Origin of the sequence: Streptomyces sp. NPDC002888 (assembly GCF_042888465.1) — a bacterium.
Taxonomy (GTDB): domain Bacteria; phylum Actinomycetota; class Actinomycetes; order Streptomycetales; family Streptomycetaceae; genus Streptomyces.
In genome coordinates, this window is the sequence record NZ_JBIAPU010000015.1 from 1 (window position 1) to 54,680 (window position 54,680).

The 54,680-nt window shown below is 71.2% G+C and carries 55 protein-coding genes, 4 pseudogenes and 1 riboswitch (1 of these 60 running past the window's edge); of the genes and pseudogenes, 36 read left to right on the top strand and 23 right to left on the bottom strand.

Annotated elements, in window-relative coordinates:
* The 3 genes from ACFYWX_RS23855 to ACFYWX_RS23865 form a co-directional block, all read left to right on the top strand.
* A partial coding sequence (locus ACFYWX_RS23855) for a PIG-L family deacetylase (RefSeq protein ID WP_389426106.1) occupies positions 1-504 on the top strand: 504 nt, incomplete at its 5' end.
* A gap of 671 nt (positions 505-1,175) precedes the next feature.
* Positions 1,176-2,126 (top strand): helix-turn-helix domain-containing protein, encoded by a 951-nt coding sequence (locus ACFYWX_RS23860; protein ID WP_389426107.1) that lies wholly within the window; start codon positions 1,176-1,178, stop codon positions 2,124-2,126.
* A gap of 241 nt (positions 2,127-2,367) precedes the next feature.
* The gene (locus ACFYWX_RS23865) at positions 2,368-2,745 is read left to right on the top strand and encodes a hypothetical protein (protein WP_389426108.1); all 378 of its coding nucleotides are present in this window, start codon (positions 2,368-2,370) and stop codon (positions 2,743-2,745) included.
* 108 nt (positions 2,746-2,853) lie between these two features.
* Here the strand turns inward: ACFYWX_RS23865 and ACFYWX_RS23870 are convergent.
* A pseudogene (locus ACFYWX_RS23870) lies at positions 2,854-3,433 on the bottom strand (transposase).
* 59 nt (positions 3,434-3,492) lie between these two features.
* A complete protein-coding gene (locus ACFYWX_RS23875) occupies positions 3,493-3,873 on the bottom strand; it encodes a MafI family immunity protein (protein ID WP_389426109.1) in 381 nt (126 codons plus the stop codon).
* Between ACFYWX_RS23875 and ACFYWX_RS23880 the strand changes: the two are divergent.
* From ACFYWX_RS23880 to ACFYWX_RS23890, 3 genes and pseudogenes are all read left to right on the top strand, one after another.
* A pseudogene (locus ACFYWX_RS23880) lies at positions 3,848-4,048 on the top strand (transposase); the annotation flags it as partial. The gene ACFYWX_RS23875 and the pseudogene ACFYWX_RS23880 sit on opposite strands and share 26 nt — an antisense overlap.
* 424 nt (positions 4,049-4,472) lie before the next feature.
* Positions 4,473-5,990 carry a catalase gene (locus tag ACFYWX_RS23885; RefSeq protein ID WP_389426110.1) on the top strand — a complete coding sequence of 506 codons (1,518 nt, stop codon included), beginning with the start codon at positions 4,473-4,475 and terminating at the stop codon, positions 5,988-5,990.
* Positions 5,991-6,363: 373 nt separating this feature from the next.
* Positions 6,364-7,368 carry a DUF6215 domain-containing protein gene (locus ACFYWX_RS23890; RefSeq protein WP_389426111.1) on the top strand — a complete coding sequence of 335 codons (1,005 nt, stop codon included), beginning with the start codon at positions 6,364-6,366 and terminating at the stop codon, positions 7,366-7,368.
* A gap of 279 nt (positions 7,369-7,647) precedes the next feature.
* Here ACFYWX_RS23890 and ACFYWX_RS23895 read toward each other — a convergent pair.
* Positions 7,648-7,998, bottom strand: a pseudogene (locus tag ACFYWX_RS23895) (hypothetical protein); the annotation flags it as partial.
* Between ACFYWX_RS23895 and ACFYWX_RS23900 the strand changes: the two are divergent.
* The 3 genes and pseudogenes from ACFYWX_RS23900 (at position 7,900) to ACFYWX_RS23910 (ending at position 11,081) form a co-directional block, all read left to right on the top strand.
* Positions 7,900-8,803, top strand: a pseudogene (locus ACFYWX_RS23900) (GNAT family N-acetyltransferase). The pseudogenes ACFYWX_RS23895 and ACFYWX_RS23900 sit on opposite strands and share 99 nt — an antisense overlap.
* A gap of 303 nt (positions 8,804-9,106) precedes the next feature.
* Positions 9,107-9,979, top strand: a complete 873-nt coding sequence (locus ACFYWX_RS23905) for a ribonuclease BN (RefSeq protein WP_389426112.1) — start codon at positions 9,107-9,109, stop codon at positions 9,977-9,979.
* Positions 9,980-10,358: 379 nt separating this feature from the next.
* Positions 10,359-11,081 (top strand): lysophospholipid acyltransferase family protein, encoded by a 723-nt coding sequence (locus ACFYWX_RS23910; protein ID WP_389426113.1) that lies wholly within the window; start codon positions 10,359-10,361, stop codon positions 11,079-11,081.
* Positions 11,082-11,152: 71 nt separating this feature from the next.
* Here ACFYWX_RS23910 and ACFYWX_RS23915 read toward each other — a convergent pair whose 3' ends face one another.
* The 8 genes from ACFYWX_RS23915 to ACFYWX_RS23950 all read right to left on the bottom strand — a co-directional run bounded on the left by ACFYWX_RS23915 (position 11,153) and on the right by ACFYWX_RS23950 (position 18,317).
* Entirely contained in the window at positions 11,153-12,748 is a 1,596-nt protein-coding gene (locus ACFYWX_RS23915; RefSeq protein ID WP_389426114.1) for an alpha/beta hydrolase, read from the bottom strand.
* A gap of 141 nt (positions 12,749-12,889) precedes the next feature.
* Positions 12,890-13,642 (bottom strand): urease accessory protein UreD, encoded by a 753-nt coding sequence (locus tag ACFYWX_RS23920; RefSeq protein WP_389426115.1) that lies wholly within the window; start codon positions 13,640-13,642, stop codon positions 12,890-12,892.
* Positions 13,643-13,644: 2 nt separating this feature from the next.
* On the bottom strand, positions 13,645-14,322 hold the full coding sequence (gene ureG, locus ACFYWX_RS23925; RefSeq protein ID WP_389426116.1) for an urease accessory protein UreG: 678 nt from the start codon (positions 14,320-14,322) through the stop codon (positions 13,645-13,647).
* Between the two features lie 190 nt (positions 14,323-14,512).
* Positions 14,513-15,187 carry an urease accessory protein UreF gene (locus ACFYWX_RS23930; protein WP_389426117.1) on the bottom strand — a complete coding sequence of 225 codons (675 nt, stop codon included), beginning with the start codon at positions 15,185-15,187 and terminating at the stop codon, positions 14,513-14,515.
* Between the two features lie 27 nt (positions 15,188-15,214).
* Positions 15,215-16,936, bottom strand: a complete 1,722-nt coding sequence (locus ACFYWX_RS23935) for an urease subunit alpha (RefSeq protein WP_389426118.1) — start codon at positions 16,934-16,936, stop codon at positions 15,215-15,217.
* Complete coding sequence (locus tag ACFYWX_RS23940) at positions 16,929-17,240, bottom strand: urease subunit beta (RefSeq protein WP_389426119.1); 312 nt, start codon at positions 17,238-17,240, stop codon at positions 16,929-16,931. Before ACFYWX_RS23940 ends, ACFYWX_RS23935 begins: the two co-directional genes overlap by 8 nt.
* A gap of 13 nt (positions 17,241-17,253) precedes the next feature.
* Entirely contained in the window at positions 17,254-17,556 is a 303-nt protein-coding gene (locus ACFYWX_RS23945) for an urease subunit gamma (RefSeq protein WP_389426120.1), read from the bottom strand.
* 131 nt (positions 17,557-17,687) lie between these two features.
* On the bottom strand, positions 17,688-18,317 hold the full coding sequence (locus ACFYWX_RS23950; RefSeq protein WP_389426121.1) for a TetR/AcrR family transcriptional regulator: 630 nt from the start codon (positions 18,315-18,317) through the stop codon (positions 17,688-17,690).
* Between the two features lie 126 nt (positions 18,318-18,443).
* On the opposite strand from ACFYWX_RS23950, the gene ACFYWX_RS23955 reads away from it, so the two are divergent.
* Entirely contained in the window at positions 18,444-19,490 is a 1,047-nt protein-coding gene (locus ACFYWX_RS23955) for an ABC transporter permease (RefSeq protein ID WP_389426122.1), read from the top strand.
* A 112-nt stretch (positions 19,491-19,602) separates the two neighbouring features.
* On the opposite strand, the gene ACFYWX_RS23960 is transcribed toward ACFYWX_RS23955, so the two are convergent.
* Positions 19,603-19,881 (bottom strand): type II toxin-antitoxin system Phd/YefM family antitoxin, encoded by a 279-nt coding sequence (locus tag ACFYWX_RS23960; protein ID WP_389426123.1) that lies wholly within the window; start codon positions 19,879-19,881, stop codon positions 19,603-19,605.
* Positions 19,882-19,952: 71 nt separating this feature from the next.
* On the opposite strand from ACFYWX_RS23960, the gene ACFYWX_RS23965 reads away from it, so the two are divergent.
* The 3 genes from ACFYWX_RS23965 to ACFYWX_RS23975 all read left to right on the top strand — a co-directional run bounded on the left by ACFYWX_RS23965 (position 19,953) and on the right by ACFYWX_RS23975 (position 21,948).
* Complete coding sequence (locus ACFYWX_RS23965) at positions 19,953-20,594, top strand: ATP-dependent Clp protease proteolytic subunit (protein WP_389426124.1); 642 nt, start codon at positions 19,953-19,955, stop codon at positions 20,592-20,594.
* 7 nt (positions 20,595-20,601) lie between these two features.
* Entirely contained in the window at positions 20,602-20,910 is a 309-nt protein-coding gene (locus tag ACFYWX_RS23970; RefSeq protein WP_389426125.1) for a hypothetical protein, read from the top strand.
* Between the two features lie 338 nt (positions 20,911-21,248).
* Positions 21,249-21,462: riboswitch (cyclic di-AMP (ydaO/yuaA leader) on the top strand.
* A 3-nt stretch (positions 21,463-21,465) separates the two neighbouring features.
* Positions 21,466-21,948, top strand: a complete 483-nt coding sequence (locus ACFYWX_RS23975; RefSeq protein ID WP_389426126.1) for a C40 family peptidase — start codon at positions 21,466-21,468, stop codon at positions 21,946-21,948.
* 171 nt (positions 21,949-22,119) lie between these two features.
* Here the strand turns inward: ACFYWX_RS23975 and ACFYWX_RS23980 are convergent, their stop codons facing one another.
* Positions 22,120-22,578: an ATP-binding protein gene (locus tag ACFYWX_RS23980; RefSeq protein WP_389426127.1), complete on the bottom strand. Its 459-nt coding sequence runs from the start codon at positions 22,576-22,578 to the stop codon at positions 22,120-22,122.
* A gap of 213 nt (positions 22,579-22,791) precedes the next feature.
* Here ACFYWX_RS23980 and ACFYWX_RS23985 point away from each other — a divergent pair, with 213 nt between their 5' ends.
* Both ACFYWX_RS23985 and ACFYWX_RS23990 read left to right on the top strand, forming a co-directional pair.
* On the top strand, positions 22,792-23,649 hold the full coding sequence (locus ACFYWX_RS23985; protein ID WP_389426128.1) for a helix-turn-helix domain-containing protein: 858 nt from the start codon (positions 22,792-22,794) through the stop codon (positions 23,647-23,649).
* Between the two features lie 9 nt (positions 23,650-23,658).
* Complete coding sequence (locus ACFYWX_RS23990) at positions 23,659-23,883, top strand: DUF397 domain-containing protein (protein ID WP_389426129.1); 225 nt, start codon at positions 23,659-23,661, stop codon at positions 23,881-23,883.
* Positions 23,884-23,931: 48 nt separating this feature from the next.
* On the opposite strand, the gene ACFYWX_RS23995 is transcribed toward ACFYWX_RS23990, so the two are convergent.
* Positions 23,932-25,059 carry an 8-amino-7-oxononanoate synthase gene (locus ACFYWX_RS23995; protein WP_389426130.1) on the bottom strand — a complete coding sequence of 376 codons (1,128 nt, stop codon included), beginning with the start codon at positions 25,057-25,059 and terminating at the stop codon, positions 23,932-23,934.
* Positions 25,060-25,206: 147 nt separating this feature from the next.
* Between ACFYWX_RS23995 and bioB the strand changes: the two genes are divergently transcribed.
* Genes bioB through bioD form a run of 3 tightly spaced genes read left to right on the top strand, consistent with a single transcriptional unit; the run spans position 25,207 to position 28,421 of the window.
* Complete coding sequence (bioB, locus tag ACFYWX_RS24000) at positions 25,207-26,409, top strand: biotin synthase BioB (RefSeq protein ID WP_389426131.1); 1,203 nt, start codon at positions 25,207-25,209, stop codon at positions 26,407-26,409.
* Positions 26,402-27,682, top strand: coding sequence for an adenosylmethionine--8-amino-7-oxononanoate transaminase (locus ACFYWX_RS24005; protein ID WP_389426132.1), 1,281 nt, complete (start codon positions 26,402-26,404; stop codon positions 27,680-27,682). Before bioB ends, ACFYWX_RS24005 begins: the two co-directional genes overlap by 8 nt.
* Before the next feature lies 1 nt (position 27,683).
* Positions 27,684-28,421 (top strand): dethiobiotin synthase, encoded by a 738-nt coding sequence (gene bioD / locus ACFYWX_RS24010; RefSeq protein WP_389426133.1) that lies wholly within the window; start codon positions 27,684-27,686, stop codon positions 28,419-28,421.
* A gap of 237 nt (positions 28,422-28,658) precedes the next feature.
* Here the strand turns inward: bioD and ACFYWX_RS24015 are convergent, their stop codons facing one another.
* Positions 28,659-31,088: a LuxR C-terminal-related transcriptional regulator gene (locus ACFYWX_RS24015; protein WP_389426327.1), complete on the bottom strand. Its 2,430-nt coding sequence runs from the start codon at positions 31,086-31,088 to the stop codon at positions 28,659-28,661.
* A gap of 115 nt (positions 31,089-31,203) precedes the next feature.
* Between ACFYWX_RS24015 and ACFYWX_RS24020 the strand changes: the two genes are divergently transcribed.
* Both ACFYWX_RS24020 and ACFYWX_RS24025 read left to right on the top strand, forming a co-directional pair.
* Entirely contained in the window at positions 31,204-31,890 is a 687-nt protein-coding gene (locus ACFYWX_RS24020) for an esterase/lipase family protein (protein ID WP_389426134.1), read from the top strand.
* Between the two features lie 80 nt (positions 31,891-31,970).
* A complete protein-coding gene (locus ACFYWX_RS24025) occupies positions 31,971-32,657 on the top strand; it encodes a class I SAM-dependent methyltransferase (protein ID WP_389426135.1) in 687 nt (228 codons plus the stop codon).
* Positions 32,658-32,673: 16 nt separating this feature from the next.
* On the opposite strand, the gene ACFYWX_RS24030 is transcribed toward ACFYWX_RS24025, so the two are convergent.
* Complete coding sequence (locus ACFYWX_RS24030) at positions 32,674-33,048, bottom strand: fic family toxin-antitoxin system, toxin component (RefSeq protein WP_389426136.1); 375 nt, start codon at positions 33,046-33,048, stop codon at positions 32,674-32,676.
* 4 nt (positions 33,049-33,052) lie between these two features.
* Positions 33,053-33,280: an antitoxin gene (locus tag ACFYWX_RS24035; RefSeq protein ID WP_389426137.1), complete on the bottom strand. Its 228-nt coding sequence runs from the start codon at positions 33,278-33,280 to the stop codon at positions 33,053-33,055.
* Positions 33,281-33,419: 139 nt separating this feature from the next.
* Between ACFYWX_RS24035 and ACFYWX_RS24040 the strand changes: the two genes are divergently transcribed.
* From ACFYWX_RS24040 to mug, 10 genes are all read left to right on the top strand, one after another.
* Entirely contained in the window at positions 33,420-34,256 is an 837-nt protein-coding gene (locus ACFYWX_RS24040; RefSeq protein WP_389426138.1) for an ABC transporter ATP-binding protein, read from the top strand.
* A 4-nt stretch (positions 34,257-34,260) separates the two neighbouring features.
* On the top strand, positions 34,261-36,828 hold the full coding sequence (locus ACFYWX_RS24045) for an ABC transporter permease (RefSeq protein WP_389426139.1): 2,568 nt from the start codon (positions 34,261-34,263) through the stop codon (positions 36,826-36,828).
* Positions 36,829-36,874: 46 nt separating this feature from the next.
* Complete coding sequence (locus ACFYWX_RS24050; RefSeq protein WP_389426140.1) at positions 36,875-37,762, top strand: LLM class F420-dependent oxidoreductase; 888 nt, start codon at positions 36,875-36,877, stop codon at positions 37,760-37,762.
* A 57-nt stretch (positions 37,763-37,819) separates the two neighbouring features.
* The gene (locus tag ACFYWX_RS24055; protein WP_389426141.1) at positions 37,820-38,245 is read left to right on the top strand and encodes a GNAT family N-acetyltransferase; all 426 of its coding nucleotides are present in this window, start codon (positions 37,820-37,822) and stop codon (positions 38,243-38,245) included.
* 172 nt (positions 38,246-38,417) lie between these two features.
* Positions 38,418-39,815 (top strand): hemolysin family protein, encoded by a 1,398-nt coding sequence (locus ACFYWX_RS24060; protein ID WP_389426142.1) that lies wholly within the window; start codon positions 38,418-38,420, stop codon positions 39,813-39,815.
* Positions 39,812-40,825, top strand: coding sequence for a hemolysin family protein (locus tag ACFYWX_RS24065; protein WP_389426143.1), 1,014 nt, complete (start codon positions 39,812-39,814; stop codon positions 40,823-40,825). The genes ACFYWX_RS24060 and ACFYWX_RS24065 overlap by 4 nt, the downstream gene beginning before the upstream one ends.
* A gap of 81 nt (positions 40,826-40,906) precedes the next feature.
* On the top strand, positions 40,907-41,689 hold the full coding sequence (locus ACFYWX_RS24070; protein WP_389426328.1) for an SGNH/GDSL hydrolase family protein: 783 nt from the start codon (positions 40,907-40,909) through the stop codon (positions 41,687-41,689).
* Positions 41,690-41,695: 6 nt separating this feature from the next.
* Complete coding sequence (locus ACFYWX_RS24075) at positions 41,696-42,037, top strand: DUF4326 domain-containing protein (protein WP_389426144.1); 342 nt, start codon at positions 41,696-41,698, stop codon at positions 42,035-42,037.
* Between the two features lie 70 nt (positions 42,038-42,107).
* A complete protein-coding gene (gene purB / locus ACFYWX_RS24080; protein WP_389426145.1) occupies positions 42,108-43,550 on the top strand; it encodes an adenylosuccinate lyase in 1,443 nt (480 codons plus the stop codon).
* Positions 43,547-44,092, top strand: coding sequence for a G/U mismatch-specific DNA glycosylase (gene mug, locus ACFYWX_RS24085; RefSeq protein WP_389426329.1), 546 nt, complete (start codon positions 43,547-43,549; stop codon positions 44,090-44,092). The genes purB and mug overlap by 4 nt, the downstream gene beginning before the upstream one ends.
* 17 nt (positions 44,093-44,109) lie before the next feature.
* Here mug and ACFYWX_RS24090 read toward each other — a convergent pair whose 3' ends face one another.
* Genes ACFYWX_RS24090 through ACFYWX_RS24100 form a run of 3 tightly spaced genes read right to left on the bottom strand, consistent with a single transcriptional unit; the run spans position 44,110 to position 46,226 of the window.
* Positions 44,110-44,520, bottom strand: coding sequence for a hypothetical protein (locus tag ACFYWX_RS24090; protein ID WP_389426146.1), 411 nt, complete (start codon positions 44,518-44,520; stop codon positions 44,110-44,112).
* A 57-nt stretch (positions 44,521-44,577) separates the two neighbouring features.
* On the bottom strand, positions 44,578-45,303 hold the full coding sequence (locus ACFYWX_RS24095) for an ABC transporter permease (RefSeq protein WP_389426147.1): 726 nt from the start codon (positions 45,301-45,303) through the stop codon (positions 44,578-44,580).
* Positions 45,300-46,226 carry an ATP-binding cassette domain-containing protein gene (locus ACFYWX_RS24100; RefSeq protein ID WP_389426148.1) on the bottom strand — a complete coding sequence of 309 codons (927 nt, stop codon included), beginning with the start codon at positions 46,224-46,226 and terminating at the stop codon, positions 45,300-45,302. Before ACFYWX_RS24100 ends, ACFYWX_RS24095 begins: the two co-directional genes overlap by 4 nt.
* 108 nt (positions 46,227-46,334) lie before the next feature.
* On the opposite strand from ACFYWX_RS24100, the gene ACFYWX_RS24105 reads away from it, so the two are divergent.
* From ACFYWX_RS24105 to ACFYWX_RS24115, 3 genes are all read left to right on the top strand, one after another.
* A complete protein-coding gene (locus ACFYWX_RS24105) occupies positions 46,335-47,498 on the top strand; it encodes a sensor histidine kinase (protein ID WP_389426149.1) in 1,164 nt (387 codons plus the stop codon).
* Between the two features lie 14 nt (positions 47,499-47,512).
* The gene (locus tag ACFYWX_RS24110; protein WP_389426150.1) at positions 47,513-48,175 is read left to right on the top strand and encodes a response regulator; all 663 of its coding nucleotides are present in this window, start codon (positions 47,513-47,515) and stop codon (positions 48,173-48,175) included.
* Positions 48,176-48,271: 96 nt separating this feature from the next.
* The gene (locus ACFYWX_RS24115; RefSeq protein ID WP_389426151.1) at positions 48,272-49,429 is read left to right on the top strand and encodes an ROK family transcriptional regulator; all 1,158 of its coding nucleotides are present in this window, start codon (positions 48,272-48,274) and stop codon (positions 49,427-49,429) included.
* A 60-nt stretch (positions 49,430-49,489) separates the two neighbouring features.
* Here the strand turns inward: ACFYWX_RS24115 and ACFYWX_RS24120 are convergent, their stop codons facing one another.
* A complete protein-coding gene (locus ACFYWX_RS24120; protein ID WP_389426152.1) occupies positions 49,490-50,251 on the bottom strand; it encodes a GntR family transcriptional regulator in 762 nt (253 codons plus the stop codon).
* Positions 50,252-50,490: 239 nt separating this feature from the next.
* Positions 50,491-51,372 carry an RNA polymerase sigma-70 factor gene (locus ACFYWX_RS24125; RefSeq protein ID WP_389426153.1) on the bottom strand — a complete coding sequence of 294 codons (882 nt, stop codon included), beginning with the start codon at positions 51,370-51,372 and terminating at the stop codon, positions 50,491-50,493.
* A gap of 104 nt (positions 51,373-51,476) precedes the next feature.
* Here ACFYWX_RS24125 and ACFYWX_RS24130 point away from each other — a divergent pair, with 104 nt between their 5' ends.
* Both ACFYWX_RS24130 and ACFYWX_RS24135 read left to right on the top strand, forming a co-directional pair.
* A complete protein-coding gene (locus tag ACFYWX_RS24130; RefSeq protein ID WP_389426154.1) occupies positions 51,477-52,130 on the top strand; it encodes an NADPH-dependent F420 reductase in 654 nt (217 codons plus the stop codon).
* A 119-nt stretch (positions 52,131-52,249) separates the two neighbouring features.
* The gene (locus tag ACFYWX_RS24135; protein WP_389426155.1) at positions 52,250-53,080 is read left to right on the top strand and encodes an alpha/beta fold hydrolase; all 831 of its coding nucleotides are present in this window, start codon (positions 52,250-52,252) and stop codon (positions 53,078-53,080) included.
* Between the two features lie 245 nt (positions 53,081-53,325).
* Here the strand turns inward: ACFYWX_RS24135 and ACFYWX_RS24140 are convergent, their stop codons facing one another.
* On the bottom strand, positions 53,326-54,390 hold the full coding sequence (locus ACFYWX_RS24140; protein ID WP_389426156.1) for an EamA family transporter: 1,065 nt from the start codon (positions 54,388-54,390) through the stop codon (positions 53,326-53,328).
* 47 nt (positions 54,391-54,437) lie between these two features.
* Between ACFYWX_RS24140 and ACFYWX_RS24145 the strand changes: the two genes are divergently transcribed.
* A protein-coding gene (locus ACFYWX_RS24145) for a PLP-dependent aminotransferase family protein (RefSeq protein WP_389426157.1) crosses the window boundary here: on the top strand, positions 54,438-54,680 show its 5' end (the start). It continues 1,197 nt past the right edge of the window; 243 of the gene's 1,440 nt are visible here — the first part of the coding sequence; its start codon is at positions 54,438-54,440; its stop codon lies beyond the right edge, outside the window.

The following is a 54,680-nucleotide window of genomic DNA, read 5'->3' on the forward strand; positions in this document are numbered from 1 at the left end:
CCCGTGCAGGAAGGCGCGGCCCGACTCGCACAACTCATGCGGCACTACCGACCTGATGTGGTCGTCACCTACGACGAGAACGGCTTCTACGGCCATCCCGATCACATCCAGGCCCACCGCATCACGATGGCGGCGCTGGAGATGACCGCGCTGGCACCGAAGGTGTACTGGACCACGGTGCCCCGCTCGGGGATGCAGCGGTTCGGCGAGATCATGCGCGAGTTCCATGAGGACATGCCGGAGCCGGATCCTGCCGAGGCCGCCGCGATGGCCGAGATCGGCCTCCCCGACGATGAGATCACCACGTGGGTGGACACCACCGCGTTCAGCGGTCAGAAGTTCGACGCGTTGGCCGCGCACGCCAGTCAGGGCGAGAACATCTTCTTCCTCAAGATGGGCAAGGAGAGGTTCGGCGAGTTGATGGGCATGGAGACCTTCGTACGTGTCCAGGACGCCACCGGCGCGGCCATACCCGAGAACGATCTCTTCGCCGGACTGCGCTGATCCGCCCGTCCGACCGGCCGGGAAAGCGCATCGACCGCACAGCGCGATCGAGCGGGTCACACACCCGGAGGCTTGTCCACGCGAGTTCCGCTCCGGCAGCCCAGGTCACAAGACCGGCGGTCTGCTCCGATCAAGACAGACCGCCGAGGAATCGACACGAAGCTGCGGCTCCGATGTCCGACACGCCATGAGGCAACGGAAGAAGCAGCAGGTCACGAGGGCCGGTCTCCGACACCAACCGCGAGACCCTACGGGAGTTGTGGGGTCCCAAGTTCGGCTGCACAATCTCACGGCCCGCTTCATATCGACAGCACTGATGAAGCGGGCCGTGAGACACCACAGGCCAGCAGCCTGCCCCTCCGTAGCATCGGGGCACTGGTGGCGCCCCGCTCTTCGCCCGGCAGGTGTGGGGGTCAGCCACCGACAATGAGGCGGCTGCCCCCCAACAACTCGGAATCCGAGGTGTTCGCGGCGCGGGAGCCATCCCGTACCCGCGAACCCCTCGGATTCTGCTTCTGCGCTAGATGTATTGATCACGAGCGACGCTGGTGGACGAATTGCGTCCGCGCCGGCCCGAGGCGCTCGTCCATGACCCGGAGATGGTCGGTTGGGCCGAAGTTCGTTCGGTGTTCGCGCCCGAGCCCGCCCACTCCTTGTGATTGACTGCAGCCGTGTTGCAGGAGTCGGTTTTCCACACCATGGATCTGGCAGCCGATGACAGGTTCGACGCATGGGTGCAGCGAATGGGCCGGACTCATGCGCCCATGCATCTGTCCAGTGATCGCGCGGCGGACTACCGCGGTCACCAGCGGCTGATCGGGCTGGCGGACGTGACGGTGTGGCCGGCGACCTTCGACCACTTGGTCTTCTGCCGGACTCCGAAGCTCGTACGCCAGTCCGATCCCGAGGTCTACCACCTCTCCCTCCTGGTGCGGGGGGAGGGATCGGCCGCCTGGGACACGCGGGAGGCCGTGTACCGGATCGGCGACATCCACATCAACAGTTCGTCGCGTTCGTACGAGATATGCACCGGCCCTGAACCGGTAACCATCGTCGGAGTCGAGATCCCCCGGGCGCTGGTGGCGTTGCCCGCGAGCAGGGCCGATCAGATGGTCGGACGCCGGGTATCGGGTCGAGAGGGAGTCGGCGCCTTGCTGGCGCAGTTCCTCACCCAACTTGCCTCGGATACCGGCGCGTACCAGCCGCAGGACGCGCCCCGGCTGGGAATCGTTGTGGCCGATCTGGTCACCGCTGTCTTCGCACACACCCTGGACGCCGACCTCCTGATGCCGCCGGAGATCCACGGCCGGACGCTGACGCTGCGTATCAAGGCGTTCATTCGCCGGCATCTGTCAGACCCGGAGCTGACGCCCGCCCGGATCGCCGTCGCGCACCACATCTCACGCAGCCACCTGTACCGCCTTTTCCAGGCCGAGGGCCACACCGTGGCCTCGTACATCCGCGACCGGCGGCTGGAATGCGCCCGCCGCGACCTCGCCGACCCGGCACTGCGCGCGATGCCGGTCCATGCCATCGCTGCCCGCTGGGGTTTCTCCCGCGCCGCCGACTTCACGCGAGCGTTCCGTACCGCCTACGGCGTTCCGCCAAGTGACGTTCGCTGAGGGGACGCCGTAAGCGGCTGGGAAGACCGTGGACTCTCCGCTAAGCAGGCAGAGACCGTCCGCTAACGACAGACGGGCGTCCTGCCAGGCATCTTCGTGACCACCGCGGGTGACGTACGGGACGACGGCGCAATTTGAACTCGTACGAGACAAGTGGCCGGAAGAGGCTTCCCCTAGGAGGGGGGGTCATTCCGGCTGCTCGTGCCCGATGGACTGTGATCCACTCTGCGTAGGAGGAAACATGAAGCACCGATTGACCGGGGCCCTTGCCCTGGCGGCAGTTGGTCTCCTGTTCGGCGCAGGAAATTCGTACGCTTACGACGCGGGCGTTTATACCTCTAGCAGTAACGGCTGGGCGGATTGGACGGAAGACGGCGACAAACTGGCGGTCTGCGACCGGTATGCGGATGGTTATGGGGTTCGCGGTTACATCTACATACCCAACTCCGCCAGCGACCCGGGCAACGGCACCGTCCTCCTCAAGGGCGACGACCCTAGCGCCGATGGCGCCTGCAAGTACTTCACCAAGAACATCAGCGAGACCGTCCATATTTCCATCAAGGTCTGTGAGTACGCCGGGGACGTGGTGAAATACTGCCGATACACGGCAATCAGGTAGTCGCGTCTCACTTGGCGGGGCCCGCGTGTTCTCCGGGCCCCGGCTCAGAGGGATCACGAGGTGTTCGAGCCTCCTGGACGTCGAGCGCCTCAAGCAGGGGCTCGACGTTCACGCTGCCACGGCCTGCGTATCGCGCCAGGTGGGACTGTTTGCGCCTGCTCGTAGTCGCGGACCAGGCGCCGGTGCAGTATCAGGACCCCGTAGCTGCTCGACCCTCCACCGCTTCGGCTCCGGAACGAACCCCGTCTCCTGCGGGTTGTGTTCGACGATCTCCACGTCGATCCCGAGCGAGGCGCCGTGGGCGACGACGACGTTCTTGAAGCCCTGGTCGACCAGTGCCTTGCGCACCGTGGCCGGCCGGTCATGGAGGCGGGGACCCCGGCAGCCGTTCGGACACTCTGCGTGTCCAGCACCACCAGGGTTGAGTCCTCTGATCGGCGGGCCTTCTCGCGGATTTGGCAGCGCAGGAGTTCATGGATGACCTGGTCGGTCCCGTCGTCCCGCCACGCGGCGAAGTAGTAGTACGTCGCGCTTTCGACGGCAGGTCGTGCGGGAGGTAGGCCCACTGGCAGCCGGTCCGGCCCTCCGTTGACCGAGCGTGCCTGTCCTTCCATGCGGTGATCAACAGCTCGGTCAACGACCACTGCTCGTCCGATAAGTCACTCGGGTACGGCTTGCGTTCACTCACCTCATCAGAGCAACAGCTCAGCGACCGCGGACCGGCGGATTCCGCGTGCACCCACACCATCAGGCGACAGCAAACCTACTCAAATGCTCACGAACCGCCCTCTCGGAGGCAGCTGCGAGGTGGCGGCGGCAGATGTCGGCAGCCGTGAGGTGGGGTGTGTGCAGCGCATCGCTGCAGAGCCGCATCTCGCGAGCTGCTCGGTCGAGGTGCTGCCAGAAGGTGAGCGGGAGATCGAGGTCGTCACCGAGATCGACGAGACAGTCGAAGGCGAGTCCCAGCTCGTTGTGCTCCAGGAATTCCAGCGTCGCTGAGAGGTCTATGTTCGGCAGGTCCTGCAGGTGGGCCCGGGCGGCGTCGAGGTGACCACGGGTGCGGTTCCAGCTGGCCTGAAGTGCCTCGCGATCAACGGTCACGGCATCATACGAGCTGCTGGCGTTCACCGCCCTCCCCCGCGAGATCTGGCGGCAGATCTGGTCGAACAACCCCCAGGAACGGCTGAACAAGGAGATCCGCCGCCGCACCGACGTGGTCGGGATCTTCCCCGACCGCACCGCCGTGATCCGCCTGGTCGGCGCCGATTTGGCCGAGCAGAACGACGAGTGGACCGAGACCCGCCACCCGACTCGATAGAGCCAGACCCCGGGTACAGGTGTGGGTCGTGACAGGCGAAGACACGGCGCAGGCGGGCTTCATCAGTGACGACCTGTCCGTCGAAGACGGTGTGGCGGGAGAACTCGGCCAGCCGGGTTTCGGCCTCGGTGCCGGCTGGGCCCGGTCACGCCGTCGCCCCGGTTCGTCGAGGGGCGTGCAGCCGCACTCAGGCTCAGCACGTCGCCCCGCCTGACCGCCGTGCGCCCTCGGTCCGCGGGGTGGGATCACCAGCAAGACGGACCTAGTTCTCGCAGCATCCGCACATTGGTCGCGAAAGCGATGTTTGTGGCGGCCAATGAAGGTCACCTGGCCTGAACGGGACCGACAGGCTCCGGGCGCGGGCAGCGTGCCTGGTACGCCGCTGCTCCGTACGACGAAAGGCAGACGCATGACGGAGACCTCACCTGTCACAACGACCGATTCCGGCGCCCCGGTCGAGAGCGACGAGCATTCGCTCACCATGGGACCTGCAGGTCCGATCCTGCTGCAGGACGCCTATCTGATCGAGCAGATGGCGCAGTTCAACCGGGAGCGGATCCCCGAGCGGCAGCCACACGCCAAAGGAAGCGGCGCCTTCGGCCACTTCGAGGTGACCCACGATGTCAGCGCCTACACCAAGGCGGCCGTCTTCCAGCCGGCGACACGCACCGACCTGGTCGTCCGCTTCTCGACCGTCGCGGGTGAGCGCGGCAGCCCGGACACCTGGCGCGACCCGCGCGGCTTCGCGGTGAAGTTCTACACCAGCGAAGGCAATTACGACATGGTCGGCAACAACACGCCGGTGTTCTTCGTGAAGGACCCGATGAAGTTCCAACACTTCATCCGCTCCCAGAAGCGCCGCGCCGATAACAACCTGCGCGACCACGACATGCAGTGGGACTTCTGGACGCTCTCCCCCGAGTCCGCCCACCAGGTCACCTGGCTGATGGGCGACCGCGGCATCCCGCGGACCTGGCGCCACATGAACGGCTACACCTCCCACACCTACATGTGGATCAACGCCGTCGGCGAGCGTTTCTGGGTGAAGTACCACTTCAAGACCGACCAGGGCATCGAATGCTTCACCCAGCACGAGGCCGACCAGATGGCGGCCGCCGACACGGACTACCACACGCGTGATCTGTTCGAGCACATCCGCGACGGCGACTTCCCCAGCTGGACCCTGCACGTGCAGGTGATGCCGTACGAGGAGGCCGCAAGCTACCGCTTCAACCCCTTCGACCTCACCAAGGTGTGGCCGCAGGGCGACTACCCACTGATCCCGGTCGGCCGTATGACGCTCGACCGTAACCCGACCGACAATCACGCGGAGATCGAGCAGGCGGCCTTCCAGCCCAACAATCTCGTCCCCGGCATCGGCCCCAGTCCGGACCGCATGCTGCTGGCCCGGCTGTTCTCCTACGCGGACGCGCACCGCCACCGGATCGGCGGCAACTACCAGCAGCTTCCGGTGAACGCCCCCGTCGTGGACGTCCACACCTATTCCAAAGACGGGGCGATGGCGTACCGGAAGACCGCCGACCCGGTGTACGCCCCCAACTCCAAGGGCGGTCCCGCGGCCGACACCACACGTTACTCCCCGCCCAGCTGGGAAGCCGACGGCGCCATCACCCGCGCGGCCTACGTCAGCCATCCCGAGGACGACGACTGGGGCCAGCCCGGCACACTGGTGCGCGAGGTCCTGGACGATGCCGCGCGCGACCGTCTGGTCGACAACGTCGTCGGCCATCTCCTCAACGGCGTCTCGGAACCCGTCCTCAAGCGGGCCTTCGAGTACTGGTCGAACATCGACAAGACCATCGGCGACCGCATCGCCCAGGGTGTGCGCGCCAAGGCGGGCGAGAAGGATCCGAAAGCCGCCGAGCAGGGCAATCCCGCACGGCGCGACATGCAGGACAAGGCCTGACGGATCGGGTCCCCATGGTGGGCTTTCGTCTCCCGGCGCTGCCGACAGCAGTCCAGGACCTGTGCCAGGCATTCCAGCGACTCCGGAGTGGCCGACAGGCAACCGCCGTCCCAGCTGCGTTCACGGACAAACCGCGCGGTCTATCACAGGCCCTTGTCGATGCGGTCGATGAGCGCTTGCACCGCTGCACCCTGGGGCGCTGTCAGCGTTCCTTTGTCCACCCGTAGAGCAGTCCGGCTGCTGATGTCCCCAAGGCGTGACAAGGCCCGGTTCAACGTCGGCTTGTGGCGTTTCGCTTCGGCAGGCCCTTCACATGCCCGGAACTGTGGCTTCCACCACGGCGGATGTGGTCTTGACCTGGTGAGATCGCCGGATGCTCGGTTTCCTCTTCCGTCTCCTGCCATTCTGGGTCCGCGAGCCCCTGCTCATCGCGGTCGGATCCGTTCTCGGCATACGCATCATGTATCTCGCCGTTCACGATCACGATCGGGTCGCGGCCGGTCTCGGCGTGGTGTTCCTCGTGTTCACCGCGATACGCATCTACGTGGTGGTCAGGGCCCTGCGCGCACGCCGGAACCCCAGTCCGGCGGCCTCCGCGGACGGGCCGGCGGTCCAGGCTGCCGCTCAGGCCCAGGCCCAGGCCGGAGCTGAGCCGCGTCCCGGCCCGGGCACTCCGGAGAAGGAGCCCAACGCGTGGGGCCAGGCCGTCGCGGCATTCGCCGTGTTCGGGGCACTCGCGGTCGCGCTATGGGTGGCCCCACGCCTGATGCCGTCCGACGACAGCACCCCGCAGCCCGCCTCGTGTTCGAACGGGGAACACGAGGAGCTGCCGAAGGCCTACAAGGGGACCCCCCAGCCTGTGACCGGTGAAGAGCTGTGCAAGGCGCTCAACCGGCCAGACCTGGCCAAGCTTCTTGGAACGCCTGAAGAGACCGCGACCACTGCTTCCGGCACCAATAACACCGCTCCCCTGACTGATGGGAAAGTCGCCCAGCCGGAGGCCGAGGTCGCGTTCGAGACGTACACCGTGAATGTCTCGGCCACTTACAACCATCTGACGACTGACCAGTACGTGAAGCTGATGAAATACGGGGACGAGAAGGACGTCAAGACGCTCAAGGTTCTCGGTCGGCCCGCGGTCTTCTCCTCGGATCACACCATGAAGTTCGAGATCAATCTCGGGAGTGGCGGATCCGGCGGACCGGTCGAACAAGGTCCCCTGGCCAGAACGCTGTCCGTGGCCCTCGACCATGATGACCGGGGCGGCTACTGCGAGATCACCGTGTGGAGCACGTCCGGAGCCCTCCCGGACGACAGCGCTCTCCTCGACATCGCGGAGAAGGTCCTTCCGACGATCCCCGAACGGGCTGTTCGATGAGACGCCGAGAACTGACCGGCCGCGAAAGGATGGCTCCGGTCGCGCCGCCGGCGCACTGTGTCTGCGGTCTGGTTGGTGTTCATGACTTCGCTTGCTCGGTGAGGGGGCTCCCCAGGTGGGTGGCGAAGTAGGTCTCGATGCGGTGCCAGGCGTCTGCGGCGGCTTCCGGGTTCGGGCCGATGCCCCTGACGCGGAACAGGGGGTGCAAGGGCCGGGGCCGGCCTCGGCGTCGTTGAGGAAGGCGTGGCCTGCCTGCGGGTACTCCTTGACCTCGTGCACGACTCCATGGCGTTCGAGGGTCTCGCACAGCCGGGTGGCCGCCCCTTTCAGGGTGCGGTCCTTCCCGCCGAAGCCGGCGACGACGGGGCAGGCGTCGGCAAGGACGTCGTGGTTGGGGCACCAGCGGAGGGCGGGGCGGAGCGGAGGCCGCGGGCTTCTGAGACATCGGCTCTGGTCGACCCTGGTGTCCACACCGGCCGACCCGGCCGCAAGTCGGGTGCGTACCGTCGGCGAGGTGGTGTGATCGGGGGTATGGCGATGGTGTTGTGCGCACCGGCAGTCGACGGGTTGAGCGAGGCTGTGTGCGTGCTGCGGGAGTGGCAGTACGACGGGGCGCCGATGCAACTGCATCCGGGGGACCTGTGCTGGTTCTGGCGGTTCGGTGCAGGGGCGACGGCCGCGGCGGTTCGGACCTGGAGCCGGGACGGACAGATTCTCGCCGTCGGGCTGCTGGACGGCCCCGAGCTGTTGCGGCTGACGATCGCGCCGGATGCCCACCGGGACGAGGAGCTGGCGCAGCAGCTGGTCGAGGACCTGACCGAGCCGGAGCGCGGCGTACTGAGAGAGGGGAAGGCGTACGTCGAGGCACCCATGCGCGCGCTGGTCCAAGATCTGCTGTACCGGGACGGCTGGAACAGCGATGAGTCGTGGACGCCGCTGCGCCGCGACCTCACGGAGCCGGTGGAGGACCGGCGTGCGGATCGATGTGATCGGGCCGGAGCAGGCACACGTGCGGGCCGCCGTACAGCGGGCGTCGTTCGACGGGTCGACGTTCACGGACGAGCACTGGCACGCAATGGCGGCCGGATTGCCGCACGCCGACGCCCGGTGTCTGGTCGCGTACGACGACCGGGGCAACGCGGTGGCGGCGGTGACAGTGTGGTCGGCCGGTCCGGGAAGGCCCGGGTTGCTCGAGCCGATGGGCGAGCACCAGGGACATCGCGGTCAGGGCTACGGCAAGGCGATCACCGTCGCCGCGGCGGCCTCACTCCAGGAACTGGGCTCGTCGAGCGCGATCGTCTGCACCCCGAGCTCCAATGTCGGCGCCGTCGCCACCTACAAGGCAGCCGGCTTCCAGCAGCTCTCTGAGGTCCGGGACCGACGCCGTGACGCCTGGCTCGGAGACGGGAAGCAGGTCGTGGATTCGGAAGGGTGAGAGCCGCCGGCGGCCTTCGGGTCGGGCTGTGTCTGCTCCCGCTGCCGGAGCCGGCACTCGTGCCCCCGGCGCTTGCGTTCAGCCAGGGCGGGCCCGGCGCTCCGCCTCTCACCAATGCCTCGGGACTCGGCCCGGCATGACGCGGCGGCCCAGAACGGGGTGACCTGCCTCCACGGAGGTTTCGCCTCCGACCGGCTCGGGAACCGCTGAACGTCGTCCCAGTCGAGGAGCGCCGGACGGCCAGCGCCTCCGACGCGCGGATGGCAGGCGCGCGCTCCGGGCGCGCCGGGAAGCGAGGGCCGCATGACGGACGCCTCTGGCGTTCCCCCGGAGCCGCGACCGCCCCTCCGCGGACTGCGTGCCCGCTGGCAGGACTCCGTCGCCGGACGGCTGTGGCGGCACGGGACCGAGTTGGAACTGCTGCACCGCGCCATGGGCTTCTCGGCGCTGGGGCTGGTTACGCTGGTCCCGCTACTGATCGTCGTCGCCGCGGCGCTCCCCTTCAAGGAGCGGGGCTTCGCCCTGTGGGTCATCGACGGGATGAGTCTGTCGGGGCGCCCCGCCGAGGCGGTGCGCGAGCTGTTCGCCGCGCCACGCAGGGTGCTGAGCACGACCAGCGCCCTGAGCGTCCTGCTGGTCGCATTGTTCGGCGTCACCTTCGCGGCGAGTGTGCAGAACGGCTACGAGAGGATCTGGGAGGTGCCCTCGGGCCCGTGGCACCACGTATGGCGCCGCGTGGTGTGGCTCACCGCGCTGACGGGCTATCTGTACTCCGAGACGCAGAGCGGTGCAGCGTTGCGGGGCGGGACGGCGCACTCGGTCCTGCGCATCGTCCTCACCTCGCTGTTCGGGGTGTTGTTCTTCTGGTGGGGACAGCACTTTCTGCTGGGCGAGCGGGTGCGCTGGCGTGCGCTGCTGCCCGGTTCGGTCGCCACGATGGCGGGCCTCGGCGGGCTGCGCTGGTTCTCCGACCAGGTGTTCTCACCGCTGATCGTGACCAACGCGGTCACCTACGGGACTGTCGGCACCATGCTCGTCGTGCAGTCCTGGCTCATCGGCGTCGGGTTCGTGGTCTTCGGCGGGCCACTCCTGGGCCGCCATGTGCACGACGCCTGGCAGCGGCGGAGACTCTCAGCCTCGGAGCGATCCGACCCGCTCAAGGGGCGAGGCATGTGATAGGACGGGAGCGTCGACGGGACCGACCTTGCTGACCTTCTGAGCGTTGGCCCAGACATCGGTCTTGTCCGGCGCCCCGTGACACATCCGCACGTTCGGCCCACGGGTACATTCGAGGGACAACGGCAGTTCGCGGCCCTCCGAGGACTCCAAGAGGCACCTCGTATCGGACTAAGATCGATCGTGAGGCATCGCGGGAGCCCCGCAAGCACTCAGAATGCCTGACGATGCGTCAGCAAAGTCAGCAAGGAGTCAGCATGAGTCCGATCAAACCTGGTCACAGGCGGCTACACCCTCAAAACGCTTGAGTCCGTAGATGTGTGCTGTGACGTGGCAGAACACGCCTGCAGAGCCGATCCGGTAGAGTGAGAGGGACACCGTGTTCTACTACCTGCTCAAGTACGTCCTTCTGGGCCCGCTGTTGAGACTGGTCTTCCGGCCCCGAATAGAAGGCCTGGAGCACGTACCGGAGTCGGGTGCGGCCATCATCGCGGGCAACCACCTGTCGTTCTCCGACCACTTCCTGATGCCCTCGATCCTCAAACGGCGCATCACCTTCCTGGCGAAGGCCGAGTACTTCACCGGCCCGGGCGTCAAGGGGCGGCTCACCGCGACGTTCTTCCGCAGCGCCGGGCAGATCCCGGTCGACCGCTCCGGCAAGGACGCGGGCCAGGCGGCGATCCGTGAGGGCCTGGGCGTGCTCAGCAAGGACGAGCTGCTCGGCATCTACCCGGAGGGCACCCGCTCGCACGACGGCCGCCTCTACAAGGGCAAGGTCGGCGTGGCGGTGATGGCCCTGAAGGCGAGGGTTCCGGTGATCCCCTGCGCGATGATCGGCACCTTCGAGGCCCAGCCCCCGGGCAAGGTCATCCCCAACGTCCACCCCGTGGCGATCCGCTTCGGCAAGCCCCTCGACTTCTCCCGCTACGAGGGCATGGAAAGCGAGAAGGCCATTCTGCGCGCCGTCACCGACGAGATCATGTACGCGATCCTGTCGCTCTCCGACCAGGAGTACGTCGACCAGTACGCGGCCGTCGTCAAGGCGGAGGAGGCCGCGGCCAAGGAAAAGGCGCGCAAGTTCCCCCGTCTGCCGCTGCGTTGAGGCATCTTCCGAACACGAGTGAGGGGCGGCCGGTGTGATCCGGCCGCCCCTCGCTGTCGTACCGGTGGCGGTTACGGCTTCGGCGTGGCGTGCGGTGCGCAGGTCATGTCGGCGGTGTCCAGCTTGCCGGTGAGCAGGTAGGCGTCCACCCGGTCGTTGATGCAGGTGTTGACCAGGCTGGTCACGCCGTGGGAGCCCGCGTTCTTCTCGGTGATGAGGCGGGAGCCCTTGAGGCGCTTGTGCAGTTCGACGGCGCCCTCGTACGGGGTGGCCGCGTCACGCTCGGACTGCACGATCAGCACCGGCGGCAGGCCCTTGTGGCTCTTGACGTTCAGCGGCGTCTGCTGCTTGACCGGCCAGGTGGCGCACGGCAGGTTCATCCAGGCGTTGGCCCAGGTCATGAACGGGTTGTTCTTGTGGAGCCGCGTGTTGTCGCGGTCCCACTTCCGCCAGCTGGTGGGCCACTTGGCGTCCGCGCACTCGACGGCCGTGTAGACGGCGTTGCCGTTCTCCGAGGCCGCGTTGCCCGCGGTGTCGCTCAGGTCCGGGGCGGCCGCGTCGACGAGCGCCTGGGTGTCACCGGCGACGTACTTGCTGAAGACGGTGGCGACGGGGGCCCACGACGAGTCGTAGTAGGGCGCGCTCTGGAAGAAGGAGATCAGCTCGGCCGGGCCGACGACCCCGCCGATCGGGTTCTTCTTCGCGGTGGCGCGCAGCTGCAGCCACTTCGCCTGGACGGCGGCACGGGTGGTGCCGAGGTGGAAGGTGGCGTCGTTCGCGGCGACCCAGTCCTGCCAGTCCTTCCAACGGCCCTCGAATGCGACGTCCTGGTCGAGGTTGGCCTCGTACCAGATCTTCTCCCGGGACGGGTTGACGACGCTGTCCACGATCATCCTGCGGACGTGTCCGGGGAAGAGCGTGCTGTAGACGGCGCCGAAGTAGGTGCCGTAGGAGACGCCGAGGAAGTTCAGCTTCTTCTCACCGAGGGCGGCACGGATGACGTCCAGGTCGCGCGCGCTGTTCGGCGTGGTCATGTGCGGCAGCATCGCGCCGCTGCGCTCGTAGCAGCCGTCTGCGTACTCGCGGGCCAGCTTGCGCTGGGCGCGCTTGTCGGCCTCGGTGTCCGGGACCGGGTCGGCCTTGGGCGCCTTGACGAACTCCTGCGGGTCGATGCAGGAGATGGGCGTGGAGTGGCCGACACCGCGCGGGTCGAAGCCCACGAAGTCGTAGGCCTTGGCCACCTTGGCCCACACGGGGGCCTTGGTGGTGACCCGGCGCGGGAAGCGCAGCCCGGAGGCGCCCGGGCCGCCGGGGTTGTAGACGAGGGCGCCCTGGCGCTCCTGCTTCGTCCCCGTGTTGCCGATGCGGTCGACGGCAATCTTGATCTGCTTGCCGTTGGGCTTGGCGTAGTCGAGCGGCACCGTGACCCAGCCGCACTGGATCGGCTTCTCCAGGCCCCAGTCGGCGGGGCAGTCCTGCCAGTCGATCCCCGCCTTCGCGGCCCGCTCCGCGGCGATGGCGGTGCCCCGGGCCTCGCGGTCCTGCCCGGGCCTGCTCTGCGCGTTCGCCGTGGGCGCGGCGAACGCGCCGGCTATGAGCGTCGCCGCGACGATCGCTCCGGCCGAACCGAGCGCGGTCGTACGCTTGTTCGGTCTAATGTCCCTCAAGTGGGCCCCTCCCCGTACCTCGTGTTGACAGGTACGGGGATCCTCTCGGCTGTGAGGACCCTGAGAACAGGGTTTGTTGACCTTCTTTGCCAATCCGATAACCGGATATCAGTGTTCCGCCACCGGATACCTGATGCGGACTCAGCCGAGGTGCTCCAACGCCTCGTCCAACGCTCGCCGCAGCCGCAGCCCGTCCGGCGCGACGGCACTCACCAGCGCGGCCGGCCCCGCGAGCGGCATGACGGCGGCCTGGTCCCCGACGGCCCGCGCGACCACCGGCTGCGTCGCGAACTCCGGCCGTACGACGACGAGTTGCCCCACGGCCCGCTGTCCCGCCAGCACGGCGGGCCCGTCCCAGCCACCGGGAGCGCCGGGCCCGCAGGCCAGCTCCTGATCCAGGACGGTACGTCCTCCGACCCTCACGGTGAGCCGGCTGCCGAGCCGCCCCGGCTCCTCTCCGGCCCGGCCGAGCACCTGCTCCTCGCGCAGCACGAGCCGCGCTGTGGCAGCGAGTTCCACACGGGTGGTGACGTACAGCTCACTGCCCCTGGCCGAGATCAACGGCTCGGGCAGCCACAGCAGTTCACCCCCGCCGGCGACGCTGATCCGCACGTCGTAGCGTGCCTCGCCCTTCGCCTGCCCCGGCAGCGCGATGGTCGCGGCGGCCGACCCGACCCGCAGCCTCGCACCGTCCTCGACCTCGGCCTCCACGGCGAAGCGGTCCCCGCCGAGCGGCCCGCTCATCGCGCCGACCACCACGACCCGCGCCTCGGCCCCGCTCCCCCGCGTGCGCCGCAGCGCCAGCGGCCCCTCCCCCTCCAGCACGGGCAGCGACGTACCGCCCCGCCCGTCGGCGCGGGCACGGATCCGCGCGGTGGCCCGGACCCCGGTCATCGTCACACCGTCCACGCGGCGAGCTGCGCGCGCACCCACGCGGCGACGTCCGTCACCCCGTTCTCGCTCCTCAGCGACTGGAAGACGACCGGCAGTTCGGCCCGCTGAGCCTTGGCGTCGGCAGCCATCCGGGCCAGGTCCGAGCCGACGTACGGGGCGAGGTCGGTCTTGTTGACGACGAGCAGGTCGGCGGTGGTGACCCCCGGCCCGCCCTTGCGCGGAATGTCGTCCCCGCCCGCCACGTCGATCACGAAGATCTGCGCGTCTACCAGCCCCCTGGAGAAGGTCGCGGTGAGGTTGTCCCCACCGGACTCGATGAGCACGAGATCCAGCGGCCCGACCTCGTCCTCCAGATCTTCCACGGCTTCGAGGTTCGCCGAGATGTCGTCCCGGATCGCGGTGTGCGGGCAGGCCCCCGTCTCCACGGCCGTGATCCGCTCGGGCGGCAACACGGCCTCCCGCAGCAGGAACTCGGCGTCCTCGCGTGTGTAGATGTCATTGGTGACGACGGCGAGCGCCAACTCCTCGCGCAGAGCCCGGCAGAGCGCCGCCACGGTGGCGGTCTTGCCGGACCCGACGGGCCCACCGAGCCCGATCCGCAGGGCACGACGAGTGCCACCGGGACGACGAGCGTCGGCGCTGACGGCGGCGGGCCCGTCGTGGGAGTGGTCGAGATGCATGATTACGGCTCCAGGTTCACCCGGTTCGGCGGTACTTCTTCACCCAGTTCGGCTGCTCTCAGCCCGTCCGGCGTTCGAGGACGAGGCCGTTCAGGCCGATGGGGGGTTCAGGGGGCGAAGCCCCCTGGGCGGGGTCGAAGGGGCGGAGCCCCCGGGGATGGGACAGGTAGGGGCGGCGGGGGCGAAGGACCTACGAGGCGAACAACCGGACCGGCCACGCCGCATGCACCTCCGCCCCGATCTCCAGCAACGGCGCGGAAGCCGCAGGCAACGCGTCGACCCCCTCGGCCGGCACAGCCCTCCCCGCCGACACCGCCCGATCGACCACCCGATCCAGCTCCGGCGCCAACCGGGCCAGCACACCCGTCGCCTCGAACGGATCCAGACTCAGCAACCGCACCACCGCCGTCGCCGGCCCACTCACACTCTCGTACACCGCGCAGTACGCCGCATCCTCTGCCCCGAGCCCAGCCGCCCGCGCCGCCAACCCCAGCACCACCGGCTGATGAGCCCCCTTGGGGAACTCCCGGGCCACGGCGTCCAGTTCCGCGCTCGGCCAGGTAGCGCGAGCGGCCCGCATCAGCTGCCGCCCCAGCCTGCGCGCAGCGACCCGCAGCGCGGGGGACGGGGTCCGGGCGTCCGCCGCCGCGTCCAGCGCCGCCGGGTCCGCCCCGGCCGCGGCCGCCGCGGCCAGCGATGCCCCGACCAGACCGGCCGTGTGCAACCGCCCCCGGCAGAACGCCTCCAGGCTCGCCGCGCCGGTGATCCGCCCCGCCTTGACGGCCTCCTCCGCCCCGCCGGAGTGCGCGTGCCCCCCGGCGGGAAAGCGGCCGTCGGCCAGAACGAGAAGTGCTGCCCTGCCCATCACAACCCACCCATCACGACTGGCCCATCAGAACAGGAAGTACCGCTGAGCCATGGGCAGTTCCGCCGCCGGAGTCGCCTCCACCAGCTCCCCGTCGATGTGCACGGCGAAGCTGTCCGGATCCACCTCCACATGCGGCCGCGCGTCGTTCTCCCGCATGTCGGCCTTGGTGACCCCACGCGTCGAGTCGATCGCCACGAACCGCTTGCCGAGCTGGAGCCGCTCCGGCAGCCCGTCCTCGATCGCCAACGGCGCGACGAAGTTGAACGAGTTGGAGGCCGGTGCCCGCCCGATCGCCCCGTACATCGGCCGCGGCAGGATCGGCTGCGGAGTCGGGATCGAGGCGTTCGCGTCGCCCATCTGCGCGTACGCGATCTGCCCGCCCTTGATGACGAGGTGCGGCTTGACGCCGAAGAACGCGGGCTCCCACAGCACGAGGTCGGCGAGCTTCCCCGTCTCCACGGACCCGATCTCGCGGGCCAGTCCCTGCGCGAGCGCCGGGTTGATCGTGTACTTGGCCACGTACCGCCGCACCCGCCGGTTGTCCGCGCGCCCGTCCCCGGGCAGCGCGCCCCGCCGCCGCTTCATCACGTGCGCGGTCTGCCAGGTCCGCAGGACGACCTCACCGACGCGTCCCATGGCCTGGGAGTCGGACGAGATGATCGAGATGGCGCCCAGGTCGTGCAGTATGTCCTCGGCCCCGATCGTCGACGGCCGGATCCGGGACTCGGCGAAGGCGAGGTCCTCCGGCACCGCCGCGTTGAGGTGGTGGCACACCATCAGCATGTCGAGGTGTTCCTCGGCGGTGTTGACGGTGAACGGTCGGGTCGGGTTGGTCGAGCTGGGCAGGACGTGCGGCTCGGACACCACGGTCATGATGTCGGGTGCGTGCCCGCCGCCCGCGCCCTCGGTGTGGTACGCGTGGATGCCGCGCCCGGCGATCGCGGCGAGCGTGTCGCCCACGAACCCCGCCTCGTTCAGCGTGTCCGTGTGGATGGCGACCTGGATGCCGGTCCGGTCGGCGACGGTCAGCGAGGCGTCGATGACGGCCGGGGTGGACCCCCAGTCCTCGTGCAGCTTCAGGCCCAGCGCGCCGCCCCGGATCTGCGAGAGCATCGCCTCGTGGGAGACGGTGTTGCCCTTGCCGAGGAAGCCGATGTTCAGCGGGTACTGCTCCATCGCCTCCAGCATCCGGGCCAGGTGCCACGGGCCGGGCGTCACCGTCGTTGCCTTCGACCCCTCGGCCGGACCGGTGCCACCGCCCACCAGCGTCGTGACACCGGCGGACAGCGCCTCGTCGGCGATCTGCGGACAGATGAAGTGGACGTGCGCGTCGATCGCGCCGGCCGTGAGGATCCGCCCGTTGCCCGCGATGACCTCGGTCTCGGGGCCGATCACCAGGTCGGGGTGCACCCCGTCCATCGTGTCGGGGTTGCCCGCCTTGCCGATGCCGGTGATGCGGCCGTCGCGCATGCCGACGTCGGCCTTGACGATGCCCCAGTGGTCGACGATCACCACACCGGTGATGACGGTGTCCGGGGTGCCGTCCGCGCGCGTGGCGCGGGCCTGGCCCATGGACTCGCGGATGACCTTGCCGCCGCCGAAGACCGCCTCGTCCCCGGCGCGTCCGGGGCCGCCGCTGCGGTCCTCCTCGATCTCGATCAGCAGATCGGTGTCGGCGAGCCGGATGCGGTCGCCGGTCGTGGGGCCGAACAGGTCGGCGTACGCGGCACGTGAGATCTCAGGCATCGAGGGCACCTCCGGTCTCCCCGCGCAGTCCGGGCACGACACGGGCGCCGGTGAGCGGTACGAGTTCGACGTCGACGGGGATCCCGGGCTCGAAGCGGACGGCGGTGCCGGCGGCGACGTTCAGCCGCTTGCCGCGCGCTGCGGCGCGGTCGAACTCCAGGCCGGGATTGGCCTCGGCGAAGTGGTAGTGGGAGCCGACCTGGACGGGCCGGTCGGCGGCGTTGAGGACCGTGAGCCGGGTGACCTCGCGGCCCTCGTTGTAGACGATCGGGCCCTCGCCGAACAGGATCTCTCCGGGAATCATGGCGGCCTCCCCGTCAGACGATCGGGTCGTGGACGGTGACGAGCTTGGTGCCGTCCGGGAAGGTCGCTTCGACCTGGACGTCGTGGATCATCTCGGGGACGCCTTCCATGACGTCGTCCCGGGTGAGCAGCTTGCGTCCGGAGGACATGAGTTCGGCGACGGTACGGCCGTCACGCGCGCCTTCGAGGATGTGCGACGTGATGAGGGCGATCGCCTCGGGGTGGTTCAGCCTGAGCCCGCGGGCCCGGCGCTTCTCGGCGACGTCGGCCGCGACGTGGATCAGCAGCCTCTCTTGCTCGTGCGGGGTCAGTTGCACGTCCCACCTCACATCCTCGTTCCGGACCGTGCGGGGTCCGGTTGCCGCGGCCACGAGGAAAAGCCCCTGGTGGCATGGACCGGCAGGCTAGTTGGAGCGAGTTTCGAGCAAGTTAACCGAGCTGTGATCCTTCAGACGCCCGACTCGGGGGCCGACACGCTCATCAAGGCCCGCAGGCCGTCCCGCAGAACCTCGACCGGGGCGGGGCCGAACAGGGACTGCTGGGCGATGAAGCCCAGTACGGCGGCGATCATCGTGCGGGCCACATGGTCCGGGTGGATGTCCGAGCGCATCGTGCCGGCGTCCTGGTAGGCCTCGACGATCCGCCCCCACGCGGCGCGTATGGCTGCGTACCCCTTCCCCAGGACGGCCGCCAGTTCGTCGTTGCGCGGGATCTCCGTCCACACCTGGACGACCAGGCGCGGGAAGGCGGGCACGCCGTCGAGGGTCAGGGACTCCCGCAGGCCGAGCGTCCGCCCGAGGACGGAGGCCACAAGCAGGTCGGGCGGCGGGGGCGGGCTCTGCCGGGCCGCTTCCTCGAAGGCCGACTGGACCTCGCCGAGCACCTCGCCGACGATCGCGGCGATCAGCTCCTCCTTGCCGCTGAAGTAGCGGTACACCGCCCCCGCGGAGAGGTCGGCCTCCTTCAGTACGTCCTGCATCGACGTGGCGTGGAAGCCGTTGCGGGCGAAGCAGAGCGCGGCGGCGTCGAGGATCTGCCGACGGCGGGCGTCGAGATGTTCCTGGGATACGCGGGCCATGGCCACAAACTAAAACGAACATTCCTTCTTGACAAGCGGGCGCTCGACGGAGGACGGTGATGACAGACATAAAACGAACGATCCTTCTCTTTAAATACCCGCCGCAGGGAGACTCAGGGAGCCCCCATGCCCACCCTCTCCACCGCACAGAACCGCCGCCGCCTCGTCGCGGTCGTCGCGCTCGTCCCGCTGCTCGCGGCGCTGGCCCTGTGGGCCTTCGCCTGGCCCGCCGCGCGCACCGCACCGCGTGACCTCCCGCTCGGCGTGGCCGGGCCCGCCGCCGCGACAGCGCAGGTGGAGAGGGCGCTCGATGAGCACGAGGGAGCGTTTGAGATCCACCACTACGCCGACGAGGCCGCCGCCCGCGCCGCCGTCGAGGACCGGACCGTATACGGCGCCGTGGTCGTCACCGCGAAGGGCCCGGAACTGCTGACCGCCTCCGCCGCGAGCCCGGTCGTCGCCCAGTTGCTCCAGCAGGCCGTGGGGCAGCGGGCGGCCGCCGAGGGCACCCCCGTCCGGACCGTGGACGTCGTGGCCGCCCCCGCCGAGGACCCGCGCGGGGCTGCCCTGATCGCCGGTGTGCTGCCCCTGGCGCTGGCCGGCATCGCGGCGGGCGCGGTGGTCACCCTGGTCGGGCTGCGCGGCGCCCGCGCCGTGGCCGCGCTGGTCGGAGCCGCGGCTCTGGTGGGCCTGGCGGGCGCGGCGATCGTGCACAGCTGGCTCGGCGTCCTCACCGGGGACTGGTGGGCGGAGGCCTCGGTGCTCGGGCTGTCGACGCTGGCGGTGAGCGGGGCCGTCGCCGGACTCGGCGCGCTCCTCGGAACCGCCGGGATCGGGATCGTCTCGGGGCTGATCATGCTGATCGGCAACCCGTTCTCCGGGGCGGCCTCGGCGCCGCAGATGCTGCCCGCCCCGGCCGGGGCGATCGGCCAGTGGCTGCCGCCGGGCGCGGGGACGACCCTGTTGCGCTCGGTGTCGTACTTCGACGGCGCGGCGGCGACCGGCCCCGCCCTGACGCTGACCTGGTGGGCGGCCCTGGGCCTCGGCGCGGTCCTGCTGGGCGGCGCGATGAAGACCATGAAGAGCCGCAAGGCCGGGGAAAACGCTCGGGAAGACGCTCAGGGGAAGAAGGGCGAGCCCACCGCCGACCGCACACCGGCCCTCGCCGGCTGAACCACCGCCCACCGCGAACCGACCGCGTGTCCCCCGCCGTAGCGCACGGGGGCGCGCGGTCTTTCACGTGCCCCGGCAGAGCGTTGGGCCGCCTCTTCGAGAGCTCCCGTCGTTACGACGGATTCGGCCCCGGGTGCTCCGCCGCGATGCCGAACCGCTGCCGTTCGCGAGGAGCGGAACCGACCTCACGGACGGCCGAGACGGAGCTGATCACCTGCTCGTCCGCCGGCGCGTCGAGTTCGTCGAGTCGTTCCAGGTCGGAGGCGGAGACGAGGGCGACAAGGGGCTTGCCGTGCCGGGTCACGACGACGCGTTCACCGCCGTACACCACGCGGTTGATCAGGTCGGCGAGTTCAGCCCTGGCTTGCGTCACTGGAATCTCGTAGGCCATGACCCCATTCTAACGTCACGTACTTCCTGTACATTTTGTACAGACAGCGTTCCGCGAGGAGGGGCACCACCATGGCCACGACCCGACCGTCCGCCCGCTACGTCCTGCCCGAGTTCACCGAACGCACGAGCTCGGGGCACCGGACGATGGATCCGTACTCGAAGCTGCTGGAGGAGCGGATCGTCTTCCTGGGGACGCCGATCGACGCCACCTCCGCGAACGACGTGATGGCCCAGTTCATGTACCTCGAGCACCAGGCCCCGGACCGGGACATCTCGCTGTACATCAACTCCCCCGGCGGCTCGTTCAGCGCGATGTCGGCCATCTACGACACGCTTCAGTACGTCACCTGCGAGGTGGAGACGATCTGCCTGGGCCAGGCCGGATCGTCCGCCGCGGTGCTGCTGGCCGCGGGCACGCCGGGCAAGCGGTCCGCGCTGCCGGGCGCACGCGTGGTGCTCCATCAGCCGGCCCTGACCGAGCCGGTCCAGGGCCAGGCCAGCGACCTCGCCATCCAGGCCGCCGAGTTGAACCGCATCCGCGACCTCCTGGAGGAGATGCTCGTACGGCACACGGGGCGCACACCGGAGCAGGTGACCGCGGACATCGAGCGGGACAAGATCCTCAGCGCGCAGGAGGCCGTGGAGTACGGCCTGGTGGACCGGCTCATCCCCAGCCGCAAGGCCTCGCGCACCGCGCCCGGCGCGAGGTGAGCCACCGATGCTGCCTCCGGAGCTGCCACCGCTGCCCGCCCTCACACGTGCCGAGGGCGAGTTGATCGACCGTTACCTGGACGTTGTAGACCTTCTCGGCCGAATCAACCCGGCGCATCACGGGGACACGTACCGTGGTCTACGCGCAGCACAGGCGCTCGTCGCCAAGGCGACGGCGCTCAGGGACGCACTGGCGCTCATGCACCAGCGGGGTGAGACCGAGCTGCACGCTCCAACGCTGGCGCGTGCGCTGCGTGTCCTTGACGGGGAGCGTCGTACGGCGCGCGTCACGATGCCGCCGCTCTCCGACAGTTGACTCACCGGTGTCCGGTCCGGACGCGCGGCCTCCTCGACGGGACGTCCGGATCCGGATCCAAACCGACCGAATGAAGTACCCCTGTTCGGAGTAGAAGCACGTCCTTTTACGGGACCGCCCGAGTTGCGCAACGCGCGTAGCGTCAGGCGGGGCTGAGAGCCTTTCATGCTGGTCCGAGGCCCCGTCATGACCTGGACACTCACTCGAACATCGCACTGTCCACCCGAACGGGTGAGTGGTGAGTAACGCCACAAACCCCCGATTCCGTTGGGTATTTCGGACACTCGTGAGTGAAGATCCGTGACTGACGACAAGCCCCCGCCACAACGGCGGGGCGATCCGGACGGACGCCGAGTCCTGCCGCCGCCCGGATGACTGGTCGACAGGAGTGCATCGGCAGGAGTGGAGGACCCAAGCAAGACGGGTCGCCGGAACGGTCACGCCATGACCGGGTCGAGCAGCCCTTGGGGTGAAGCCGCGGCAACGCGGCCGGGCCACTTCGCCAGCCCGAATCCGACAGGTCATCCTTCACAGGCGGTTGACGAAGGGTTGCGCATGACTGCGCTCAATCGTGTCCCGTCGCTGATGGCCCGGGCCGGCACGGCCTCGGCCCTGACCATCGCCGCCGTTGGCGGCTCGCTCGTGGTCCCCGGCTTCGCCTCCGACGCCGCGGCCGCCACACCTGCGACGAAGGCGCTCCAGATCGCTGCGTCCAAGAAGGGCTCGCCGTACAAGTACGGGGCCACGGGCCCCAAGAGGTTCGACTGCTCGGGCCTCACGCTGTACGCGTTCAAGAAGGCGGGCAAGAAGCTCCCCCGGACGGCGGCCCAGCAGTACAACAAGACCCGGCACATCTCCGTGAAGAGCCGCAAGGCCGGGGACCTTGTGTTCTTCCACTCGGGTTCCTCCAGCTCCAGCGTCTACCACGTGGGCATCTACGCCGGGAAGGGGAAGATCTGGCACGCCCCGAAGACCGGGGACGTGGTGAAGCTGCAGAAGCTCTGGACGAAGAGCGTCTGGTACGGCCGGGTCAAGTGACCCTCCCGGGGGCGGTGCCGGCGTCCTGACACGCCGGCAGCGGTCCTCGGCCCGGTCCGACGGCTCCCAGGGCTCCACGAGGCGCCCTGGGCCGTCGGCGCGACGTGCGGCACGCCGCACTCAGGTGTAGAAGTGGATGCAGACGAACCGGACGCCCTCGTAGGCCCTGGGTCACTGCTCCTGCTGCCCCACCGTTGTCACCGGCTCGGCCGGCACGGTCCAGGGCAGTTCGATGGAGACCGTCTTGCCGCCCTCCCGGGTCGGCCGGACTCTCAGCTTGCCGCCGCACTCCGCGGTCAGCCAGCGGATGATCACCATGCCGCGGCCGTTGTCCTGCTGCACGGCGGCGGGCAGCCGTTTGGGGAACCGGGGATGGCTGTCGGTGACACCGATGGACACCCGTTCGTCTCGGTCCAGGCGGAGGTCCACCGTGAAGGTGGGGGACTGCCCGAAGGTGTGCTGTACGGCGTTGGTGGCGAGCTCGGAGACGATGAGCCGGATGGTGTCGGACAGCTCCGAGTCCTCCGGCAGGCCCCACTCCGCGAGGGTGCCGACCACGAAGGTCCGGGCCGCGGAGACCGAGGCGGGATCGCTCGGCAGAGTGACGGATGCTTCCAGAAGGTCTGCCATGGCGAAGTCGTCCCTTTCCCCCGGGACCGCGAGTCCGACACGGAGCGGATGATTCGAGTACGGTCCCGGACTGGTGCTTCGTCGCCAGAGTGCCATTACCGCACCCCTCACGGGTGGCGATCCACCAAGATGTGCATATATCTGTCGCTCGAAGTGGTGAACTCTGCGACGGCAGAACGGATTTGGGTGGCTCGTTGGGAGTAAGGAGTACCCATGCAGCACGGTCCCGCGGTGCGCCGCCGCAAACTGGGTGCGGAACTGCGCGCGCTGCGCGCCGAATCGGGGCTCACCAGTGGGGAGGCGGCCCGTCTCGTGGGCTGGCACCAGTCGAAGGTGAGCCGGATCGAGACGGGCACCAGCGGGGTGAAACCAGCCGATGTGCGGTTACTTCTGGACGTCTACGGTGTGACGGATCCCCAACTGCGGGAGCTGATGCTCGCGTTGGCGGGCTCCGACGGCGCCGGCGGGCACCACTGGTGGCACGCCTACCGTGGGGTGCTGCCGCCCACCTACCGGGACTTCATCAGCCTGGAGTCGCAGGCCGGCGCGATGCGCACGCTGGAGACATCGGTGGTTCCGGGCCTGTTGCAGACGCCCGAGTACGCCCGCGCGGTGACCCGGGCGGCCGTGGAGGGCGTGGCCGACGACCGGCTCGACACGCTGGTGGAGGTGCGGCTGGCCCGGCAGGTCGTGCTGCGGGCGGATCCGCCGCTGGAGCTGAGCGCGGTGCTGGACGAGGCGGTCCTGCGGCGGGAGGTCGGCGGGCCCGGAGTGATGGCACGGCAGCTCGAACGCCTGGTGGAGGCGGCGCGGCTGCCGCAAGTACGGCTCCAGGTCCTGCCGTTCACCGCCGGGGCACACATCGGCGTCACCGGGCCTTTCGTTATTTTCTCATTTCCGAGCACTTCTGACCTGGATGTGGTTGTTCTCGACAACTTGACGAGTAGCCTCTACCTCGAACGGAAAGAAGACCTCCGGGCCTACAGCGAGGCCTTCAACACCCTTCAGATCCACGCCCTTTCGCCCGAGGACTCGTTGGATTACATCGCCGGGATAGGTGACGGCGCGTAAGGAGGCACTATGTCTGCACTGCCTCGGAACGTTCCTTCCAGCATCGATCTGCACGACGTGCGCTGGCTGCGCAGCAGCTACAGCACGGGAGCCAACAACTGCGTCGAGACGGCCCGGCCGGCCACAGGGCCATGGTCCGGGCAGCTCGCCGTACGCGACTCGAAGAACCCGGTCGGCCCCGCTCTGCTCTTCTCCCCCGAGAGCTGGTCGGGTTTCACGGCCGCGTTCCGCTGATCCCTTCCATCCGTCAACAGGGGCGACCCACGGCCGTGTCACGCCGACTCATGGTCTTGTCTCGCCGATCACTCGTACAGCGCGTTCGATCTGCGCCCCGGAGAAGTCCGCGCGGGCGGTCAGCCTGAGCCGTGAGATGCCGTCGGGAACGGAGGGAGGACGGAAGCAGCCCACGGCGAGGCCGGCCGCCCGACAGTCGGCCGCCCACTGCACGGCCCCCTCCGGGGACGGCGCGCGCACGGAGACCACCGCGGCGTCCGGACGTACCGCTTCCAGACCCGCGGCGGTCAGACGTGCGTGCAGCTCGGCCGCCACCGCGCGGGCCCGTGCCGCACGCTCCGGTTCGCGGCGCAGCAGCCGCAGGGCCGCGAGGGCGGCACCTACGGCCGCGGGGGCCAGACCCGTGTCGAAGATGAAGGTGCGTGCCGCGTTGACCAGGTGGTCGATCACCCGGGCGGGGCCGAGCACCGCTCCGCCCTGACTGCCGAGCGACTTGGACAGCGTGACCGTGACGACGACGTCGGCGGCGCCCGCGAGTCCGGCCGCGTACGGCGTGCCGCGGCCGCCGTCGCCCAGGACGCCCAGGCCGTGGGCGTCGTCGACGACCAGCCCCGCGCCGTGCTCCCGGCACGCCTCGGCGAGCGCGGTGAGCGGGGCCGCGTCGCCGTCGACCGAGAAGACCGCGTCGGAGACGGCGACGGCCGGGCCCTCGTGCGTCCGGAGCGCCTTGCGCACGGCGTCCGGCTCGGCGTGCGCGACGACCTGCGTCGTGCCCCGGGCCAGCCGGCAGCCGTCGATCAGCGAGGCGTGGTTGCCCGCGTCGGAGACGATCAGGGAGCCGTGCGGGGCCAGCGCGGTGACCGCGGCGAGGTTGGCCGCGTACCCCGAGGAGAAGACGAGGGCCGCCTCGAAGCCGCAGAAGTCGGCCAGCTCGCGCTCGAGCTCCGTGTGCAGCTCCGTGGTGCCCGTGACGAGCCGGGAGCCGGTCGAGCCGCCGCCCCAGGTCCGCGCCGCCCGCGCCGCGCCCTCGGTGACCTCCCGGTGGTGCGCCAGACCCAGGTAGTCGTTGCTCGCGAGATCCAGCAGCGGAGAGTCGGCGGGACGCGGGCGCAGGGTCCGCACGAGTCCGGCCCGGCGGCGCAGTTCCGCCTGCTCGTCGATCCAGCCGAACACCATGGGCCCTCCGGGGGATTTGTAGGCAGTGGACAGACACTAGCCGCAGGACCCGCCACCCATGGTGTGGCAATACCCACACGTCGAATGGCCTCTGTTGTACGAACTCTCCTTGGCCCGGAACGGGTCGGTAAGACAGGATCGGCTCTCATGGACCTGCTGAACACGCTGGTGGACAAGGGGCTTCGGCGCGAGCTGCCGACCCGCGAGGAGGCGCTGGCCGTTCTGGCCACGTCCGACGACGACCTGCTCGACGTGGTGGCCGCGGCCGGAAAGGTGCGCCGCCACTGGTTCGGGCGACGGGTGAAACTCAACTATCTCGTCAACCTGAAGTCTGGGCTGTGCCCCGAGGACTGCTCCTACTGCTCCCAGCGGCTCGGCTCCGAGGCCGGGATCCTGAAGTACACCTGGCTCAAGCCCGACCAGGCCTCCGAGGCCGCGGCGGCCGGGTTGGCGGGTGGCGCCAAACGGGTCTGCCTGGTGGCGAGCGGGCGCGGTCCGACCGACCGTGACGTGGACCGGGTCTCCGACACCATCAAGACGATCAAGGAGCAGAACGCGGGCGTCGAGGTGTGCGCCTGTCTCGGTCTGCTCTCCGACGGCCAGGCGGAGCGGCTGCGCGAGGCGGGCGCGGACGCGTACAACCACAACCTCAACACCTCCGAGGGGACGTACGCGGACATCACGACCACGCACACGTACGCCGACCGGGTGGACACGGTACAGAGGGCGCACGCGGCGGGCCTTTCGGCGTGCTCGGGGCTGATCGCCGGAATGGGCGAGTCGGACGAGGACCTGGTGGACGTGGTCTACTCGCTGCGCGAGCTGGACCCCGACTCCGTTCCGGTGAACTTCCTGATCCCGTTCGAGGGCACCCCGCTGGCCAAGGAGTGGAACCTCACCCCGCAGCGCTGTCTGCGGATCCTGGCCATGGTCCGCTTCGTCTGCCCGGACGTGGAGGTGCGCATCGCGGGCGGCCGCGAGGTCCATCTGCGCACGGTGCAGCCCCTCGCGCTGCACCTGGCCAACTCGATCTTCCTCGGCGACTACCTCACCAGCGAGGGCCAGGCCGGCAAGGCCGACCTGGAGATGATCGCGGACGCCGGGTTCGAGGTGGAGGGCGCGGGCGAGGTGACGCTGCCGGAGCACCGGGTCGCGGGCGGCGGGGGCTGCGGTTCGCACGAGAGCGGTGGCGGCTGCGGGTCGCACGAGGGCGCGGGCTGCGGCTCTCACGCGGGTGGCGGTGTGTGCGGTTCCGCGCCCGCTGACACGCCTTCGGCCAACGAGGCCCGTACGGACCTGGTCGCCGTGCGCCGCCGTGGTGCCGGTACCGACCTCGCGCCCAATGCCTGAGCTGGGCGTATCCGAGCTGCTGGAGCTCGACAGGCGGCATGTGTGGCATCCGTACGGTCCGATGCCCGGCCGGGTGGACCCGCTCGTCGTGGAGTCGGCGAGCGGGGTCCGGCTGAGGCTCGCGGACGGTTCGGGCGAGCTGGTCGACGGCATGTCGTCCTGGTGGTCGGCGATCCACGGCTACAACCACCCGGTGCTGAACGAGGCCGTGCGCGGGCAGGTCGGTCGGATGAGCCACGTGATGTTCGGCGGGCTCACCCACGAGCCGGCCGTACGGCTGGCGAAGCGACTTGTCGACATCTCACCCGACGGTCTTGAGCACGTGTTCCTCGCGGACTCCGGGTCGGTGTCCGTCGAGGTCGCGGTCAAGATGTGCCTGCAGTACTGGCGTTCGCTCGGCCGCCCGGCCAAGCAGCGGCTGCTGACCTGGCGCGGCGGCTACCACGGGGACACCTGGCAGCCGATGTCGGTGTGCGACCCCGAAGGCGGGATGCACGAGCTGTGGACCGGCGTGCTGCCCCGGCAGGTGTTCGTCGGCCCGCCGCCCGTCGCGTACGAGGAGTCGTACGCGGAGGAGTTGCGCGCGACGATCGCGCGGCACGCCGACGAGCTGGCCGCGGTGATCGTCGAGCCGGTGGTGCAGGGTGCCGGCGGGATGCGGTTCCACTCCCCCGCGTATCTGCGGGTGCTGCGGGAGGCGTGCGACGCGCACGACGTGCTGCTGGTGTTCGACGAGATCGCGACCGGGTTCGGGCGCACGGGCGCGCTGTTCGCGGCGGAGCACGCGGCGGTGACGCCGGACGTGATGTGTGTCGGCAAGGCCTTGACCGGCGGCTATCTGACGATGGCGGCGACACTGTGCACGGCACGGGTGGCCGACGGGATCTCGCGCGGCGAGGTGCCGGTGCTGGCGCACGGTCCGACGTTCATGGGCAATCCGCTGGCGGCGGCCGTGGCGTGCGCGTCGATCGACCTGTTGCTGGGCCAGGACTGGCTGTCCGAGGTCAAGCGGATCGAGGCGGGTCTCAGGGAGGGGCTGACGCCCGCCCTCGAGATGGCGGGCGTGAAGGACGTACGGGTGCTCGGGGCCATCGGCGTCGTGCAGCTCGACCACTCCGTGGACATGAGGGCCGCCACGGACGCCGCCGTGCGCGAGGGCGTGTGGCTGCGGCCGTTCCGGGACCTGATCTACACGATGCCGCCGTACGTCACGGGTGACGAGGACGTGGCACGGATCGCGCGGGCCGTGTGCGCGGCGGCGCGGGAGGGATGACATGTCGATCCTGGTGATCACGGGGACGGGCACGGAGGTCGGCAAGACGGTCACGACCGCCGCGGTCGCCGCTGCGGCGCTCGCGGCGGGCCGGTCGGTTGCCGTGCTCAAGGCCGCGCAGACGGGTGTACGGCCCGACGAGCGCGGGGACGCCGACGAGGTCGCGCGGCTGGCGGGCGACGTGACGGCGGAGGAGGTCGCCCGGTATCCCGAGCCGCTGGCGCCGGGGACGGCGGCGCGGCGGGCCGGTCTGCCTCCGGTCGCTCCGGGCGAGGTCGCCGAGGCCGCGGCCAAGCTGGCCACCGAGCACGACCTGGTGCTGGTGGAGGGGGCGGGCGGGCTGCTCGTACGGTTCGACGAGGCGGGCGGCACGCTGGCGGACGTGGCCGAGCTGCTGGGCGCACCGGTGCTCGTCGTGGCATCCGCGGGCCTCGGCACCCTGAACACCACGGAACTGACGGCACGTGAACTGCGCTCCCGCCGACTGGACCTCCTGGGTGTGGTGATCGGCAGCTGGCCCGACTCCCCCGACCTGGCAACCCGTTGCAACGTGGCGGACCTGCCGGAGGTTTCCGGGGCTCCCCTGCTCGGCGCGCTGCCCGCCGGCGCCGGCGCCCTCCCGCCACCCGCCTTCCGGGCGGCGGCACCGGGTTGGCTGGCGCCACGGCTGGACGGGACGTGGGACATGGCGGCGTTCGGGAGGCGGGAGGCGCCCCGAGGGGGCGCGCGCCGCGACTGACCTGGACGTATGCCGCTCTGCCCCGGCAACCCACGCTAGTGCCCCGGCAGGCAACGTTTGCCCGTCAAGGAGCGGCGTCGTGGGGGTCCCTCCCGCTCGAGCGAAGCCGAGAGTGGGGGAGCGTGCTCTCGGCGTGCCGGCCGGAAGCCCTCGTACTGGATGTACTTGGGTTTTCGGCCGGTGCGGCGAGAGGGCGTGCCGGGTGTCGCGACGGGGCGAACGTTGCCTGTCGGGGCACTAGCCGTCGGACGCGGCGAGGAGTCGGACCAGTTCGATCCGGGAGCGGATGCCCAGGCGGCTGAAGACGCCGCGCAGGTGGTGGTCGATCGTGCGGGGGCTGAGGGCGAGGCGGTCGGCGATCTCGCGGTTGGTGGCGCCGTCGGCCGCCATACGGGCGATGAGCAGTTGCTGGGCGGTGAGACGGGCGGCGGGATCGTCGGGGCCGCGCGCGGGTGAGGCGGGTGCTCCGAGAGCGCGGAGTTCGGCACGGGCCTGGTCGGCGCAGTGCGGAGCGCCGAAGGACTCGAAGGCCTCCAGGGCGCTGCGCAGGCGGTCGCGGGCCTCGGTGCGGTGGCGCAGCCGGCGCAGGGCGGCGCCGAACAGCAGCTCCGTGCGGGCGCGTTCGAAGTCGCGGGTGCCGTGGGCGTGCAGGTCGAGGGCCGTGCGGTAGTGGTCGACGGCCTCGGCGCCGGGTGTCAGCAGGGCGCGGCATCGGGCGCTGAGGGCCAGGTCGTCGGGGCTGCGGACGGCGGTGGCCCAGCGGTCGTAGTCGGCGTGCGCCGCGCGGGCGATGCGGGTGTCGCCGGTGCGGGCGGCGGCCTCGACGTAGTGCGGGGTGGCCAGATGACGGATGGCGCGATGCCCGTGGCCGGGGCCGAACGCGGCGAGCGCGCGCAGCCGTGCCGCGGCCGCGGCGAACCGGCCGGCGCCGAGGTCGAGGACCGCGAGCGCCCACTGGGCGAGCGCGGCGGGCAGGCCCAGGCCGCGGGCGAGGGCGTACGAGCGGGCGGCTGCGGCGCGTTCACGGCACAGGTCGGCGTCGCCGGTGATCGCCGCGAACATGGCGAGGGCGGCCTGGAGATGGCAGGCGCCGTTGTCCTGGCCGGTGGCGTACGCCTGGCGCAGGGCGTCCGCGGCGGCGGCCTCGCCCACGCGGGGGCGTCCGCTCCAGAAGTCGGCGTAGGCGCGGAACTCCATGGCCTGTGCCGCGGTCCCCGGCGCGCCGCGTGTACGGGCGGAGCCGGCCGCGCGCAGGGTGGCGGTCACGGCGCGCGTGTGGTCCCCGAGCATCAGCGCGGCGATCCCCGCGTGGATCAGCAGGGTCGGGTCCCCGCCCGGCCCACACCGCCCGGCCGTCGCCTCCAGCACATCCCGCGCATCCTCGTACCGCCCCTCCACCGCAGCCGCCAGTCCCCTCAACGTGCCCGGCACCCCGATCCCCGCCCGTCGCGCCACGACCACCGCCTCCCGACAGCGCCGCAGGTCACCGGTGTAGACGGCGGCTTCGGTGGCACGGGCGAGGAGGTGGGCGGCGGGGTCGGGGGTGTGGGCCGCGAGCGGGTGGCCCGCCACCGCCGGAACGCCCACCGCAGCCGCCGTCCGGGGACGCCGCGCCCCAGCGCCCAGGGCCGGGCCGGGGCCCAGGGCCGCGTCCCCGGGCAGAGGAGACCCCGCCGGAGCACCAGCGCCCATGACATCGCCCGAGCCGGGCTGCCCCGGCTGCACCGCAGGGTCTGCCTCGGCGGTCGGCGGGCGAAGGTGGTCTCCGCGTCTCCCTGCGGGCGCCCCGGGTGTTCGCCCCACCCGAACGGCCGCTGTCAGAGTTGCGTCGAACGCCTCCGACGCGTTGCCCGTGCGGAGGGCGAGGATGCCGGTCAGGGTGTCGTCGGTGGTGTCGGTGGCGAGGTGGCGGGCTCGGTCGGCGTCGCCGGAGGTCCAGGCGTCGGCGGCGGCGTGGGTGAGGAGGCGGGACCGGTGGCGGGGGTCGGGGGTGAGTGCGGCGGCGCGTTCCGCGAGGGCTCGGGCCAGGGTGGGGCGGCCGGTTCGGCGGGACTCGTCGGCGGCCCTGTCCAGCTGAGCGGCGAGGCGGGCGCTGGGGCCGAGGGCGGCGGCAGCCCGGTGCCAGATCCGTTGGGGGGTCTCGGTGGCGCCGCTGAGCACACGGGCCAGCAGCCGGTGGGCCTCACCCCGGTCCACGGGTGAGGCCGTCTCGTACGCGGCGATCCGCGTCCAGGCGTCCCGGAAGCGGACCCCGCCCGTGGTCGCGTAGGCGAGGCCGGCCGTCTCGGCTGCGTCCAGCGGCCGGGTGTCGAGGCCGGCGGCCGCGACGGCGCGCAGGAAGGCGTGCGTGGCGACCGGGTACTGGTCGGCCGCGGAGAGCAGGAGCAGCAGCCGGGTGTCGTCAGGCAGCGCCCGCACCTCGGCGCGGTGTGCGCGCAGCAGCCCGGGAGCGAGTTCGGCGGGCTGCGTCGGGAGCGGGTCGAGGCCGGCCGACTGCCGTTCGGTGAGGAGCGCGGCGAGTTCGGCAGCGGCGCGCGGATCGCCGTGGACGCTGCGCAGCAGCCGTATCCGGACGCCCTCGGCCAGCGTGGCGGCGAGGCGCTGCCATGCGTCCGGAGGCTGCGGTGGCGAAGTGCGGTCCAGAGGTGGGGGGTTCACCGGAGTCACCACCCCACCGACGTTACTCGCGGGTTAATTGACACGTAAAGACCGGCGATTTCACCGATGCGGCGCGCGTAGACCCCTCCGACACTCCTGAACACCCCACATGTCAGGAGGCACCATGCAGCGCCACAAGCGTCGCATCGCCACGGCACTCTCCGCCGTGGCCGCATCGCTCCTTCTGTCCCTCTCCCTGTCCGCGCCCTCCGCTCACGCGGCCGGCCACAACCCGATCGTCTTCATCCACGGCATCAGCAGTTCATCGAGCAGCTGGGACGACTGGGTCGCCGACTTCAAGGCCGACGGCTACTCCTCGTCCGAGCTGTTCGCCTGGTCGTACGACTGGGGCCAGTCGAACGCGACCACGGCCCGTCAACTGGCCACCAAGGTGCAGAACGTGCTGGCGCAGACCGGTGCCGCCAAGGTCGACGTCGTGATCCACTCCATGGGCGCCCTCAGCGGCCGCTACTACCTCAAGAACCTCGGCGGGACGGCGTACGTGGACGACTTCGTCTCCGTCGCCGGCACCAACCACGGCACCTCCGTCGCCTCCCTGTGCGGCTGGCTGTACACGTCCTGCGCGGAGATGAATACGGGCAGTTCGTTCCTCACCGCGCTCAACTCCGGTGACGAGACCCCGGGCAGCGTGTCGTACGCGTCCTACTGGTCGAACTGCGACGCGGCGATCGACCCGGACTCGTCGGCGCTCCTGAGCGGCGCGACCAACGTCGGTGTCGGATGTGTCGCGCACCAGGACATGAACAACGATCACGGCATCTACGAGAAGGTCCGCGACTTCGTCGCATGAGCGGGCGGCGGGGGTGCGGCGGACCCGTACGGGGGACAATCGCGGTAGAAGGCCAGGTTCCTCCGGCCCGGGAGGTCGCCATGCCATTGTCCGCCGGCGCCCGTAAGGCGTCACGGGATCCCGTCCACCACCCGCTGTTCGCCCGCTACTACGCCCGCGCCAGCGCGGCCGCCGAGACCCGCATCGGTCTGGGCGCCGTACGTGACCGGCTGCTGGCCGGGCTGTCCGGCCGGGTGCTGGAGATCGGCGCGGGCAACGGGCTGAACTTCCGGCACTATCCGCGCGCCGTCTCGGAGGTCGTCGCGATCGAACCGGAGCGGCTGCTGCGCAAGTTGGCGCTCGACGCGGCCCGGCGTGCCGAGGTGCCGGTCGATGTGGTGCCGGGTGCGGCGGAGGCGCTGCCGGTCAAGAGCGAGGCGTTCGACGCGGTGGTCTTCTCGCTGGTGCTGTGCAGTGTGCGGGATGTGCCGCGAACCCTCGGCGAGGTGCACAGGGTGCTGCGGCCGGGCGGCACCGTCCGGTTCTTCGAGCACGGCAGGGGCGGCGGGCGGGCCATGAGGTTCACCCAGCGCGCTCTGGACCGCACGGTGTGGCCGCCGGTCAGCGGTGGGTGTCACCTCGCCCGGGACCCGGTCGCCGCGCTGCGGGAGGCCGGGTTCGAGCTCGGCCCCTACCGGCGACTGCTGATGCCGGAGAAGGGGCCGAGGACGCCGGCCTCGTACTGCGTGCTGGGCACGGCCCGGCGCCCCGGCGAGGACACGGCGTGACGCACGCGGTACGACCTCACACGGTCCATTGGCGCAGCTCGTTCGCGATGTCGTGGACGGACGCCTCGCCGCTCTTCACCAGCCGGGCCAGGTCACGCACCTGTTCGGGCGAGGTGGCGACCTTGAGGCCGCTGGCGACGAGGTAGGCGTAGGCGACCGCGGAGGCGAAGAGGGCGTTGGAGCGCTCCAACGCCGGCACGTTGACCAAGAGTTGGAGGAGCGAGGCGGCGCGGGCGTGCGGGGAGTCGTAGACGGGGACGTCGAAGATCTCGGCCTGGTGGCGTGCGACGGCGGCGACGAGGGCACCCCAGTCGGTGACCTGGGGGTCTCCCGGCGTCATCCGTTCGGCGAGCATCAACAGCCAGGCGAGGTCGATTCGGAGGCTGCTCAAGGGATCAGCCGCGACCCTCACGGTCGGTGCCCGATTCCTGGGCGAACACGGCCTCGTACTGCTTCATGAAGTCGGCGGCGGCCTCCACGAAGGTGTGGCCGACCTCCCCGGTGTCCTGTCTGACCAGCTCTTCGATGTAGCGGTTGACGCTCATGCCGCGCGCGAGGGCGCGTTCGCGGGCGGCGCGGGCGGTGCCCTCGTCGACGCGCACGTTCAGCTGGGTCTTCGCCATACCTCGACGCTAGCGCCAGAATGCTAGCAACGGCAAGGGGTGACGGTGTGCCGTATTCAGGGGGCGAGTGTGCCCGGGGTCACACTACGCTCGGCTGGGTCAGGGAAGTCGGCACGTCCACGCGAGCGAGGAGGCAGCCTTGTCCACACCTGCTGCGGAGCACGCCCCCGGTCTGGCCTCGACCGACGGGATCGCGGCCCGCGCCCGCGGTCTGACCAAGGCGTACGGCTCGGGCGAGACTACGGTGCTCGCCCTGGACTCGGTCGACGTGAACGTCGCGCGCGGCCGTTTCACCGCGGTCATGGGGCCGTCGGGCTCCGGGAAGTCCACGTTGATGCACTGTCTGGCCGGCCTCGACACCGTCTCGGCCGGACAGGTCTGGCTCGGCGACACCGAGATCACGGGGCTGAAGGACCGGGAGCTGACCCGGCTGCGGCGGGACCGGATCGGGTTCATGTTCCAGTCGTTCAACCTGATCCCGACGCTGAACGCGGTCGAGAACATCACCCTCCCGATGGACATCGCGGGCCAGAAGCCCGACCAGAAGTGGCTGGACCAGGTCATCGACACGCTGGGGCTGCGCGACCGGCTGAAGCACCGGCCGACCCAGCTCTCCGGCGGCCAGCAGCAGCGCGTCGCCTGCGCCCGGGCCCTCGCCTCCCGCCCGGAGCTGATCTTCGCGGACGAGCCGACCGGCAACCTGGACTCGCGCGCCGGCCTCGAGGTGCTGGCGTTCCTGCGGGAGGCCGTCGACCAGCTCGGGCAGACCGTCGTCATGGTCACCCACGACCCGGGCGCGGCCGCCCACTCCGACCTGGTGCTCTTCCTGGCGGACGGGCGGATCGTGGACGAGATGGAGCAGCCGACGGCGGAGGCGGTGCTGGAGCGAATGCGCCTCTTTTCCGGGGGACGCCCCCAGACCCCCGGTTCCGATCCGGTCCGCGGCCGGCTCGACGAGACGATCGAGAAGGACTGACCCCGTGCTGAAGGCGACGCTGCGGAGCTTCCTCGCCCACAAGGGGCGCCTGGTGCTGTCGGCGCTGGCCGTCGTGCTGTCCGTGGCGTTCGTCGCGGGCAGCCTGATCTTCTCCGACACGGTGACTCGCACCTTCGACCGGCTCTTCGCCTCCACCTCGGCCGACGTGACGATCGAGCCGAGGCAGGACCTGAAGTCGTCCGTGCCGACCGGCGCGGTGCAGACCCTGCCCGCCTCCCTCACCGAGCGCCTGGCGCGGGTCGACGGGATCGCGTCGGCCCACCCGGACGTGGGCGTCGAGAACATCACGGTGGTCGACAGCGAGAACAAGTCGGTCGGACCGACCACGGGCGCGCCCACCATCGCCACCGACTGGAACCCCACCGACCGCAGCCCGGTGCGGCTGACGTCCGGCCATGCCCCGCGCGGCGGTGGCGAGGCCCTCCTCGACGCGGACACCGCCGACAAGAAGCACGTCGGGATCGGCGACACGCTCACGGTGTTGGCGCAGCCCGGCTCCTTCAAGGTCGAGGTCGTCGGTATCGCCACCTTCCGCACGACCAACCCGGGCGCGGCCCTCGTCTTCCTCGACCCGAAGACGGCGGCGAAGCAGCTGCTGGGCACGGCCGACCGGGCCACGAGCATCTCCGTGGACGCGGCGCGGGGCGTGACCGACGCCGAGCTCAAAGGCCGCGTCACCGCCGCCCTCGGCACCGGCGCGTACGACGTGAAGACGGCGGACGAACAGGCCAAGTCGGCCGCCGAGAACCTGGGCGGGTTCCTCGACGTCATCAAGTACGTGATGCTCGGTTTCGCCGGGATCGCCGTCCTGGTGGGCGTCTTCCTGATCGTCAACACGTTCTCGATGCTGATCGCGCAGCGCACCCGTGAGCTCGGGCTGCTCAGGGCCCTCGGCGCCGACCGGCGTCAGGTGCGGCGCTCCGTGCTCACCGAGGCGGTCCTGCTCGGTCTGGTCGGCTCGACGCTGGGTCTGGCGGCCGGCATCGGGCTCGCGGCCGGACTGATCGAGCTCATGGGCGTGTTCGGCATGAACCTGAACGCCGCCGAGATGGTCATCGGGTGGGTGACTCCGGTGTCGGCGTACGTGGTCGGCGTGGGCGTCACCTTCGTGGCGGCGTACCTGCCGGCCCGGCGGGCGGCGGGCGTGTCGCCGATGGCGGCCCTCTCGGACGCCGAGATCGCCGGGGTGGGCCGCCCGCTCAAGGTGCGCGCGGTGGTCGGCTCGGTGGTGGGGGCGGCCGGGGTGGCCGCGCTCGCGGGCTGCGCGGCCGCGTCGAAGACGGCGTCGGCGGCCTCCCTGCTGGGCCTCGGCGTCGTCCTCACCCTGATCGCGACCGTCGTCGCGGGTCCGCTGCTGGTGCGTCCGGTGATCCGGGTGCTCGGCGCGGGCTTCCCCGCGCTGTTCGGCTCGATCGGCCGCATGAGCCAGCGCAACGCCCTGCGCAATCCCCGCCGTACCGGCGCCACCGCCGCCGCGCTCATGGTGGGCCTCGCGCTGGTGGGCGGGATGTCGGTGGCGAGCGCCTCGATGTCCCGGTCCTTCGACCAGCAGATCGACAAGACGCTCGGCGCCGACTTCGTCATCCAGAACGCCAACTTCACACCGTTCTCCCGGGAGGTCACGGACGCGGTGCGCGACACCGAGGGCGTCGGCCTCGTCGTACGGCAGCGGTTCGCGCCCCTCGCCGTACGGCTGCCGGACGGCAAGCGGATCGAGACGACGGCCTCGGGATACGACGACCGGGTCGACGACGTCGCCCATGTCACGTACACCGAGGGCGACTCGGCGGCGGCGCTGGCGGACGGCGCGATCGGCATGGACGTGGACTTCGCCGAGGACCACGGTGTGCGGCTGGGCAGCGTGCTCCCGGTCGAGTTCCCCGGCGACCGCAGGACCTCGCTGAAGGTGGGGGCGCTCACCGACCAGGACGCCGCCGACGGGTTCGGCATGCAGGGCGGGCTGTTCCTCGGGCTCGCGACCGTCGAGAAGTACGTGCCGGGCGGCCAGGACTCCGCGCTGTACGTGAACGCGGCCCCCGGCACGAACGCCGACCAGCTGCGCCCGAGCCTGGAGAAGACCCTCGACCCGTATCCGCAGGTCCAGGTGCGCGACCAGGCCGACTACAAGAAGCTGGTCCACGACCAGATCGCCGTGCTGCTCTACCTCGTGTACGCGCTGCTCGGGCTGGCGATCGTCATCGCCGTGCTCGGCGTGGTCAACACCCTCGCCCTGTCGGTCGTGGAGCGCACCCGGGAGATCGGGCTGCTGCGGGCCATCGGGCTCGCCCGGCGGCAGCTGCGGCGGATGATCCGGCTGGAGTCGGTGGTGATCGCGGTGTTCGGCGCGGTCCTGGGTCTCGCGCTGGGGCTGGTGTGGGGTGTGTGCACCCAGCAGGTGCTGGCGTTGCAGGGCATGAAGGCGCTGGCGATCCCGTGGGGCACGATCGTCGCGGTGGTGATCGGCTCGGCGGTGGTGGGCGTGGTGGCGGCGCTGCTCCCGGCGTTGCGTGCATCTCGCATGAATGTGCTGGCGGCGATCGCGCACGAGTGATGGAATCGCGGCGGAGGCTCAAGTCGCTGACAGCCGAGGAGAGTTCATGCCGCGTTCGTTCCGCTTCGGAGTCAGCCTGCTCACCCAGGAGCCCGCCGACGCCTGGCGCGCCAAGTGCCGCCGGGCCGAGGACCTCGGCTACGACGTGATCCTGGTCCCCGACCATCTGGGCATGCCCGCGCCGTTCCCGGCCCTGGTGGCCGCCGCCGAGGCCACCGAGCGCCCTCGCGTGGGCACGTTCGTGCTGAACGCCGGTTTCTGGAACCCGGCGCTGCTGGCCCGCGAGGTGGCGACCACGGACGCGCTGACGGGCGGGCGCCTCGAACTCGGGCTCGGCACCGGATACGTACGGGCGGAGCACGAGACGGCAGGACTGCCGTGGGGTTCACCGGGCGAACGCGTGGACCATCTGCGACACACGATCGAGGAGCTGGAGCGGCTGCTCGCCTCCGACCAGCACCAGCCGCAGCCGCTGCAGAAGCCGCGGGTGCCGCTGCTCATAGGCGCCAACGGCGACCGTATGCTCCGGCTCACCGCCGAGCACGCCGACATCGCCGCGTTCACGGGCGCGCGCCCGGCGCCGGAGAGCGCGACGGGCCTGGTGCCGATCACGGCGGACGAACTCGATGAGCGGGTGGCGCTCCACCGGCGGCTGGCCGAGGGCCGCAAGGAGCCGGCGGAACTGAACCTGCTCCTGCAGATGGTCGTCGTCACCGAGGACCGCGAGGCCGCGGTCCAGCCTCTCCTGGAGCGGGTGCCCGACCTGACGCTGGAGCAGGCGCTGGAGCTGCCCCTGCTGCTGGTCGGCACGCGGGACGAGATCGTCGCGCAGGTGCTCGCGCAGCGGGAGCGGTACGGGTTCACCTATCTGACCGTGCTGGAGCCGTACATGGAGGCGTTCGCGCCGGTGATCGCGGAGCTGCGGAGCAGGTGACCGTCCGGATGCTGGAATTCCGCGTCCCGGCACGGCGCGGGTGATGTGCTCATCCGCATGTCTGATCTGCATATACGGGCCGCGACGCCCGACGACCTCGACACCGTGCTGGCCTTCTGGAAGACGGCCGCCGAGGGCACAAGCATCAGCGACGACCGGGGTGGCGTGGAGCGACTGGTCGCCCGCGACCCCGAGGCGCTGATCCTCGCCGAGAGCGGCGGCGAACTGGTGGGCACGGTGATCGCGGGCTTCGACGGATGGCGCTGCCATCTGTACCGCCTCGCGGTGCATCCGGAGCGACGCCGCCAGGGGATCGGGTCGGCCCTGCTCGCCGCGGCGGAGGAGCGCTTCGTGGGGCTGGGCGGGCGGCGCGGCGACGCGATGGTGCTCACACACAACGAGACCGCGCATCATGCCTGGCGCGCTGCGGGGTACGCGCCGGAGGAGAAGTGGCGGCGCTGGGTGAAGCCCCTCACCGACTGACCGGCTTTGCCGCTCCTTTACTGTTGAGGGGCGGCATTCAGTCACCGCGTCCGTTCCTCCCGATGAGACCCGATGAAAGGTGTGAGCGTCCGCCCATGGGCGAGCCTCCCAGTAGTACGCGACATCGCGCGTTCCTTCCTGCCCTGTCCGATGCTGGGACGGAGGTGACCCGATGACCGAAGTGCTGCTGCTCCTGGTGGCGATCCTGCTGTCGCTCGCCTGTGGTGCCTTCGTGGCGGCCGAGTTCTCGCTGACCACGGTCGAGCGCAGCGAGCTCGAACGAGCGGTGGAGCGCGGCGAGCGCGGCGCCTCGGGTGCCCTCAAGGCCGTACGGAACCTGACGTTCCAGCTCTCCGGGGCCCAGCTCGGCATCACCGTCACCAACCTGGTCGTCGGTATGCTCTCCGAGCCGTCGATCGCCAAGCTGATCGAGGGCCCGCTGGAGTCCCTCGGCATCTCGGGGACGGCCGCGTCCTCGATCGCCCTGGTGCTCGGTACGGCGCTGTCGACCGTCTTCCTGATGGTCGTCGGTGAGCTCGTGCCCAAGAACTGGGCGATCTCCGCGCCCCTGCCCATGGCCAAGCGGGTGGGCAACGCACAGCGCTGGTTCAGCGCGGCCTTCCGCCCCTTCATCACCCACCTCAACAACACGGCGAACCGCGTGGTGCGCCGCCTGGGCATTGAGCCCGCCGAGGAGCTTGCCTCCGCGCGCGGACCGCAGGAGCTGGCCGCCCTGGCCCGGCACTCCGCCAAGCAGGGCGCCCTGGAGGCGGACACCGCCGAACTGTTCGTACGGACCCTGAACCTCGCCGACCTGACCGCCGAGAACGTGATGACACCGCGCGTGCAGGTCATCGCCCTCGACGCCCAGGCGACCTGCGAGGACGTGGCGAACGCGACGCGGGCGACGGGCCTGTCCCGCTTCCCCGTCTACCGCGGCAACCTCGACTCGGTGGTCGGCACGGCCCACATCAAGGACGTGCTGGCGGTGCCCGCGGAGCGCCGCCCGCGCGTGTCCGTCGCCGAGATGATGCGCGAGCCGCTGCTCGTGCCGGAGTCACTGACCGTGGACCGGCTCCTGGACCGGCTGTCCGGCAAGCGCACGATGGCCGTCGTCATCGACGAGTACGGCGGTACGGCGGGCGTGGCGACGCTGGAGGACATCGTCGAGGAGGTCGTCGGCGAGGTGCGCGACGAGCACGACCCGCACGAGATCTCCGACCTGGCCCCCGCCGGCACGGACGAGGACGGCCGCGCCGTGTACTCGGCCGACGGCGCCGCGCGCATGGACCAACTCGCGCGCGTGGGGCTACGGCCGCCCGAGGGACCGTACGAGACGCTGGCCGGTCTGGTCGCGACGGAGCTCGGACGCATACCGGCCGTCGGTGACGTGCTGGAGGTCGCCGGATGGCACATGGAGGTCGTGGACGCCTCCGGCCGCCGTGCCGCGCGCGTCCTGCTGCACGCACCGCTCGACGACGCCGCCGAGCCGGACGAGAAGTCCCCTGAGAAGGGCGAGGTGTCCCTCAGGAAGGGCAAGAAGGACCACGACAAGGAGGTAGGCCGGTGACCGCCGTACAGCTGCTGATCGGCCTGGCGACCCTCGTCGTCAACGCCTTCTTCGTCGGCGCCGAGTTCGCGCTGATCTCCGTACGGCGCTCCCAGATCGAGCCGTACGCCGAACAGGGCGACCGGCGCGCCAGGAGTGTCCTGTGGGGCCTGGAGCACGTGTCCGCGCTGATGGCGGCCGCGCAGCTCGGGATCACGCTGTGCACCCTGGTGCTCGGTGTGGTCGCGGAGCCCGCGATCGCGCACCTGCTGGAACCGGTGTTCCACGCGGTGGGCGTGTCCGAGGGCGCCGGTCACGCGATGTCCTTCGTGATCGCGCTGACCCTGGCGACGTATCTGCACATGCTGCTCGGCGAGATGGTGCCGAAGAACATCGCGCTCGCCGAACCGGTGCGCAGCGCGCTGATGCTCGGCCCGCCGCTGGTCACGCTGTCCCGCGGACTGCGCCCGGTGATCTTCACGATCAACGCCTTCGCCAACGCCCTGCTGAAGCTGATGCGGATCGACGTCAAGAACGAGGTCACGGCCAGCTTCTCGGATGCCGAGCTGGCCCAGATCGTGAAGGACGCGGGTGAGGCCGGCCTCATCGACGACCGGGCTCAGGAGCGGCTGCACGACGCGCTGGAGCTGGGCCGCCGGCCCGTGCGCGATGTGGTGGTCCCGCTGGAACGCGTGGTCTACGCGCGCGTCGGCGTCACGCCGGAGCAGCTGGAGCGGCTGTCGGCCGGGTCCGGGTTCTCCCGCTTCCCGGTCGTGGACGAGGGACGCCGGATCGTGGGCTACCTCCATGTGAAGGACGCGCTGGACGCCTCGCCCCGGAACGAGCCGTTCCGGCTGCGGGACATGCGGCCCATCGCCCGCGTGCGGGAGGCCACTCCCCTGGACGACGTCCTCACGGCGATGCGGGGCAGCCGCACACACCTTGCCGCCGTGCTGGGCTCCGACGGCCGACTGGCCGGTCTGGTGACCATGGAGGACGTGCTGCGCGAGCTGTTCGGGCAGCGGGCGTGAGGCGCTGAGGGTCACACGGGCCGACCGACCGCCGGGTATGAGCCTCGGGATACCATCTCTGACGCCATGCAGAAGAACCCCATGCAGAAGAACCCCACTCACACCAGCCTGGTCGCGGTCGGCGACTCCTTCACCGAGGGCATGTCGGACCTGCTCCCCGACGGCACCTACCGGGGCTGGGCCGATCTCCTCGCGGCCCGGATGGCCGCCCACACGCCCGGTTTCCGGTACGCCAACCTCGCCGTGCGCGGCAAGCTGATCGGGCAGATCGTCGACGAGCAGGTGCCGGTGGCCGCCGCGATGGGCGCCGACGTCATCACCCTCGTCGGCGGCCTGAACGACACCCTGCGACCCAAGTGCGACATGGTCCGGGTGCGGGACCTGCTGACGGAGGCCGTGGAGCGGCTCGCCCCCTCCTGCAAGCAGCTGGTGTTGATGCGCAGCCCGGGCCGGCAGGGCCCGGTCCTGGAGCGGTTCCGGCCGCGCATGGAGGAGCTGTTCGCCTGTGTCGACGAGCTCGCCGCCCGGCACGGCGCCCTCGTCGTGGACCTGTACGGGGCTCCCTCGCTCGGCGACCCGCGCATGTGGGACGTGGACCGGCTGCACCTGACGGCCGAGGGCCACCGACGGGTCGCCGAGGCGGTGTGGCAGGGACTGGGTCATGACCCCGAGGACGCGGAGTGGCACACGCCCATGCCGGCCACCCTGCCGCCGGGCTGGGTCATGCGGCGCGCCGCGGACGCGCGGTTCGCCCGGCAGTACCTGCTGCCGTGGATCGTCCGCCGCCTCACGGGCCGCTCCTCGGGCGACGGACTGCCGCCCAAGCGGCCCGAACTGCTGCCCTACGAGGGTCCGGCGGCGTAACCCGCCATGACCACGCGGGTGATCAACGTCAGGGGCCGCCTCCACGAGTACGGCCCCCGGCTGGAACACGCCCCCGCCGACGTCGTCTACGTGGGGCGCCGCTGGACGATGGGCGGCTGGGACCTGCCCCGGCACCCGCTGTACAACCCGTTCGCCTACGACACCCCGACGAAGAAGCGGGACGGAACGCGGGCCGAGGTCATGGCGAAGTACCGCGCTCATCTCCTGCAGCGGCCGGATCTGCTCGCCCTGCTGCCGGAGCTGCGCGGCAAGGCACTGGCCTGCTGGTGTGCGCCGGAACTGTGCCACGCGGACGTGCTTGCGGAGCTGGCCGAGACCCTCGGGTAGGTCTTTCGTAGGTTCCGACGAAGACCCCCGTGGCGCTGGCCTGCACGAATCGCCAGTAGAATCCGTACACGTGACTTCTGCGCCCGCCAAGCCCCGCATCCCGAACGTCCTCGCCGGACGCTACGCCTCCACCGAGCTCGCCACGCTCTGGTCCCCCGAGCAGAAGGTGAAGCTGGAGCGGCGGCTCTGGCTCGCCGTGCTGCGGGCCCAGAAGGACCTCGGGATCGAGGTGCCGGACGAGGCGCTCGCCGACTACGAGCGCGTCCTCGACCAGGTCGACCTGGCGTCCATCGCGGAGCGTGAGAAGGTCACGCGGCACGACGTGAAGGCGCGGATCGAGGAGTTCAACGACCTCGCCGGGCACGAGCAGGTGCACAAGGGCATGACGTCCCGCGACCTGACCGAGAACGTCGAGCAGCTGCAGATCCGCCTCTCCCTGGAGCTGGTGCGCGACCGTACGGTGGCGGTGCTCGCGCGGCTGGGCAAGCTGGCCGGTGAGTACGGCGAGCTGGTCATGGCCGGACGCTCCCACAACGTGGCCGCGCAGGCCACGACCCTCGGCAAGCGTTTCGCGACCGCCGCCGACGAGCTGCTCGTGGCGTACGGCCGGGTCGAGGAGCTGCTCGGCCGCTACCCGCTGCGCGGCATCAAGGGCCCGGTGGGCACCGCGCAGGACATGCTGGACCTGCTCGGCGGGGACGCGTCGAAGCTGGCGGACCTCGAGCAGCGGATCGCCGACCACCTGGGCTTCTCGCAGGCGTTCACCTCGGTCGGCCAGGTCTACCCGCGCTCGCTGGACTACGAGGTCGTGACCGCGCTGGTGCAGCTGGCGGCGGCGCCGTCGTCGCTGGCGAAGACGGTCCGGCTGATGGCGGGCCACGAGCTGGTGACCGAGGGCTTCAAGCCGGGCCAGGTCGGTTCCTCCGCGATGCCGCACAAGATGAACACCCGCTCCTGCGAGCGCGTCAACGGCCTCATGGTCATCCTGCGCGGCTACGCCTCGATGACGGGTGAGCTGGCGGGCGACCAGTGGAACGAGGGCGACGTGTCCTGCTCGGTGGTGCGCCGGGTCGCGCTGCCGGACGCGTTCTTCGCGCTGGACGGTCTGCTGGAGACGTTCCTGACGGTGCTCGACGAGTTCGGTGCCTTCCCGGCGGTCGTCGCCCGGGAGCTGGACCGCTACCTGCCGTTCCTCGCCACCACCAAGGTGCTGATGGGCGCGGTGCGCGCGGGCGTCGGCCGTGAGCTCGCGCACGAAGCGATCAAGGAGAACGCCGTCGCCTCCGCGCTCGCGATGCGCGAGCAGGGCGCCGAACGCAACGAGCTCCTCGACAAACTCGCCGCCGACGAGCGCATCCCGCTCGACCGCGCGCAGCTGGACGTCCTCATGGCCGACAAGCTGTCCTTCACGGGCGCGGCCGCCGACCAGGTCGGCGTCGTCGTCGCCCGCGTCGAGGAGATCGTCAAGCAGCGCCCGGAGGCCGCGGGCTACACCCCCGGAGCGATCCTCTGACGCGCTTCACCCCGGCGGAGCTGGAGGCCGCCCGCGACCGTCTCGTACCGGACGTCGTCGCGGACGGCCTCCGTGTGCTGTTCTGCGGCATCAACCCCGGCCTGATGACGGCGGCGACGGGCCACCACTTCGCCCGTCCCGGCAACCGGTTCTGGCCGGTGCTGCATCTGTCGGGCTTCACTCCGAGGCTCATGAAGCCGTCGGAGCAGCGGGAGTTGCTGTCGTACGGGCTCGGCATCACGAACGTGGTGGAGCGGGCCACGGCTCGGGCCGACGAGCTCGGCCCGGAGGAGTACCGGGAGGGCGGGCGGCGGCTCGCGGTGAAGGTGTCGCGGCTGCGGCCCCGCTGGCTGGCTGTCGTGGGCGTCACCGCGTACCGGGCCGCGTTCGAGGACCGGAAGGCCCAAGTGGGGCCGCAGGAGCGGGTCATCGGGGACACGCGGGTGTGGGTGCTGCCGAATCCCAGTGGGCTGAACGCGCACTGGACGGCGGCGACGATGGCCGAGGAGTTCGCCCGGCTGCGGGCGTCGGCGGAGGCGTAGCCGCCCGTCAGGGCACTTCAGGGCGGGTCCACGTCGGTGACGACCAGGAGGAGTTGTATCTCGTCGTCCGGGTCGAGGTCGGCCACACCGAGGACCGCCCAGCGACCGTACGCCGTCAGCTCCCAGAGGTAGACGTCGCCCATGGTGAGGCTGAGCCGGGCCCAGGGCTCGGGTATCTCCTCCGTCGCCGTCCGCACCCTTATCGTCTGCAGGCCGATGTGGCCCGGTTCTCCCCAGCCCTCGGCCAGGGTCCGGGCCGCGTCCTCCTTGTCGTCGTGGAACCGCCCCGCCGCCGTGATCCGCTCCGCGGGGTCCTGGGTCGTGAGACCGACGCTCGTCGCCAGCTCTGCGGTGATGTACCGCTGCTGTGCGGGGAACGCCTGGGTGCCCAGCAGGTCGATCCCGGCGAAGTGCTGATCGGGGCTCATGCCTCCAGTAAACCGGTCACCTCTGACAATTGGTGAGGCGTCAGAAGGCCATCGGGGTCAGGCGTCCCTGCGGCGCAGACTCCAGCCGCCGGCGAACAGGGCGAGCGCCGCCCACAGCGCGGTCACCGCGAGGCCGGTCCACGGGCCCAGCGCTCCGTCGTGTGTCTGGGAGAGGACGACCTGACCGGCCTTGTCGGGCAGGAAGTCGGCGACGGTGCCGGTCGTGTCCCCGATCACGAACGAGACGACGAGGACGAACGGGATCAGCAGGGAGAGGGTGGCCACCCCGCTGCGCAGCAGGGCCGCGAGGCCGGCCGCGAACAGCGCCATCAGCGTGAGGTAGAGCCCGCAGCCCACGACGCCGCGCACCTGCTCGCCGACGGTGAGTCCGCTCGCCGCCTCGCCGAGACCGGCCCGTGCCGCGGTGAGGGCGGCGAGGGCGGTGACCGTTCCCACGACGAGGGCCGGTACGGCGATGGCGGTCACCTTGGCGGCGAACCACCGTCCGCGGCGCGGCGTGGCGGCCAGGGTCAGTCGGAGCGCGCCCTCGTGGAACTCCGACGCCACGGCCATGGCACCGAACGAAATGGCGGCGATCTGGCCGGGTACGACCCCGGACAGCGCCGTGGACAGCGGGTCGAAACCGGGGTCGGAGGTGTCCGAGGCGCCGGCGAGCGCGGAGAACGCCGTGGTCGCGGCGAACACCGCCAGCAGCGCGCCGCACAGGGACCGCAGCGTACGGATCTTGATCCACTCGGAGTGGAGCGCGGGGGCGAACGTCATCGTCGGGCCTCCTGGGGAAGGGCGGTGAACTCGGTTTCCGTGGCCGTCAGATCGAGGTAGGCCTGCTCCAAGGTGCCCTCTTCTGCGGCCAGTTCGAGGAGGGGCAGGCCCGCGTCGGACGCCAGTCGGCCGATGTCGTCCACGCGCGCGTGGTGCACGGTCCAGTGGCCCTCCTCGTGCCGCTCGGCGTCCAGACCGTGCCGGGTGAGGAGGCCTTCGAGCGCGGGGGCGTCCGGCGTGCGGATCCGGACGCGTGGCTGCACGCGCGCGTCGATGAAGTCCCGCATCGGGGTGTCGGCGAGCAGTCGGCCGCGGCCGAGGACGACGAGGTGATCGGCGAAGGACGCGGTCTCGTTCATGAGATGGCTGGAGACCAGGACCGTGCGCCCCTCCCCCGCGAGCCGGCGCAGCAGCCGGCGGATCCAGATGATGCCTTCGGGGTCGAGGCCGTTGGACGGCTCGTCGAACAGGATCACCTCGGGGTCGCCCAGCAGGGCGGCGGCGATGCCCAGCCGTTGGCGCATGCCCAGGGAGTACGTCTTCACCCTGCGCCGCGCGGCCGGCGCCAGGCCGGTCTCCGCCAGCACCTCCTCGACCCGGCGGCCGGGGATGCGGTTGCTCGCCGCGAGGGCGCGCAGATGGTCGCGGCCGGTGCGGGAGCCGTGCGCGGCCTGGGCGTCGAGCAACGCCCCGACGTGGCGCAGGGGTTCGTCCAGGGTGGCGTAGGGGCGGCCGCCGATCGTAGCGGTCCCGGAGGTGGGGCGGTCGAGGCCGAGGGCAAGGCGCATGGTGGTGGACTTTCCGGCGCCGTTCGGGCCGAGGAAGCCGGTGACGCGGCCGGGCAGGACACGGAAGGTGAGGTCGTCCACGGCTCGTCGGGTGCCGTACTCCTTGGTGAGGTTGCGGACGTCGATGCTGGTCATGGCAGCAGCGTGGCCGTCGGCGCGGGGTCGGCGCCTCCCCCGGCGGTGGAGATCGTCTCCCCCGTGCGGGGGAGGTCGGTTGTCAGTGGCGGCTGACACGATGACGAAATGGTCCGCTTGCTGCGCCCGTTCACCCGGGCGGTCACCTACACCCGATGGCTGCACCTGTTCATCGCCGTCGTGTGGCCGTGCATGTGGTGGTTCATCGACAACACGCGGATGTACCTGGCGGCGGTGCCGCTCGCGTTCGCCGGACTGGTGCCCGCGATGCGGACCGTCGAGGGGCTGCAGGCCGGTCCGCTGCTGCTCGGCCAACGGCACGACACGCAGAACCCGGAGATCGTCGCGGCGCCCTCCGTCACCTGGGGCGATCGCGGGCGGACCGTTCTGTGGCTGGAGTTCCGGCTGGTCCTCGGCTTTGCCGTCTCCTTCCTCACCATCCATCTGCCCATGCTCACCGTGGACTTGGTGCACACGGCCCGGGGTGGCGCCCCGGACCCCGCCACGTTCGTCCACGTGCCGGGAAGCCACTGGTGGCACGCGCTCCTCGTGCCCCTTCCCGTGATCGCGCTCGGCGCGGTGGTCGTGGTCTCCGGCAAGATCGTCACCGTGGTGGCGCGCCACCTCCTCGGTCTGTCCCCCACTCAGCGCCTCGCCGCCATGGAGGAGCGCACCGAACAACTGCTCGAACGCACCCGCATAGCCCGCGAACTGCACGACTCCATCGGCCACGCGCTGACCGTCGCCGTGGTCCAGGCGGGCGCCGCGCGGGCGGCCGACGACCCCGCGTTCACCGAGCGCGCCCTGGACGCCATCGAGGAGACGGGGCGGGCGGCCCTGGCGGACCTGGAACGGGTGCTGGGCATCCTGCGGGAGTCGGAGCGGCCGGTGAGCAGCCGGCCGACGCTGACGGACGCCGACCGGCTGCTGGAGTCCGCGCGGGCCTCCGGGGCGAAGGTCGACGCCGATCTCGCGGGACCGCTGGAGACCGTCCCCGGCCCGGTGTCCCGGGAGGGCTACCGCATCCTCCAGGAGTCGCTGACCAACGTGCTGCGGCACGCGGGCTCCGTCCCCGTCCGGGTGCGCATCCGGGTCGCGGACGACACCCTCGCTCTGGAGGTCCGCAATCCGCTCAGCGCCGACATACCGGGGCCCGGCCGGGGCAGCGGCCTGCGCGGGATACGGGAGCGCGCGGCCCTCCTCGGCGGCCGCGCGCACACCGGGCCGCACGAAGGTGACTGGCAGGTGCATGTCGAGCTGCCCTTGAGTTGATCTACGCTGACCGGATGCCGGTCACCGTTCTCCTCGTCGACGACGAACCCCTGGTCCGCGCCGGTCTGCGGGCCGTGCTGGAAGCGCAGCCCGACATCGAGGTCGTCGGGGAGGCGGCCGACGGGGCCGCGGTGATCCCGCTGGTGCGGCAGCTGCGCCCCGACGTGGTCGCCATGGACGTACGGATGCCGCTCCTCGACGGCATCGAGGCCACACGCGCGGTGCTGCGGACGGTCGACGAACCGCCGAAGATTCTCGTGGTGACGACCTTCGAGAACGACGAGTACGTGTACGAGGCGCTGCGCGCCGGGGCCGACGGGTTCCTGCTGAAGCGGGCCCGGCCCGCCGAGATCGTGCACGCGGTGCGGCTGGTCGCCGAGGGCGAGTCACTGCTGTTCCCCGCGTCGGTGCGACGGCTGGCCGCCGAGTACGGCGACGACGGGGGCAACCGCGCGGCCCGGGACGTTCTGGAGCGGGCCCGGCTGACCGAGCGCGAGGCCGAGGTGCTGCGGCTGATGGCGCGCGGGCTGTCGAACGCGGAGATCGCGGCCCGGCTGGTCGTCGGTACGGAGACGGTGAAGTCTCATGTGAGCGCGGTCCTGGCGAAGCTGGGCGCCCGGGACCGCACACAGGCGGTGATCACGGCGTACGAGTCGGGGTTCGTGGCGCCGGGCTGATCGGGCAGGACCGTCAGGTGACCCATCGCACTCGCCGGGGGTTCACCCTGCCGAGTACGATCCGCCCCACACGCGCACGAGCTGGGAGGACGGACGTTGGGGCAGCTGACCGGCGGGGATCCCTCGCTGCTGCGCAGGATCAACTCCGCGGTGGTGCTGCATGCGCTGCGTGCCACGGACTGCGCGACGCTGACGGAGGTCACCCGGGTGACCGGGCTGTCCCGGCCGACGGTCGAGGGGGTCGTCGAGGATCTGATAGCGGCCGGTCTCGTCGTCGAGAAGGCGGCCGACGAGGGTGCCGCCCGGCGTCAGGGGCGGCCCGCCCGGCGGTTCCGGTTCCGCGCGGAGGCGGGGCATCTGCTGGGTCTGGAGATCGGGGCGCACCGCGTGGCCGCGCTCCTCGCCGACCTGGACGGACGGGTGCTGGGCACCCAGGCCAGGGACGTCGACGAGACGGCGCCGGCGGACGAGCGTCTGGAGCGGCTGCGCACCACGGTCGCCGAGCTGCTGCGCCGGGCCGGGGTGCCGCGCAGCTCCCTGCGGGCGGTGGGCGTCGGCACGCCGGGCATCGTCGAGGCGGACGGCACGATACGGCTGGGCACGGCGCTGCCCGAGTGGACGGGGCTGCGGCTCGGCGAGCGGCTGAGCCGCTCCTTCAAGTGTCCGGTGCTCGTGGAGAACGACGCCAACGCGGCGGCCGTCGCGGAGCACTGGAAGGGCTCGGCCACCGAGTCCGACGACATCGTGATGGTGCTGGCCGGGCTGAGCCCGGGTGCGGGTTCGCTCATCGGCGGGCGGCTGCACCGGGGCTACGGCGGGGCGGCCGGCGAGATCGGCGCGCTGCACCTGCTGGGCCGCGGGGTGACCCCGGAGACGCTGCTGTCCACGACGGACGAGCCGCTGCATCCGCTGGACGAGCAGGCGGTCGCCAAGGTCTTCGCGCGGGCCCGCGAGGGCGACCAGGGGGCCCGCGCGGCCGTCGACCGCTTCATCCAGCGGCTCGTGCACGACGTGGCGGCGCTGGTGCTGGCCCTCGACCCGGAGCTGGTCGTCGTCGGCGGCTGGGCGGCCGGTCTGGACGGCGTACTGGAGCCGCTGCGGCAGGAGCTGTCGCGCTACTGCCTGCGCCCCCCGAAGGTGACCCTCTCCCTCCTCGGCGAGGCGGCCGTGGCCACGGGCGCGCTGCGGCTGGCCCTCGACCACGTCGAGGAACAGCTGTTCGCGGTGGAGGGCACGGTCACGGCACGCCGCTGAGCCGGCGAACGAGCCGCGCCCCGGAGGGTTCCGGGGCGCGGGAGGTCTCGCGGTACGTGCTCAGGACGCCTGGCGTTGCGGGCCGTGGTGGATTTCCACGCCGCCGGACGCGCCGAACGTCAGCCGGCAGGTGTCCGCGCGGTAGGTGGCCACGGAGAGCGCGGCGGTGCCGCCCTCGGCGAAGAAGCGGGTCGTGACGACCAGGACGGGCGCGCCCGGGAGCCGGTCGAGCTCCTTGGCGTCGTCCGCGCGGGCCGAGCCGAGCTCCACGGCGCGGTCCTGGCCCTCCAGCTCCAGGCGCTGCAGCTCGCGCAGGACGGAACGCGCGCGTGCCGCCGCGGAGGGGGCGTCGATGGCGGAGAGGTCGCTGACCGACGACTGGGGGATGTAGAGCAGCTCGGCGGCAACGGGCTGGCCGTGGCTCATCCGCGAGCGGCGCACGGTGTGCACGGCCTCGTCGGGGTCGGTCTCCAGCGCGTCGGCGACGGCCGCCGGCGGGGCCCCCACGACGCAGTCGACGGGCTGCCAGGCGTCACCGGCCGCTCCCGGCCAGTCGTGCCGCTCCGTGCCGACGGCGACGCCCATGCGGGGCGGCGCGACGGTCGTGCCCACTCCGCGACGGCGCTGGAGCCTGCCTTCCAGTTCGAGCTGTTCCAGGGCCTGGCGGAGTGTCGCGCGGGCGACGCCGAAGCGGGCGGCGAGGTCGCGCTCGTTGGGCAGGATCTCGCCCACCGCGAACTCCGAGTCCAGTGCCTCGCTGAGCACGGTCTTGAGATGCCAGTACTTCGGTTCCGGCACCGTTTCCAACTGCGTGGTCCCCACCCTGTCCTCCGCAATCGCCGTGATCCGGCGGCGTTTTAGCGCCCTTGTTTATTAAAGGTTGTTGCACTTATCTGCGACGATAGGGCGGCCCCCACCCTTGGTCAAGACCAATGCTCGATCGCTTCGGCGCGCCCCGGAAGGGCCGCCGCGAAGCGTTCACGAGGCGTTCGTACGGGGCCGGATTCATGACATGCAGGCCATGCTCCCGTCGCGAAACAGCAGCTCGCGGGCTTGTGGGGCTACGCGGCCAGCGACCGCAGCTTGTCGGGGTTGCGGATGATGTAGACGGCCTGAACGAGTCCGTCCACGACGTCCAGCTGGAAGACGCTGTCCGGCTTGCCCCCGGACAGGACCAGCACGGCCGGACCGCCGTTGAGCTCCAGGAAGCGCACCGACAGGTCCGGGACGCCCGTTTCCGCCACGCCCGCGACGAAGCGGCCCACCTTGTCGGCACTCTCCAGGACCCGCAGCGGCGCCTTGGCCCGGCCGCCGCTGTCGCCCACGAGCCGGACGTCCGGGGCGAGAAGCGCCATGAGGCCGTCGAAGTCGCCGTCCGTGGCCGCGGCGAGGAAGCGTTCGGTCAGCTCGCGGCGCTGGGCGGGGTCGACGTCGTAGCGCGGGCGTCGCTCGTCGACGTGCTTGCGGGCCCGTGCGCCCAGCTGGCGTACGGCCGACTCGGCGCGCTCGAGCATGGCGGCGATCTCCGCGTACGGGAATCCGAAGGCCTCTCTCAGGACGAACACCGCCCGTTCGAGTGGTGACAGCGACTCCAGGACGACGAGAACGGCGAGAGAGACGGAGTCGGCGAGTACCGCGCGCTCCGCGGTGTCGGGGACGGTGTCCCCGAAGTGGGTGACGTACGGCTCGGGCAGCCAGGGACCGACGTAGGCCTCGCCTCGCTCCTTGATCCGGCGCAGGCGGTCCAGGGCGAGGCGGGTGGTGACGCGGACCAGGTAGGCGCGGGGTTCGCGGACCTCGCTCCGGTCGGCGGCGGACCAGCGCAGCCAGGCGTCCTGGACCACGTCCTCGGCGTCGGCCACGCGTCCGAGCATGCGGTAGGCGACGCCCAGGAGGACGGGACGGTGTGTTTCGAAGACATCGGTCGCGGTGTCGGCGGTCACGGCTTCATCCCATCCGACGCGCCCCGTCGTGTCCAGGCGAACCAGGCTGTTCCGGCGCAGAATGGCCGGGAAGCCGGGGTGGCCCGGGGAACAGGAGGAGGCGTATGCGGTACGCGGTACTCGGCACGGGCGAGGTGGGCCGCACGCTCGGCGGGAAACTGGTGGAGCTGGGCCACGAGGTGACGCTGGGCTCGCGCACCGCGGACAATCCGGTCGCCGCGGAGTGGGCCCGCGACGCGGGTGACCGGGCGGACGCCGGTACGTTCGCCGCGGCGGCCGCGGGCGCCGAGGTCGTCGTGAACGCCGTGGGCGGCCGGGTGGCGCTCACCGCACTGCAGGACGCGGGGGCGAAGAACCTCGCCGGGAAGGTCGTCGTCGACGTCTGCAACCCCCTGGCGTTCGAGGACGGCGAGCTGCGTCTGGCTCCAGTGGAGTCGGACAGCGTGGGCGAGCAGATCCAGCGGGCGTTCCCGGAGGCACGCGTGGTGAAGTCCCTCAACACGGTGAACTGCCGGGTCATGGTGGCCCCGGACCTGGTGCCGGGCGACCACAACCTCTTCGTGTGCGGCGAGGACGCGGCCGCCAAGGAGCAGGTGACCGCGCTGCTCGGGGAGTTCGGCTGGCCGCGCGAGCGCGTGCTCGACCTGGGCGGCATCCAGGCGGCGCGCGCGGTGGAGATGGTGCTGCCGCTGTGGATCCGCCTGTTCCAGGGCTTCGGGCACGGGGAGTTCAACTTCGAGGTGCGCCGGGCGCGGTGAGTGACGTACGGCGGACGGCAGACGGCAGACGGCGACCGTGAGGGGGCTACCCGTCGGTAGTAATTGCTGACAAGCTGTCTTGCACGCGCCGGCCGGCGAGTCCCAGACGAGGAGCACCCATGTCCGCCACCGTCTCCTTCAAGGTCCCCTCTCCCCGCGGCCCGCAGGGCGTGACCGTCTCCTACGCGCGCGTGGGCACCGGCGAACCGCTGCTCCTGCTCCACGGCATCGGCCATCACCGGCAGGCCTGGGACCCCGTGGTGGACATCCTCGCCACCGAACGTGACGTGATCACCGTGGACCTCCCCGGGTTCGGCGCCTCGCCGGGCCTGCCGGAGGGCCTCGCCTACGACCTCCCCACGACGGCCGCCGTTTTCGGCGCCCTGTGTGAGGCACTGGGGCTCGAACGGCCGCATGTGGCGGGCAACTCGCTGGGCGGCCTGCTCGCCCTGGAACTCGGCCGCCAGAAGCTCGTACGGTCCGTCACCGCCCTGTCGCCCGCGGGGTTCTGGTCCCAGGCCGAACGGCGCTACGCCTTCGGCGTCCTGCTCGCGATGCGGCACATCTCCCAGCGGCTGCCGCTGCCCCTGGTCGAGCAGCTGTCCCGGTCCGCGGCCGGCCGCACAGCGCTGACGAGCACGATCTACGCCCGTCCGGCGCGCCGTTCACCCGAGGCCGTGGTCGCCGAGACGCTCGCGTTGGCGCAGGCCACGGGGTTCGACCCGACCCTGCGGGCCGGCGCCACGGTCCAGTTCACCGACGACATCGTCGGACTCCCCGTCACCGTGGCCTGGGGCACCAGAGACATGCTGCTCGTACGCCGCCAGGGCATCCGCGCCAAGCGGATCATCCCCCAGGCACGTCTCGTGCGGCTGCCCGGCTGCGGCCACTGCCCGATGAACGACGACCCCGCACTGGTCGCCCGCGTCATCCTCGACGGCAGCCGCTGAGGCCCCCGGGGCGGCCCGGCGAGACGACCGGGCCGGGGCCTTCCGACCGACCGGGCCGGGGCCTTCCGACCGACCAGGCCGGGCCCTTCCGACCGGTTCGGGCCGGGGCCTTCCGACCGGTTCGGGGCGCACCGCGAGGCGCCGGAGCTGCAGGCCTCAGCCGCGCGAGGAACACGCCGCGGGCCGCGCGGGGCCAGCACCCCGGACCCGCCCGAAACACGCCACGAGGCGCCGAAGCCAAAGGCTCAGGACCCGCGTGGAACACGCCGCGGGCCGCTCGGTCCCGCCGCCGCGGACCCACGCGGCGGCGGGCCCGAGGTGCTGGAGCCGAGTGCCTCGGACTCGCGCTGGGTGTGCCGCGAGCCCCTGGAGCCGGGAGCCTCGGGCCCGCGCGGAACGTCCGAGCCCGCCGCCCCTGCCCTCGGCCCCGCCTTCGGCCCCCGCCGCAACGCACCCGACCCCAACGCGACGCCCGCCCCCACCAGGGCGCTGCCCGTGACCTGTGCGAGGCCGTAGGAACCCGTGCCGACGAGGGGGGCGGTGCAGGCCGCCGCGACGGGGATGAGGCCGGAGAAGAGGGTGGCGCGTTCGGCGCCGATGCGCTGCATGCCCATGTACCAGCACACGAAGCCGACGACGGTGACGACCACGGCCTGCCACAGCAGGGCGAGGGCCTCGCCGGCGTCGGGGAGGCGCAGCCACCCGGCCCCGTCGAGCAGCAGGCCGGCCGCCGCCGACTCGACCGCGGCGATGCCGCACACCGTGGCCGACAGCAGCCGGGGTCCGAGCGGCCGCAGCACGGGCACGGCGAGGACCGCGAAGCCGACCTCACCGGCCAGCGCGCACACCGAGAAGGCGATGCCCGCACCGTCCGTACGCCCCCACCCCTGGACCGTGCAGGCGCCGGCGGCGACGAGGAACGCCCCGTACAGGACCACGCGTTGGGGGCGGCGGTCGTCGAGGAGAGGCACCACCACGGCCACGATCACGGGCGCGCAGCCGACGAAGACGCCGGGGACCGCCGGTTCCGCGGACCGCTCCGCCGCGAGGACGGCGAGGTTGAAGCCGACCATGCCGACCGCCGCGAGCAGGGCGAGGCGGGCCCACTGGCCCGGCGCGAGCGTCCGCAGCCGGGCCGTCGCCCGGCCGCGGACCAGCGGGAGGAGCAGGAGCCAGGCCAGGCCGTAGCGCAGGGCCTGCCCGCCCGCGTACGGGTAGTCGCCGAGGACGCTGTTGGCGGTGAAGGACGCGCCGACGAGGACGCAGGCGAGCGCGGCGAGAAGGGCGCCGCGCGTGGTGGTGGCGTTCATGACGGTGACGCTAGGAAGCGCGGCGGCCCGGTTTAAGGTCCACTTCCATGACGTCATCGGGGACCAATCCGCAACGGCACGCCCCCTCCCCCGCCTGGGAGGTGCTCCTGCCCGCCGCCTCGGCCCCCGCACGCGCGCGTGGCCGCTCACTCCAGGCAGCGCTGCGCGAGGCGATCCGCGCGGGGCGACTCGCGCCGGGCACCCGGCTGCCGTCGAGCCGGGACCTCGCCGCCGACCTGGGCGTGTCGCGCGGGCTGATCACCGAGGCGTACGAGCAGTTGACGGCGGAG

Excerpts from the sequence above, each read along its gene's own strand:
- ACFYWX_RS23865 (WP_389426108.1), top strand. The coding sequence starts at position 2,368 with ATGAAGCACCGATTGACCGGGGCCCTTGCCCTGGCGGCAGTTGGTCTC.
- ACFYWX_RS23885 (WP_389426110.1), top strand. The coding sequence starts at position 4,473 with ATGACGGAGACCTCACCTGTCACAACGACCGATTCCGGCGCCCCGGTC.
- ACFYWX_RS23890 (WP_389426111.1), top strand. The coding sequence starts at position 6,364 with ATGCTCGGTTTCCTCTTCCGTCTCCTGCCATTCTGGGTCCGCGAGCCC.
- ACFYWX_RS23905 (WP_389426112.1), top strand. The coding sequence starts at position 9,107 with ATGACGGACGCCTCTGGCGTTCCCCCGGAGCCGCGACCGCCCCTCCGC.
- ACFYWX_RS23920 (WP_389426115.1), bottom strand. The coding sequence starts at position 13,642 with ATGACCGGGGTCCGGGCCACCGCGCGGATCCGTGCCCGCGCCGACGGG.
- ureG (WP_389426116.1), bottom strand. The coding sequence starts at position 14,322 with ATGCATCTCGACCACTCCCACGACGGGCCCGCCGCCGTCAGCGCCGAC.
- ACFYWX_RS23930 (WP_389426117.1), bottom strand. The coding sequence starts at position 15,187 with ATGGGCAGGGCAGCACTTCTCGTTCTGGCCGACGGCCGCTTTCCCGCC.
- ACFYWX_RS23935 (WP_389426118.1), bottom strand. The coding sequence starts at position 16,936 with ATGCCTGAGATCTCACGTGCCGCGTACGCCGACCTGTTCGGCCCCACG.
- ACFYWX_RS23940 (WP_389426119.1), bottom strand. The coding sequence starts at position 17,240 with ATGATTCCCGGAGAGATCCTGTTCGGCGAGGGCCCGATCGTCTACAAC.
- ACFYWX_RS23950 (WP_389426121.1), bottom strand. The coding sequence starts at position 18,317 with ATGGCCCGCGTATCCCAGGAACATCTCGACGCCCGCCGTCGGCAGATC.
- ACFYWX_RS23955 (WP_389426122.1), top strand. The coding sequence starts at position 18,444 with ATGCCCACCCTCTCCACCGCACAGAACCGCCGCCGCCTCGTCGCGGTC.
- ACFYWX_RS23960 (WP_389426123.1), bottom strand. The coding sequence starts at position 19,881 with ATGGCCTACGAGATTCCAGTGACGCAAGCCAGGGCTGAACTCGCCGAC.
- ACFYWX_RS23965 (WP_389426124.1), top strand. The coding sequence starts at position 19,953 with ATGGCCACGACCCGACCGTCCGCCCGCTACGTCCTGCCCGAGTTCACC.
- ACFYWX_RS23970 (WP_389426125.1), top strand. The coding sequence starts at position 20,602 with ATGCTGCCTCCGGAGCTGCCACCGCTGCCCGCCCTCACACGTGCCGAG.
- ACFYWX_RS23975 (WP_389426126.1), top strand. The coding sequence starts at position 21,466 with ATGACTGCGCTCAATCGTGTCCCGTCGCTGATGGCCCGGGCCGGCACG.
- ACFYWX_RS23980 (WP_389426127.1), bottom strand. The coding sequence starts at position 22,578 with ATGGCAGACCTTCTGGAAGCATCCGTCACTCTGCCGAGCGATCCCGCC.
- ACFYWX_RS23985 (WP_389426128.1), top strand. The coding sequence starts at position 22,792 with ATGCAGCACGGTCCCGCGGTGCGCCGCCGCAAACTGGGTGCGGAACTG.
- ACFYWX_RS23990 (WP_389426129.1), top strand. The coding sequence starts at position 23,659 with ATGTCTGCACTGCCTCGGAACGTTCCTTCCAGCATCGATCTGCACGAC.
- ACFYWX_RS23995 (WP_389426130.1), bottom strand. The coding sequence starts at position 25,059 with ATGGTGTTCGGCTGGATCGACGAGCAGGCGGAACTGCGCCGCCGGGCC.
- bioB (WP_389426131.1), top strand. The coding sequence starts at position 25,207 with ATGGACCTGCTGAACACGCTGGTGGACAAGGGGCTTCGGCGCGAGCTG.
- ACFYWX_RS24005 (WP_389426132.1), top strand. The coding sequence starts at position 26,402 with ATGCCTGAGCTGGGCGTATCCGAGCTGCTGGAGCTCGACAGGCGGCAT.
- bioD (WP_389426133.1), top strand. The coding sequence starts at position 27,684 with ATGTCGATCCTGGTGATCACGGGGACGGGCACGGAGGTCGGCAAGACG.
- ACFYWX_RS24020 (WP_389426134.1), top strand. The coding sequence starts at position 31,204 with ATGCAGCGCCACAAGCGTCGCATCGCCACGGCACTCTCCGCCGTGGCC.
- ACFYWX_RS24025 (WP_389426135.1), top strand. The coding sequence starts at position 31,971 with ATGCCATTGTCCGCCGGCGCCCGTAAGGCGTCACGGGATCCCGTCCAC.
- ACFYWX_RS24035 (WP_389426137.1), bottom strand. The coding sequence starts at position 33,280 with ATGGCGAAGACCCAGCTGAACGTGCGCGTCGACGAGGGCACCGCCCGC.
- ACFYWX_RS24050 (WP_389426140.1), top strand. The coding sequence starts at position 36,875 with ATGCCGCGTTCGTTCCGCTTCGGAGTCAGCCTGCTCACCCAGGAGCCC.
- ACFYWX_RS24055 (WP_389426141.1), top strand. The coding sequence starts at position 37,820 with ATGTCTGATCTGCATATACGGGCCGCGACGCCCGACGACCTCGACACC.
- ACFYWX_RS24060 (WP_389426142.1), top strand. The coding sequence starts at position 38,418 with ATGACCGAAGTGCTGCTGCTCCTGGTGGCGATCCTGCTGTCGCTCGCC.
- ACFYWX_RS24070 (WP_389426328.1), top strand. The coding sequence starts at position 40,907 with ATGCAGAAGAACCCCACTCACACCAGCCTGGTCGCGGTCGGCGACTCC.
- ACFYWX_RS24075 (WP_389426144.1), top strand. The coding sequence starts at position 41,696 with ATGACCACGCGGGTGATCAACGTCAGGGGCCGCCTCCACGAGTACGGC.
- ACFYWX_RS24090 (WP_389426146.1), bottom strand. The coding sequence starts at position 44,520 with ATGAGCCCCGATCAGCACTTCGCCGGGATCGACCTGCTGGGCACCCAG.
- ACFYWX_RS24095 (WP_389426147.1), bottom strand. The coding sequence starts at position 45,303 with ATGACGTTCGCCCCCGCGCTCCACTCCGAGTGGATCAAGATCCGTACG.
- ACFYWX_RS24100 (WP_389426148.1), bottom strand. The coding sequence starts at position 46,226 with ATGACCAGCATCGACGTCCGCAACCTCACCAAGGAGTACGGCACCCGA.
- ACFYWX_RS24105 (WP_389426149.1), top strand. The coding sequence starts at position 46,335 with ATGGTCCGCTTGCTGCGCCCGTTCACCCGGGCGGTCACCTACACCCGA.
- ACFYWX_RS24110 (WP_389426150.1), top strand. The coding sequence starts at position 47,513 with ATGCCGGTCACCGTTCTCCTCGTCGACGACGAACCCCTGGTCCGCGCC.
- ACFYWX_RS24130 (WP_389426154.1), top strand. The coding sequence starts at position 51,477 with ATGCGGTACGCGGTACTCGGCACGGGCGAGGTGGGCCGCACGCTCGGC.
- ACFYWX_RS24135 (WP_389426155.1), top strand. The coding sequence starts at position 52,250 with ATGTCCGCCACCGTCTCCTTCAAGGTCCCCTCTCCCCGCGGCCCGCAG.
- ACFYWX_RS24140 (WP_389426156.1), bottom strand. The coding sequence starts at position 54,390 with ATGAACGCCACCACCACGCGCGGCGCCCTTCTCGCCGCGCTCGCCTGC.